At 71.7% G+C, this 57,671-nt stretch carries 44 protein-coding genes (2 of these 44 running past the window's edge); 25 read left to right on the forward strand and 19 right to left on the reverse strand.

The genetic code is table 11. From position 1 onward, the window contains the following. From CP977_RS26410 to CP977_RS26420, 3 genes are all read left to right on the forward strand, one after another. A protein-coding gene (locus tag CP977_RS26410; protein WP_062751745.1) for an acyl-CoA dehydrogenase family protein crosses the window boundary here: on the forward strand, window positions 1–168 show its 3' end. 1,023 nt of this gene lie to the left of the window's left edge; 168 of the gene's 1,191 nt are visible here — the last part of the coding sequence; its start codon lies beyond the left edge, outside the window; the stop codon is at window positions 166–168. Next, a complete protein-coding gene (locus CP977_RS26415) occupies window positions 165–578 on the forward strand; it encodes a RidA family protein (protein ID WP_062751744.1) in 414 nt (137 codons plus the stop codon). The genes CP977_RS26410 and CP977_RS26415 overlap by 4 nt, the downstream gene beginning before the upstream one ends. Window positions 579–686: 108 nt before the next feature. Then, complete coding sequence (locus tag CP977_RS26420; RefSeq protein ID WP_079130986.1) at window positions 687–2,243, forward strand: MFS transporter; 1,557 nt, start codon at window positions 687–689, stop codon at window positions 2,241–2,243. Window positions 2,244–2,318: 75 nt separating this feature from the next. Here the strand turns inward: CP977_RS26420 and CP977_RS26425 are convergent, their stop codons facing one another. The 6 genes from CP977_RS26425 to CP977_RS26450 form a co-directional block, all read right to left on the reverse strand. After that, entirely contained in the window at window positions 2,319–4,544 is a 2,226-nt protein-coding gene (locus CP977_RS26425; protein WP_079130985.1) for a SpoIIE family protein phosphatase, read from the reverse strand. Continuing rightward, a complete protein-coding gene (locus tag CP977_RS26430) occupies window positions 4,541–4,969 on the reverse strand; it encodes an STAS domain-containing protein (RefSeq protein WP_079130984.1) in 429 nt (142 codons plus the stop codon). The genes CP977_RS26425 and CP977_RS26430 overlap by 4 nt, the downstream gene beginning before the upstream one ends. 155 nt (window positions 4,970–5,124) lie before the next feature. Continuing rightward, the gene (locus tag CP977_RS26435) at window positions 5,125–5,406 is read right to left on the reverse strand and encodes an STAS domain-containing protein (protein ID WP_062751742.1); all 282 of its coding nucleotides are present in this window, start codon (window positions 5,404–5,406) and stop codon (window positions 5,125–5,127) included. Then, the gene (locus tag CP977_RS26440; RefSeq protein ID WP_152370919.1) at window positions 5,406–9,572 is read right to left on the reverse strand and encodes a SpoIIE family protein phosphatase; all 4,167 of its coding nucleotides are present in this window, start codon (window positions 9,570–9,572) and stop codon (window positions 5,406–5,408) included. The genes CP977_RS26435 and CP977_RS26440 overlap by 1 nt, the downstream gene beginning before the upstream one ends. A 384-nt stretch (window positions 9,573–9,956) precedes the next feature. Continuing rightward, the gene (locus CP977_RS26445; RefSeq protein ID WP_152370920.1) at window positions 9,957–11,372 is read right to left on the reverse strand and encodes a TerD family protein; all 1,416 of its coding nucleotides are present in this window, start codon (window positions 11,370–11,372) and stop codon (window positions 9,957–9,959) included. A 234-nt stretch (window positions 11,373–11,606) separates the two neighbouring features. Then, the gene (locus tag CP977_RS26450; protein ID WP_152370921.1) at window positions 11,607–12,155 is read right to left on the reverse strand and encodes a hypothetical protein; all 549 of its coding nucleotides are present in this window, start codon (window positions 12,153–12,155) and stop codon (window positions 11,607–11,609) included. 307 nt (window positions 12,156–12,462) lie between these two features. Between CP977_RS26450 and CP977_RS26455 the strand changes: the two genes are divergently transcribed. Next, window positions 12,463–13,554, forward strand: coding sequence for a hypothetical protein (locus tag CP977_RS26455; RefSeq protein ID WP_152370922.1), 1,092 nt, complete (start codon window positions 12,463–12,465; stop codon window positions 13,552–13,554). A gap of 12 nt (window positions 13,555–13,566) precedes the next feature. Here the strand turns inward: CP977_RS26455 and CP977_RS26460 are convergent, their stop codons facing one another. Continuing rightward, a complete protein-coding gene (locus CP977_RS26460; protein WP_152370923.1) occupies window positions 13,567–13,806 on the reverse strand; it encodes a hypothetical protein in 240 nt (79 codons plus the stop codon). After that, complete coding sequence (locus CP977_RS26465) at window positions 13,803–14,045, reverse strand: hypothetical protein (RefSeq protein ID WP_152370924.1); 243 nt, start codon at window positions 14,043–14,045, stop codon at window positions 13,803–13,805. Before CP977_RS26465 ends, CP977_RS26460 begins: the two co-directional genes overlap by 4 nt. 203 nt (window positions 14,046–14,248) lie before the next feature. Between CP977_RS26465 and CP977_RS26470 the strand changes: the two genes are divergently transcribed. Then, on the forward strand, window positions 14,249–15,091 hold the full coding sequence (locus CP977_RS26470) for a helix-turn-helix domain-containing protein (RefSeq protein ID WP_152370925.1): 843 nt from the start codon (window positions 14,249–14,251) through the stop codon (window positions 15,089–15,091). After that, window positions 15,073–15,285 (forward strand): DUF397 domain-containing protein, encoded by a 213-nt coding sequence (locus CP977_RS26475; protein WP_062751735.1) that lies wholly within the window; start codon window positions 15,073–15,075, stop codon window positions 15,283–15,285. Before CP977_RS26470 ends, CP977_RS26475 begins: the two co-directional genes overlap by 19 nt. A 63-nt stretch (window positions 15,286–15,348) precedes the next feature. Here the strand turns inward: CP977_RS26475 and CP977_RS26480 are convergent, their stop codons facing one another. Next, window positions 15,349–16,878 (reverse strand): helix-turn-helix domain-containing protein, encoded by a 1,530-nt coding sequence (locus CP977_RS26480; RefSeq protein WP_062751734.1) that lies wholly within the window; start codon window positions 16,876–16,878, stop codon window positions 15,349–15,351. Window positions 16,879–16,929: 51 nt separating this feature from the next. Next, entirely contained in the window at window positions 16,930–17,286 is a 357-nt protein-coding gene (locus tag CP977_RS26485) for a VOC family protein (protein ID WP_062751733.1), read from the reverse strand. Between the two features lie 156 nt (window positions 17,287–17,442). Here CP977_RS26485 and CP977_RS26490 point away from each other — a divergent pair, with 156 nt between their 5' ends. Next, on the forward strand, window positions 17,443–18,021 hold the full coding sequence (locus CP977_RS26490) for a GNAT family N-acetyltransferase (protein WP_229991687.1): 579 nt from the start codon (window positions 17,443–17,445) through the stop codon (window positions 18,019–18,021). Between the two features lie 128 nt (window positions 18,022–18,149). After that, window positions 18,150–20,864: an aconitate hydratase AcnA gene (acnA, locus tag CP977_RS26495; RefSeq protein WP_109184243.1), complete on the forward strand. Its 2,715-nt coding sequence runs from the start codon at window positions 18,150–18,152 to the stop codon at window positions 20,862–20,864. Between the two features lie 86 nt (window positions 20,865–20,950). On the opposite strand, the gene CP977_RS26500 is transcribed toward acnA, so the two are convergent. Then, the gene (locus CP977_RS26500; RefSeq protein WP_062751730.1) at window positions 20,951–21,889 is read right to left on the reverse strand and encodes an FG-GAP repeat domain-containing protein; all 939 of its coding nucleotides are present in this window, start codon (window positions 21,887–21,889) and stop codon (window positions 20,951–20,953) included. 563 nt (window positions 21,890–22,452) lie between these two features. On the opposite strand from CP977_RS26500, the gene ngcE reads away from it, so the two are divergent. From ngcE to CP977_RS26550, 10 genes are all read left to right on the forward strand, one after another. Then, window positions 22,453–23,898, forward strand: coding sequence for an N-acetylglucosamine/diacetylchitobiose ABC transporter substrate-binding protein (gene ngcE / locus CP977_RS26505; protein WP_062751729.1), 1,446 nt, complete (start codon window positions 22,453–22,455; stop codon window positions 23,896–23,898). 103 nt (window positions 23,899–24,001) lie between these two features. Further along, on the forward strand, window positions 24,002–24,931 hold the full coding sequence (locus tag CP977_RS26510) for a carbohydrate ABC transporter permease (RefSeq protein ID WP_062751728.1): 930 nt from the start codon (window positions 24,002–24,004) through the stop codon (window positions 24,929–24,931). Further along, on the forward strand, window positions 24,931–25,869 hold the full coding sequence (locus CP977_RS26515; protein ID WP_109184244.1) for a carbohydrate ABC transporter permease: 939 nt from the start codon (window positions 24,931–24,933) through the stop codon (window positions 25,867–25,869). The genes CP977_RS26510 and CP977_RS26515 overlap by 1 nt, the downstream gene beginning before the upstream one ends. A 254-nt stretch (window positions 25,870–26,123) precedes the next feature. After that, window positions 26,124–27,335 carry an ROK family transcriptional regulator gene (locus CP977_RS26520; protein WP_062751726.1) on the forward strand — a complete coding sequence of 404 codons (1,212 nt, stop codon included), beginning with the start codon at window positions 26,124–26,126 and terminating at the stop codon, window positions 27,333–27,335. A 122-nt stretch (window positions 27,336–27,457) separates the two neighbouring features. Next, window positions 27,458–28,531, forward strand: coding sequence for a sugar ABC transporter substrate-binding protein (locus tag CP977_RS26525; RefSeq protein ID WP_152370926.1), 1,074 nt, complete (start codon window positions 27,458–27,460; stop codon window positions 28,529–28,531). Between the two features lie 294 nt (window positions 28,532–28,825). Next, complete coding sequence (locus CP977_RS26530; RefSeq protein WP_062751724.1) at window positions 28,826–29,605, forward strand: ATP-binding cassette domain-containing protein; 780 nt, start codon at window positions 28,826–28,828, stop codon at window positions 29,603–29,605. Beyond that, the gene (locus CP977_RS26535; protein ID WP_183953357.1) at window positions 29,602–30,915 is read left to right on the forward strand and encodes a sugar ABC transporter permease; all 1,314 of its coding nucleotides are present in this window, start codon (window positions 29,602–29,604) and stop codon (window positions 30,913–30,915) included. Before CP977_RS26530 ends, CP977_RS26535 begins: the two co-directional genes overlap by 4 nt. 314 nt (window positions 30,916–31,229) lie before the next feature. Continuing rightward, a complete protein-coding gene (gene dxs, locus CP977_RS26540; RefSeq protein WP_152370927.1) occupies window positions 31,230–33,164 on the forward strand; it encodes a 1-deoxy-D-xylulose-5-phosphate synthase in 1,935 nt (644 codons plus the stop codon). Window positions 33,165–33,339: 175 nt separating this feature from the next. Further along, window positions 33,340–34,854, forward strand: a complete 1,515-nt coding sequence (locus CP977_RS26545) for an amino acid permease (protein WP_079130982.1) — start codon at window positions 33,340–33,342, stop codon at window positions 34,852–34,854. A gap of 108 nt (window positions 34,855–34,962) precedes the next feature. Continuing rightward, window positions 34,963–36,051, forward strand: coding sequence for a PLL family lectin (locus CP977_RS26550; protein ID WP_152370928.1), 1,089 nt, complete (start codon window positions 34,963–34,965; stop codon window positions 36,049–36,051). A gap of 65 nt (window positions 36,052–36,116) precedes the next feature. Here CP977_RS26550 and CP977_RS26555 read toward each other — a convergent pair whose 3' ends face one another. After that, a complete protein-coding gene (locus CP977_RS26555) occupies window positions 36,117–37,199 on the reverse strand; it encodes an LCP family protein (RefSeq protein ID WP_062751720.1) in 1,083 nt (360 codons plus the stop codon). Window positions 37,200–37,435: 236 nt separating this feature from the next. On the opposite strand from CP977_RS26555, the gene CP977_RS26560 reads away from it, so the two are divergent. The 6 genes from CP977_RS26560 (at window position 37,436) to CP977_RS26585 (ending at window position 47,763) form a co-directional block, all read left to right on the forward strand. After that, the gene (locus tag CP977_RS26560; protein WP_152370929.1) at window positions 37,436–39,010 is read left to right on the forward strand and encodes a PLL family lectin; all 1,575 of its coding nucleotides are present in this window, start codon (window positions 37,436–37,438) and stop codon (window positions 39,008–39,010) included. Window positions 39,011–39,234: 224 nt separating this feature from the next. After that, window positions 39,235–40,536, forward strand: coding sequence for a CDP-alcohol phosphatidyltransferase family protein (locus CP977_RS26565; protein WP_079130981.1), 1,302 nt, complete (start codon window positions 39,235–39,237; stop codon window positions 40,534–40,536). After that, on the forward strand, window positions 40,533–44,969 hold the full coding sequence (locus CP977_RS26570) for a bifunctional glycosyltransferase/CDP-glycerol:glycerophosphate glycerophosphotransferase (RefSeq protein ID WP_152370930.1): 4,437 nt from the start codon (window positions 40,533–40,535) through the stop codon (window positions 44,967–44,969). The genes CP977_RS26565 and CP977_RS26570 overlap by 4 nt, the downstream gene beginning before the upstream one ends. 31 nt (window positions 44,970–45,000) lie before the next feature. Further along, window positions 45,001–45,765, forward strand: coding sequence for a rhamnogalacturonan acetylesterase (locus tag CP977_RS26575; protein ID WP_062751717.1), 765 nt, complete (start codon window positions 45,001–45,003; stop codon window positions 45,763–45,765). Then, window positions 45,762–46,493 carry an Ig-like domain-containing protein gene (locus CP977_RS26580; protein WP_062751716.1) on the forward strand — a complete coding sequence of 244 codons (732 nt, stop codon included), beginning with the start codon at window positions 45,762–45,764 and terminating at the stop codon, window positions 46,491–46,493. The genes CP977_RS26575 and CP977_RS26580 overlap by 4 nt, the downstream gene beginning before the upstream one ends. Then, window positions 46,486–47,763 (forward strand): phosphodiester glycosidase family protein, encoded by a 1,278-nt coding sequence (locus CP977_RS26585; protein ID WP_109184251.1) that lies wholly within the window; start codon window positions 46,486–46,488, stop codon window positions 47,761–47,763. The genes CP977_RS26580 and CP977_RS26585 overlap by 8 nt, the downstream gene beginning before the upstream one ends. A 97-nt stretch (window positions 47,764–47,860) precedes the next feature. On the opposite strand, the gene CP977_RS26590 is transcribed toward CP977_RS26585, so the two are convergent. The 5 genes from CP977_RS26590 to CP977_RS26610 form a co-directional block, all read right to left on the reverse strand. Beyond that, a complete protein-coding gene (locus tag CP977_RS26590; protein ID WP_062751715.1) occupies window positions 47,861–49,990 on the reverse strand; it encodes a 3-hydroxyacyl-CoA dehydrogenase NAD-binding domain-containing protein in 2,130 nt (709 codons plus the stop codon). Next, window positions 49,987–51,201, reverse strand: coding sequence for a thiolase family protein (locus CP977_RS26595; protein ID WP_109184252.1), 1,215 nt, complete (start codon window positions 51,199–51,201; stop codon window positions 49,987–49,989). Before CP977_RS26595 ends, CP977_RS26590 begins: the two co-directional genes overlap by 4 nt. A gap of 218 nt (window positions 51,202–51,419) precedes the next feature. After that, window positions 51,420–52,703 carry an HRDC domain-containing protein gene (locus CP977_RS26600; protein ID WP_152370931.1) on the reverse strand — a complete coding sequence of 428 codons (1,284 nt, stop codon included), beginning with the start codon at window positions 52,701–52,703 and terminating at the stop codon, window positions 51,420–51,422. A gap of 81 nt (window positions 52,704–52,784) precedes the next feature. Next, window positions 52,785–53,450: a response regulator transcription factor gene (locus CP977_RS26605; protein ID WP_015037008.1), complete on the reverse strand. Its 666-nt coding sequence runs from the start codon at window positions 53,448–53,450 to the stop codon at window positions 52,785–52,787. Between the two features lie 268 nt (window positions 53,451–53,718). Further along, entirely contained in the window at window positions 53,719–54,423 is a 705-nt protein-coding gene (locus tag CP977_RS26610) for a DUF3000 domain-containing protein (protein WP_062751712.1), read from the reverse strand. Between the two features lie 91 nt (window positions 54,424–54,514). On the opposite strand from CP977_RS26610, the gene hemE reads away from it, so the two are divergent. Next, on the forward strand, window positions 54,515–55,591 hold the full coding sequence (gene hemE / locus CP977_RS26615) for a uroporphyrinogen decarboxylase (protein WP_062751711.1): 1,077 nt from the start codon (window positions 54,515–54,517) through the stop codon (window positions 55,589–55,591). 123 nt (window positions 55,592–55,714) lie between these two features. Here hemE and CP977_RS26620 read toward each other — a convergent pair whose 3' ends face one another. Together CP977_RS26620 and CP977_RS26625 are read right to left on the reverse strand one after the other, a co-directional pair. Beyond that, window positions 55,715–57,118 carry an FAD-dependent oxidoreductase gene (locus tag CP977_RS26620; RefSeq protein ID WP_152370932.1) on the reverse strand — a complete coding sequence of 468 codons (1,404 nt, stop codon included), beginning with the start codon at window positions 57,116–57,118 and terminating at the stop codon, window positions 55,715–55,717. Window positions 57,119–57,128: 10 nt separating this feature from the next. Further along, window positions 57,129–57,671: the 3' portion of a DUF4349 domain-containing protein gene (locus CP977_RS26625; protein WP_152370933.1), read on the reverse strand. It continues 504 nt past the right edge of the window; the window shows 543 of its 1,047 coding nt (coding positions 505–1,047); its start codon lies beyond the right edge, outside the window — the gene reads right to left on this strand; the stop codon is at window positions 57,129–57,131.

Here is a 57,671-nt window from a genome sequence, read left to right on the forward strand (position 1 = left end):
CACCTCTACCGGGAGGTCCGCGCGCCCCGGATCTACGAGGGGGCCACCGAGGTCCAGCGCACGATCATCGCGAAGGACCTGTACGCCCGCCACCATGAGGAGCACCCGTACGACGGCCATCATGAGGAGCAGGGACACGCCTCCCCCCGGAAGGAGCCGGCCCCATGAGCCTGCACCGCCACAACCCCGCCGACCTCGCCCCGCCCACCGGCTTCAGCCACGCCGTCACCGCCACCGGCACCCGCTTCGTCTTCCTCGCCGGGCAGACCGCGCTCGACTCCGACGGCACGGTCGTGGGGGAGACCCTCACCGAGCAGTTCACCACCGCCCTCGCCAACCTCCTCACCGCCCTCCGCCACGCCGGCGGCACCCCCGCCGACCTCGCCCGGGTGACGGTCTACGCCACCGACGTCGAGGACTACCGCGCCCACGCCCACGAACTGGGCGGCATCTGGCGGAGACTGGCGGGCCGTGACTACCCCGCGATGGCCGTGATCGGAGTCGTACGCCTCTGGGACGAACAGGCCCTGGTGGAGCTGGACGGCTTCGCCGTCCTGGACGAGCCCGCGCACGCCTGACCGACCGGTTGATCGAGTGGTCGTCCTCCGGGGCCGGGCTTAGTGTCGAAAGGGTGGGCCGACCGGCCCACGACTCCCTCCGTGAGGGCGTACGCGCCGTGAACACCCATGCCTAGCTCCCCGAAGTCCACGACTCCCGCGGCCACGGCTCCCCGCCGGAGCGGCGGAGACGGCAAGGGCATCGCCCTGTTCGTGATCGCCTCCTGCCAGCTGATGGTCGTCCTCGACATCACGATCGTGAACATCGCGCTCCCGCACATCCAGAGCGCCCTCGACTTCTCGACCACCAGCCTGGCCTGGGTCGTCAACGCCTACACGCTCACCTTCGGCGGCCTCCTGCTCCTCGGCGGGCGCTTCGGCGACATCCTGGGCCGCCGCCGGGTCTTCATGTTCGGCGTGCTCCTCTTCGGACTGGCCTCGCTCCTCTGCGGGCTGGCCCAGAGCGAGTGGCAACTCCTCGCCGCCCGCGCCCTCCAGGGCGTCGGCGGCGCCATCGCCTCACCGACCGCGCTCTCCCTCATCACCACGACCTTCGACGAGGGCCCCGAACGCAACCGCGCCTTCGGCGTGTTCGCCGCCGTCTCGGCCGGCGGCAGCGCGATCGGCCTGGTGGCGGGCGGGATGCTCGTCCAGTGGCTCGACTGGCGCTGGATCTTCTTCGTCAACGTGCCCATCGCCCTCCTGATCGCCTTCCTGACGCCCCGCCACGTCAAGGAGTCGGAGCCGCGCCCCGGCCACTTCGACCTCACCGGCGCGCTCACCTCGACGATCGGCATGGTGGCCCTGGTGTACGGGTTCATCCGCGCGGCGGACAAGGGCTGGAGCGATCCGTACACGATCGGCTCGTTCGTCGCGGCGGTCGTCTTCCTGGCCGCGTTCATCCTGGTCGAGCGCCGTTCCCAGCAGCCGATCACCCCGCTGCGCATGTTCGCCGACCGCAACCGCTCGGGCACCTACGCCATGATGCTCTGTCTGGCGGCGGCGATCTTCGGCATGTTCTTCTTCCTCACCCTCTTCGTGCAGCAGGTCCTCGGCTTCAGCCCGTTGCGGGCGGGCCTCGCGTTCCTGCCGGTCAGCGCGATCATCGCGGTCGGCGCCGGACTCACGTCGAACCTGCTGCCCCGGTACGGGCCGAAGCCCTTCATGGTGACGGGCTCGGTCCTGGCCGCGGCGGGCCTCTCCTGGCTGACCCTGACGGACGTGCACTCCACCTACCTGGGGAGCATCCTCGGCCCGATCCTGGTCTTCGGCATGGGCATGGGCCTGATCTTCGTCTCGCTGACCATCATGGCCCTCTCCAACGTCGAACCGCGCGACTCGGGCGCCGCGTCCGGCCTGCTCAACGCCATGCAGCAGGTCGGCGGTTCGCTCGGCCTGTCGATCCTGGTCACGGTCTTCGGCACGGCCAGCCGCAACGAGGCGGTCAAGCAGGCCGCCGCCTTCCGCTCCCAGGCGAGCCCCCTGGAGAAGGCCCGCTTCGCGCAGACCGGCCAACTGCCACCGCCCTGGAGCGACCAGGTACTGACCTCCGGCGTCTCGGCGGGCTTCGTCACTGCGGCGATCTTCGCCGTGGTGGGCGCCCTGATCGCCCTCTTCGTCATCAAGGTCCGCCCGTCGGACATCGAACGCCTCAAGGGCGGCGGGGGCATGATGCCGGGCGGCTAGGCCGTCTCCTTCGATCGCCGATCGCCGACCGACGGCGTGACCACCGGCAGGCCACCGAGGCGGTCGGGGCCGGCGTCACTCCTCGGGGCGGGTGGCCGTCAGGACGAGGACGGCCTGGTCGTCGTCGATGCCGTGGTCGCCGGTGAAGGCCCGTACGGCCCGGGTGAGGGCGTCGATGACGTGGTGGGGGTCGGCGGTCCGGGGCGGGGCGTCCGCCAGGGCCGCGACGAGGCGCTCCTCGCCGAACTGTTCGCCGTCGGCGTCGCGGGCCTCGGTGATGCCGTCGGTGTAGAGCAACAGGCTCTCGTCCGGCCGCAGGAGGAGGCGGTGTGCGGTGAGGTGGGTCTCGGGCCCGATGCCCAGCAGGGCGCCGGGTACGTCGACGGTGCGGACGGTTCCCCGGGCGTCCAGGTGGAGGGGCATGGTGTGGCCGGCGCGGACGAGTTCGACGTCCAGACCGTGTGCGGTGGGGGTGAGGAGGCCGTGGACGAGGGTGACGAAGCCGGTGCCGTGTCCGGCGGGCCGGTTGACCAGGGCCTGGTTGACCGCCGCGACGACGGCCTCGGGGCCGGACAGGAGGGGAGCCACGGCGCGGGCGGTGTGACGGACCAGGGCGGTGGTGGTGGCGGCGATGGCGCCGCGCCCGCAGACGTCACCGAGCAGGAACGCCCACCGGCCCCCCTCCAGGGGGAAGACGTCGTAGAAGTCGCCGCCGATGTCGAGTCCCTCACCGGCGGGGTGGTAGTAGGTGGCCACCTTGGCGCCGGGCACCCGGGGCAGGTCGGGCAGGAGGAGTCCGGCCTGCAGGTCGCGGGCGAGGGCGGCGCGGTGGGTGTACTGGCGGGCGTTGCGCGCGGCCAGGGCGGCGCGCCGGGTGAGTTCCTCGGCCAGGGCGACGGTGTGTCCGTCGAAGGCGTGCTCGCCGGTGGACAGCAGGGTCACGGCGCCGAACGCCGTGCCCCGGTCGAGGAGGGGGAGGCACACGTAACCGGTGACGCCCAGCTCGTGCCAGGGACCGGGCCCGGAGGGGGTGCGGCGGGCCACCTCGGTCACGCCGGAGGCCAGGACGCGGGCGACGGCGTCGTCGGCGGCGTCGTAGACGGGGATGTGCGAGGCGAGGAGGTCCTGCTGGTGCCGGGTGGGGGCGGCGGTGGCGACGCGGCGCACCCGGCCGCCCTCGACCACGTCGACCGTGCCCAGCGGGGCCAGTCGCGGCACGCAGGCCGTGGCCAGGCGGTTCAGCGTCTGGGGGGCGTCCAGGTCGGAGGAGAGCGCGGTGCTCGCGTTCAGGAGGAAGGCCAGGTCGTCGCGGGCGGCCTGTTCGCGGGCCTCCGCCGCCCGGCGCGCCTGCTCGGCCCGGTGGCGCTCGATGGCCAGGGCGGCGGTGTCGGCGAAGACCCGGGCGAGCGCGAGGTCGGCCTCCCGCGGGGTCCGCGGGGTGCGGTGGTACATCGCGAAGGTGCCCAGGAGCGAGCCGTCGCGGGCCAGGATCGGGGTGGACCAGCAGGCGGCCACGCCGGCCTTCCCGGCCAGGTCGCGGAAGTCGTCCCAGAAGGGGTCGGTGGCGATGTCGGTGACGATCACCGGCCGGCGGCGGTGCGCGGCGGTGCCGCAGGAGCCCACGCCCTCGCCCGTGGCGATGCCGTCGATGGCCCGGTTGTAGAAGTCGGGCAGGCTGGGGGCCGCGCCGTGGCGCAGGTGGCCCCCGTCGGCGTCGGCGAGCAGGACCGACACCAGCACCTCTTCGGGAGCGAGCTCCTCGATGGCGCGGGCCATGCCCTCCAGGACCTCGGGCAGGGGGGCCTGGCGGGCGATCTGCTCGAGCAGGGCCCGGTGTTCGGCCGTCAACCGCTGCGCGTGCTGGACCTGGGTGGTCTCCACCCCGATCACCCGTACGCCCATGACGTTGCCGCCGCCGTCCAGGCGGGGCTCGTAGGTGAAGTCGAAGAACGCCTCGCGCGCCTTCTCCCCCTCCCCCAGGATCACCCGGGCGTTGCGCCCTACGTGGGCCTTGCCCGTGCGGTAGACCCGGTCGAGCAGACCGATGAACCCCTGGGCGACCAGTTCCGGCATGAGCCGCCCCAGCGGCACCCCGGTGCGGGTGCGCTCGGGTCCGCCGATCGCCGCGAAGAAGGCGGGATTGGCCGCCTCCAGCATGTGCGCCGGCCCGGCCAGGGAGGCGAACACGGCCATCGAGTGTCCGAACAGGGCCCGCAGGTCGTCCTCCGTGCCGCTGTCGACGGCGCGTGGCGTCGGCACCTGGGCGGACCGGGGCGCCCGCCGTCCTGACACCCCCGTCATCCGACGTTTTCCCCGCTCGGCCGCACCGGTTCGTCGGTGCCCGCGGCGAGCGCGCCGTGGTCGGCCGCGTGCGCGGCCAGGGCCTCGTCGGCGTCGGCGTACAGGGAGAAGATCTGGTTGAGTCCCGTCAGGTTGAACAGGCGGTCCAGGAAGGCGGGCACCGCCGCCAGGCGCAGGACCCGGCCCTGCCCGGAGAGCTGGTTGTACAGCTTCAGCAGGGCGGTGATGCCGGTGGAGTCGCAGTACGTGAGGTGGGAGCAGTCGATCACCACCGCACCCGTGTCCTCCCGCGTACCCAGTTCCCTGTCACCGGCCTCGTACAACTGCACCGCGCTGTGGAAGTCGAGGTCCCCGCGCAGCACGAATACCACTCCCCGCGTGTCCCGTCTGACGTCTACCGCGAACACCCTCAGTTCCCTCCGCATGCGGTTCCCGGCGGGAACCCGTGGTGAAGATCAGGAAAATGATACTTTCATCCGGATGTGTCCGGAATCCTGTTCCCCGGCCTCGCCACCGCCGGGGTCGGACCGAACTCCTGCCCCCTCGTCGGCGCGCCACACCGGGCCCTTCGGCGCACGCGTCAGTGGCGTGTGGTCAGGCCGGTCAGCCCGGAGATGGTCAGGACCGGGGCCAGGAGCGGACCGGCGACGAGTTCGAGTCGGTCGGCGTGGGAGAAGAGGACGCTCAGGCCGGCGCTGTCGAGGTAATCGACGGCGGTCAGGTCGAGGACGAGGGGCCCCGGGGTGCTGTCGAGCGCGTCGGCCAGGCTGCTCGTGTTGCTCATGTCGATCTCGCCGACCGCGGTCAGCACGGCCGTGCCGTCCGGACGTCGACCGGGCGTGAGGGTCAGGAGTGTGGTCATCAGGCGATCCTTGTGTGCATGGCGACGGTGGTCCCGGTGGGGCCCTGGGTGACGGTGACCTGCTGCATCAGGGCCCGCATCAAGGCCATGCCGCGGCCGCGGTGGGCATTGCGCTCGGGTTGGGGGACCTTCCACCTTCCGGTGTCCGTGACGGTGAGGTGCAGGTTGTCGACGGACGCCTCGGCACGGAAGTAGACGGTGTCGCCGGGGGCGTCGCGGTGTCCGTGCTCGATGGCGTTGGCACACGCCTCGCCCGCCGCCACGAGGATGTTCTGCACGGTGCCCGGTGGCAGGTCGCACTGGTCGAGCCAGCCGCGCAGAGCCTTGCGGACGGGGGCGAGCTGGCCCGATTCCGCGGGGAAGGACATCTCCAGCGGGGCCGGGTGCCGGTAGAGCAGCAGGGCGACGTCGTCGTCGTAGCCGTCGGCGGGTGCCAGCCGGGACATGACGTCGGTGGCGAGCTCGTCGATCGCGGTGTCCCGGCCGTCCTGGAGCGCTTTGCCGGCCTGGTCGATGCCCGCGCTGAGCGGGCGGCGGCGGCGTTCGACGAGGCCGTCGGTGTACAGCAGCAGGGTGGAGCGGGCCGATATGGCGCAGCGGCCCTCGGGGCGCGGGGCACCGGGACGGACGGCCAGGGGCAGGGAGCGCCCGTCCTCGAGGAGCCGGGTGGTGCCGTCGGCGAGGACCAGGATGCCCGGGGGGTGTCCGGCGCTGGAATAGGTGAGTGCTCCGGTCCCGGGGTCGAGGACCCCGCAGAAGACGGTGGTGCACATCGCACCGGGGACACCGGCGGCGAAGCGGTCCAGGGCCATGAGCGCCTGGGCCGGGCCGGCGTCCTGCAGCAGCAGGGCGCGGCAGGCGCTGCGCAACTGGCCCATGACGCTGGCGGCCTCCAGGCCGCGGCCGACGCAGTCGCCGACGACGATGCCGATGCGGCCGTCGGGCAGGGTGACGGTGTCGTACCAGTCGCCGCCGACCTCCAGGGGCCGGGTGGCGGGCTCGTAGCGGACGGCGAAGCCTTCGGGCAGGTGGGACGGGCCGAGGATGGCGCGCTGCAGGGCGATGGCGGTCTCGCGCTGCTGGTCGATCTGGTGCGCGCGGGCCAGGCCCTGGGCCAGGCGCCCGGCCAGGAGGGACAGCAGGAGCTGGTCCTCGCCGGTGAAGGGGCGCTGTTCTTCCAGGTCGATCCGGAGGGCGAGCGGGCCGTCGGGGTGCTCCAGGAGGACGGCCGCCCCGCCCGGGTCGGTGACGGGGGTGAGCTCCGGCTGCCGGCACAGGCCGGCGAGCGCGTCACGGTGTTCGGCGGGCAGTTCCCGCCAGGTGAGGGAGGGGTCGGTGGAGGTGAGGACGGGTTCGTCGCCGTGGCCGAAGACCGCCGCCGCGACGTTCCGGGCGCGCCACACCTCCTTCAGCTCCTCCAGGGCGCCGGCCGTGGCGTCGGACAGACTGGTGGCCTGGGACAGGCGGGCGCCCAGGGCGGCCAGGGCGGTCTCGCGCTGGACGGCGTAGTGCTCGGTGGTCACGTCGCGGAAGGTCCCGACGATCACGGTGCGATCGGTGTCGGGGTCCTGGACCTGGTTGAAGGTGGCGGTCACCCACAAGCGGTGCCCGTCGCGGTGGGTGACGGGGATGGTGTAGCTGCCCCGTTCCTGGCCGGTCAGCGTGGCGAAGGCCTCGGCGACCTGACGGTGCGCCTCGGGCTGGACGGCGGCGTCCGGCCACCAGGGGTGGACCGGCCGGTAGGGCAGGCCCTCGGGACCGTAACCGAGGATGGTGGTGAAGGAGGCGTTGATCTCGATGACCGCGCCGTCCTCGTCGCAGACGAAGAACGCCTCCTGGAGGGAGTCGATGAGGGCGGTGCGCCACCGGGCGTGATGGTTGCGCAGCCGGGCCAGCTTCACGTTGGCCTCGACCCGGGCGAGGAGTTCGGCCGCCGCGAACGGCTTGACGAGGTAGTCGTCAGCGCCCGCCCGCAGACCCTCGATGGAGGCCTCCTGCCCGGCGCGGGCGGACAGGAGCAGGACCGGCACCGAAGCGGTGCGCGGGTCGGCGCGCAGCGCCCGGACCAGGTCCAGGCCGTTCAGCCGGGGCATCATCACGTCGCTGACCACGACGTCGGGGGCTTCCGCGCGGACGGCGTCGAGGGCCTGCCGGCCGTCTTCGACCGCGTGGACCGAGTGGCCGGCGCCGCGCAGCAGCCGGGTGAGGTACTCGCGCATGTCGGCGTTGTCGTCGGCGATCAGCACCCGCGCCGGGGCCGCCGGACGGGGGAGCCGCGCGTCGTCGCCGGTGTCCGGGGCGGCGTCGAACGCGTCGGTCGCCTCCTCGGTCCGTTCGCCCGGCAGCCAGCGCAGGGCTTCCTGGACGAAGGGATCGGCGGCGGAGGGCGCGGTGGTGCCCATTTCCGGCCGGACGGCGTGGGCGGGCAGGTGGGCGGAGCCGAAGGGCAGCCGGATGGTGAAGCGGGTGCCCTCCCCCTCGGTGGAGACGGCGGCGATGGTGCCGCCGTGCAGGCCGACCAGCTCCTTCACCAGGGCCAGGCCGATGCCGCTGCCCTCGCCGGAACGGGAGCGGGCGTTCTCGATGCGGTGGAACCGTTCGAACAACCGGGGCATCTCCTCGGCGGCCACGCCGATCCCGGTGTCCGCGACCGTCACCACGGCCTCGCCGTCCTCCGCGCGCACGCCCACGCGGATCATGCCGTCGAAGGTGAACTTCAGCGCGTTGCTGAGCAGGTTGAGGACCACCTTCTCCCACATGCCGCGGTCGACGTACACCGGCTCGGGGAGGGGCGCGCAGTCGACCTGGAAGTCCAGGCCGGCCTTGTCGACGGCGGAGCGGAACACACTGGCCAGTTCGCCGGTGATCGCGGCCAGGTCGACCGGCTCGTAGCTCGCCCGCATCCGGCCCGCCTCGATGCGGGAGAAGTCGAGGAGCGTGTTGACCAGCTTGCCCAGCCGGAGCCCGTTGCGGTGAATGGCGCTCAGTTCCTCCCGCACGCGCGGCTCCGCGTCGGCGAGCTGCTGCTGCAGCTCCTGGAGCGGCCCCATGATCAGGGTCAGGGGGGTGCGGAACTCGTGGCTGATGTTGGAGAAGAAGGTCGTCTTGGCGCGGTCGAGTTCCGCGAGCTCCTCGGCCCGGCGCTGCTGCGCCTGGTAGCTGCGGGCACTGGAGACCCCGGTGGCCACGTGTCCGGCGACCAGTTCCAGGAAGCCCCGGTGGCCCTCGTCCAGGGCGCGGTAGCGGTTCAGGCCGGCCACCATGAACCCGTAGGGGGCCGCGCCCTGTTGGTGCAGGGGAACGACCAGCGCCTGGGTGGGCACCTCTTCCCACCCTCCGGAGGGCAGGTCCCGGAACGGCTCGCCGTCCAGCGGTACCAGCAGGGACTCCCCGCGGGTCGGGGCGTCCGTCGGCCACACGGACGTGGAGTCCGCGGGGAGCGTCTCCGGCGCCATCGGGTGGCCGTCCGGTACTCCGGTGAGGGAGGAGAGGCGGGCGGAACCGTCTTCCTGGAAGAGGTAGGTCAGAGTGAAGGGCAGGTCGTACGGATTGCGGCCGAGCTGCCCCGCGACGAAGTCGAACATCTGGGGTTCGGTGCGGATGACGCTCGGGTCGGAGCCGAGGTCGCGCAGAGTGGCCATGCGGCGCTCGCCGATGACCCGCTCGGTGTCCTCGCTGACCACGCAGAGCATGCCCACCACGGCGCCGTCGTCGTCGCGCAGCGGGCTGTAGGAGAAGGTGTGGTAGCTCTCCTCGGGGTAGCCGGAGCGCTCGAGGAACAGCAGCAGCGCCTCGTCCCAGGTCGCCTCGCCGCTGGTCAGGACGGTGTCGATGCGCGGACCGATGTCGCTCCAGATCTCGGACCACACCTCGCTGGACGGCCGGCCCAGTGCCCAGGGGTACTTCTGTCCCAGGGTGTCGCGCCGGTAGGCGTCGTTGCAGAAGAACGTCAGTTCCGGCCCCCAGGCCATCCACATGGCGAACTTCGAGGACAGCAGGATGCTCACGGCGGTCCGCAGACTCTGCGGCCAGTCCTGCGGCGGCCCCAGCGGCGTCGCCGACCAGTCCACCCGGGCGAGGTCCTCGCCGATCCCCTTGTCGGCGCCGAACACCCCGGTCACAGCCGTCGACGGCGTGGCGGGCCCGCCGTCCTCCGAGCGCGTCACAGACCATCCTTTCGTTCGCTCCGGCCCTTGGGCGAAGCGCCTGCCGCAGGCCGCTCCCGAGAGCCGTCGAGCACCGGACACCAAGGGTCCGGTACCCCGCGGGAGCTGTCGGAGTCCTTCTGCGCCGCCTGAGGATCCACCGGTGTGCTTCCGTAGGATAAGACAATCGCAGAGGGGCGTCGTGGCGCCGGTGGTGCACGGCCGGGCCGCGGTGCGCACGACCTTTGACGGAGCGTTGCCGCCGGTACGTCGAGCGGCTTCCTCCGGGCCGTCCGGAGGGCGGTCGACGGGGACGGCCGCCGTTCCGGCCCGAAACCGCGCGGGGACGGAAAGGGCGGCGTCCGGGCGCCGCCTCCTCCGCAGGGCCCGTCCGCCCGGCGCCGCTCAGCGCCTCGCCCGGAGCAGTCGGCCCAGTGCCCCACGGGGCTCGGGCGGCAGCTTCACCGGGCCGTCGGCGTCCCGGCCGCCGCTGTGGGGCCGCACGTCCTTCAGACGCGCGTTCCAGGGACCGTCCGCCGCGGTCAGACGGACGAGGAGCGGACCCTCGGGCAGTGGCAGGGTCTCCTTGCGCGCGCCGATCTCGTTGACGGCGGGCCTTCCCGGGTTCGGAAGCGTGGTGGGGTCCATGTGCCCCGCCAGCCTGTAGAGGTGACCGATGAAATTGGTGTCGCCCTTGTAGTGGAAGGTGACGTCGGCCGTACCTCCGGTGTGCAGCAGGACGTCGGGGCCCCAGCCCTCCAGCCGGCCCTCCGACAGGCGCCGGGCCTCCGCCAGCGGCAGGACCCGTACCCGCCAGGAGCCGTTCGCCTCCAGCCGCAGGCGCAGCCGGCCGTGCTCGGGGACGGAGGTGACCACCCGTCCCCAGAAGTCCTTCGCCGTGCTGTTGACGAGATGACGCCCCTTGGTGTTGGACTCGTCGAGGGGCCACAGACCCGTGTAGACGTCGCCCTTCAGGGACAGTTCGACCATGACGGGGCCGTGGGGGAGGTCCTTCACGGTGATCACGTCGTTGTCCCGGCCGGTGACGGTGCGCGGCTCGAAGACGGGCCCGCACGTCCAGTCCGACGGGCCGGGCTTCGGCACGGGCGGGGAGGACGCCGCCGGGAGCGCCCGGTCCGGTGCCCCCGCCCCGGCCTGCCTCCGGGCCAGAGCCAGGGCCCGGATCTGTTCCGGGGTCATGTCCAGGATCTGGTCCCGGGTGAGGCGCGGGCCCTGAGCCCCGGCCCCGGCCTCGGCCGGGGCGGCCGGGGTGGGCAGAGCGGCCGGGACGGGCGTCGGGATCCGTTCCGGTACCTCCTGCGGGCCCCCGTCCACGTCCACCCCGTGGTCCACCGCGAGGCCCGTCAGCCCGTCCACGTACCCCTGGCCGACCGCGCGGAACTTCCAGCCGCCGGACCGGCGGTACAGCTCCGCGAGGACCATCGCCGTCTCGCCGCCCGCATCGGTCACCCCGTACCCCACGACCGTCGCGCCGTCCGGCCCGAAGACCTCCACGGACAGCCCGCGCACGTCCCGCAACGCGCCCTCCTCCGTCCACGCGACGACGAGGACGCGGGTGATCTCCTCCTCGACCGAGGGGAGGGCCGTCTCCAGCCACGCCGTGCCGTCCTCGCCGGCGGACAGCCTCACCGCGCCCGACGGGTGCGCCGGAGCGCCGTCGAACACGATGTCGGCGTCCCCCCGGACCCTGCCCTGTTCCGTCACGAGCAGTGCCGCGACGTCGACGCCGTTCCGGACGGCGACGCGCAGTGCCGCCGTCGGGACGAAGGCATTGTCTCCCTTGACCAATTCCCTGAGCATGAGCCGATCTTGCGCACGACGGGGGAACGTGTGCAAGGCCCGGGGTGCGGGCACCCGGGACGCTCCGAGGGGGAACGGAACCGATTTCCGCGGAGGTACCCCGGCGCCGCCGGGCACGAGGACTTCGCGCACCGCCGGGCGGGCCGGTGGCGGACCGGACCACCTGTGGCGTCACCGGGCGGGGCCGGCCGCGGTGACCGGCGACCGGCGACCGAACGACCCGGAGGACACCCCTTAGGAGGCCGGCTCGGGACGCAACCGGGCGTACGGCTCCTCGGGGCAGGCGGCGTCCGGCGGGGCGAGCTTGAGGTAGGCGGTCGCGTACTGCGGGTTCTCGACCTCCTCGCCCGGCGCCGGCTCCTGGAAGCAGACCCGCCACGTACTCGGGTCGGCGGGCAGCACGACGTCGGTGTAGACGCTCTCCGGCCGCACCTTCCGGACCCCGACGGCCTCCAGCATCTCCCCGGCCCGTACGAGGGACGCTCCGGCGACGCCCGGCATCACCGGCCAGGGGACCGCCTCGCCGTCCGCGGCGGGACAGGGCGAGTCGACGCGCACCACCCCGAGGTCGAGCACGGGCCGGCCCCCGCCCCGCTGCCCGCCCGCCGTCTGGAAGCACACCTTCCACCCGTCCGCGTCCCACTGCCCGTCGTCCCGGTCGGAGGCGTCGTGCGTCACGACGTCGTACCCGGCCCCGTCCGCGACCCCCTGCGCCTCCCTGAGCACCTTCCCGACGAGCTGCGGAGGCCCGGCGGGCACGGAGGGAGTGCTCGTGGGCTCCACGGAGGAGGAAGAGACGGAAACCTCCGGCCGACCCCCCTCCTTCGCATCCCCGACACCCACTCCCGGTCTCCCACCCGGATCGCCGAACACCAACAACCCGCCCCCGAACACCACCAGCACACCGACGACGACGAACCCCGGCCGCCGCCACCAGGGACGCACGACGGGGCTTGCGGGCGGGGGCGGGGGCGCGTAGGGGTCCACGGCGGGATCGTAGGCCCGTCTCCACGACCGCCGCCGGGGTATGCCCGGATCGGCGGAAACGCACCCCGGATATCCTCTGAGGCCCCCAGGAAAGGACCGGGAAGTGATACGCAGGACGGTGTTCCGCTGGACGGCGTGGGTGGCGGGGGTGCTGGTCCTCGGGCTCCTGGCGACATGGATCTGGTGGCGGGAGAGCGAAACGGCGGCCCGCTGGCGCTTCGAGGACGCCATGAAGACCTACTGCGGGGGCGTACTGGCCTACGAGAAGGGCCCGTTGTTCGACGGCCTCGGCCACGAGATCGAACTGCGGAGCGACTACAGCCCGAGGAAGAACGCCCACACCTGCCGGCTGGGCAGGTCGAGGCGAGAGGTCGTGGTGGCGCTCCTGCCCGGCGGAGATCCCGGTCCCGGAGAGCTGAAGGACACCCTGCCGCCGCTCCGGGACAAGGTGCTGCTGCCGCTCCCGCTGGGCGGGGGCTGGCGGGGCTGGATCGACGGCTCCTCGGCACGGGTCCTGCTCGACTGCCGGGGGAGCGCGGACCGCGTCGCCGTGACGGTCGAAATGACCTCCCCCTTGCGCGAGGAGGACGCGGAGAAGGTGTTCGCGGAGCCGGAGATGATGTGGGAGGAGACCGACCACCTCTCCGGAACCCGGTTCGCCCTCGCGACGGCGGTCAAGGCGGCCGGGCACTGGGGCTGCGAGGCCGAGACGGGGAAGCCCCTCACGTCCCTGCCCGAAGTCACGCGTGACGAGGAGGCCGAACGCGCGGACGGCACCTGCGCGGGCCTGCCCTTCGCCCTCGACCGGCGCCTCGACACCGTATGGGAGACCGCGGTCGACCGGTCTGCCGTGTACGAGATCTGCGAGGTCGAGGCCGCGCACTACTTCGACGACCGCTACACCTTCACCGCCCGCTTCGGCCCGTACGCCCTGGCCGCCCGACGCGGGAGCCACGTCCACCACAGCACCACCGAGGCGGGCGCGAAGGGCGGCACGCTCTGGGCCTCCGCCCGCTGCCCCGGCGACACCGAACGCGCCCTGTTCACCGGCTACATCCCGCCTAAGGCGGCCACCGTCTGGCTCCCCGGCGAGAAGGGCGAGGAGACCTTCGGCCTCCCGGCCTTCCACGAGTTCGCCAAGCGCTCCGCCGAACGCCACGGCTGCACCGACCTGCGCCTGCCGAAGGCGCGCTGACCCGCGCCCGGGTCAGCGGCCGACCCGACCGCGCCGACTGCGCGCGTTGGCCTCGGCGACGAGGGCGCTCAGCAACTCCGCGCCGGTGAGGGGATGGAGGTCCGACGGGGCGACGTCCCACGGGAAGCCGCCGACGAGCGGACGGAGCCGGAGGTACGGGCCGCCCGCCTCCGTGACACGGCCGACGAGGTTACGGGTGGTGTCGAGGACGACCGCGCCGACGAGGGGGAGGCCGTGGTCCTCGCCGGTCACCGCGTGAGCCCGTTCAGGATCACCTCGGCGAGCGCGTGGGCGACGGGCGCGGAGCAGACGCCGAGGTGGACGAGGGCGTAGGAGGCCTCGCCCTCGCGCTCGTCCGGCCACGGCCTGCGGATGTCCATGGCGGGGAGCTGGACGCCGGCCCGTGAGAGCGCGGCGGCGAGGGCGTCCCGTGCGTCCAGGGCCTCCTGGATCTTGGGCGTGGTGCTCGGTTCGCGCGGGGTGGGTGCCATGGGTTCACTCCTCGTGGGTCGGTTCCGCCGTTTCACGGACCTGTTGACGTGCGCTGGATTACGCTGCGTAGTCCAGGTGTGACGAGGATGTGCCCGGACGCGGGTGGGCCGGGTGTGGACGGGGGAGTACTTCCGCGGCGTACGGCGCCGGTTCCACACCTTCCACACGGTCGGTCCGCACGAGCGACGCGGAGGGCGACGCAATGCCGCAGCGACGAGTGGTCAGCGGCCGGAGCCAGGAGCCGCGTCAGCGGTTCGCGGAGGAACTGCACAGGCTCCGGACGGCCCGGAAGCTGAGCCTCCGGCAACTCGGCGAACGGGTCGGCTGGGACTGGTCCCTGTTCGGCAAGATGGAGAAGGGCGAGACCCTGGGCAGCCCGGACGTCGTCCAGGGCCTGGACACGTTCTACGGGACGCCGGGGTTGTTGCTGGCGCTGTGGGAACTCGCGGCGGGGGACAAGTCGCAGTTCAAGGAGCGGTACCGGCGGTACATGACGCTGGAGGCCGAGGCGGTGAGCCTGTGGCACTTCGCGGTGAGTGTGTTGCCGGGGTTGTTGCAGACGGCGGGGTACGCGCGGGAGCTACTGGCCTCGGGTGGGTACAAGGGCAAGGAATTGGACCAGCAGGTCGAAGCCCGGATGAGCCGAAAGGCGCTGCTGGAGGGAGAGGACGCGCAGCCGTTCCGGACGATCCTGTCGGAAGCAGCCGTCCGGACCGCCCTGCGGGACCCGACGGCGTGGCGGGAACAGCTTGAGTATTTGTGCGAAATGGCCGAGCAGCCGAACGTGACGATTCAAGTGCTCCCTCAAAGCGCCGGGTTGCACGGGTTGTCGAGTACGGACGTGTGGTTCCTACGGCTGCCGGGCGGACGCACCGTGGCGTACACGGAACACGGATACGGGGGCGAGCTCTTCGAGGACAGCGCGGCAGTGGAGCGCATGCAACGTGCGTACGATGCGATGCGTGACCTGGCGCTTTCTCCGGCCGAGTCGCGGAAATTCATCCTGTGCATGTTGGAGGAGCTGCCGTGCGACCCATCGACCTGAGCACTGCGACCTGGCGCAGGAGCAGCCACAGCAACCAGGACGGCGGCGCGTGCGTCGAGGTCTCCGACGACTTCGCCCCCCTCGTCGTCCCCGTACGCGACAGCAAGACCCCGCACGGTCCGGCCCTCGTGTTCCCGGCGGGCGGCTGGTCCTCCTTCGTCAAGGCGGTCAAGGGCGGGCGGCTGAACGCCTGAGCACGTGGCGACGGCCCCCGCGAATCCTCGGGATCGCGGGGGCCGTCGGCGTGCCCGGGTCGGTCAGATGTCCCGGAAGATCTCGATCTGCGCCCCGATCGAGTTCAGCCGCTCCGCCAGGTCCTCGTACCCCCGGTTGATGACGTACACGTTGCGGAGGACCGACGTGCCCTCGGCGGCCATCATCGCGAGGAGGACGACCACGGCCGGGCGGAGGGCGGGCGGGCACATCATCTCGGCCGCGCGCCAGCGGGTCGGGCCCTCGACGAGGACGCGGTGGGGGTCGAGGAGCTGGAGGCGGCCGCCGAGGCGGTTGAGGTCCGTGAGGTAGATGGCCCGGTTGTCGTAGACCCAGTCGTGGATCAGGGTCTTGCCCTGCGCCGTGGCCGCGATGGCCGCGAAGAAGGGGACGTTGTCGATGTTCAGGCCCGGGAACGGCATCGGGTGGATCTTGTCGATCGGCGCCTCCAGCTTGGAGGGGCGGACCGTCAGGTCGACCAGCCGGGTGCGGCCGTTGTCGGCGTTGTACTCGGGCGAGCGGTCGTGGTCGAGGCCCATCTCCTCCAGGACCGCGAGCTCGATCTCCATGAACTCGATCGGCACCCGGCGGATCGTCAGCTCCGACTCGGTGACGACGGCGGCGGCCACCAGGCTCATCGCCTCGACCGGGTCCTCGGAGGGGGAGTAGTCGACGTCCACGTCGATCTGCGGCACGCCGTGCACGGTCAGGGTGGTGGTGCCGATGCCGTCCACCCGTACGCCCAGCGCCTCCAGGAAGAAGCAGAGGTCCTGGACCATGTAGTTGGAGGAGGCGTTGCGGATGACGGTCGTGCCGTCGTGCCGAGCGGCGGCCAGCAGCGCGTTCTCGGTGACCGTGTCGCCGCGCTCGGTCAGGACGATCGGACGGCCGGGGGAGACCGAGCGCTCGACCTGCGCGTGGTAGATGCCCTCGGTGGCCGTGACCTCCAGGCCGAAGCGGCGCAGGGCGATCATGTGCGGCTCGATCGTGCGCGTGCCGAGGTCGCAGCCGCCGGCGTACGGCAGCCGGAAGCGGTCCATGCGGTGCAGCAGCGGGCCGAGGAACATGATGATCGAACGGGTGCGGATCGCGGCCTCGGCGTCGATGGACTCCATGTCCAGCTCGGCCGGCGGCACGATCTCCAGGTCCACGCCCTCGTTGATCCAACGGGTGCGGACACCGATGGAGTTGAGGACCTCCAGGAGCCGGAAGACCTCCTCGATGCGGGCGACCCGGCGCAGGACCGTGCGGCCCTTGTTGAGGAGCGAGGCGCACAGCAGCGCGACACACGCGTTCTTGCTGGTCTTGACGTCGATGGCGCCGGAGAGCCGCCGGCGGCCGACGACCCGGAGGTGCATGGGGCCCGCGTACCCCAGCGACACGATCTCGCTGTCGAGGGCCTCGCCGATCCGGGCGATCATCTCAAGGCTGATGTTCTGGTTGCCGCGCTCGATCCGGTTGACGGCGCTCTGGCTCGTGGCCAGCGCTTCGGCGAGCTGCGTCTGGGTCCAGCCGCGGTGCTGCCGGGCGTCACGGATGAGCTTGCCGATGCGTACGAGGTAGTCGTCTGCCATGGCGTCACGTTATCTCAGATATGAGATGAAGATCGGACCCGGGGTGGGCCGTCAGGGTGAAAGGCCGTGGGCGGTCGGGTGACGCGGTTCGTACAGGGGGAGTTCGGTGCCGCTCGGCAGCCGGACGGCCGCGAGCAGACCCCAGCCCCGGTCGCTGATGGCCCGTGAGATCTCCGCGCCCCGGTCCTCCAGGGCCGTCAGGGTACGGGTGAGGTCGTCGCACATGAGGTACACCTCGTGCCGCGGCCCGTCCGCCGTGGGGTGCATCGCGATCTCGGCGGGCGGCAGCTTGAAGACGAGCCAGCCGCCCCCGGCGTCCACGTGCTCGAAGCCGAAGACGTCCTGGAGGAAGACGCGGTCGGCCTCCGCGTCCCGGCTGTAGAAGGTCACGTGCACGCCGCTGAACATGCCCCGATCCTCGGCTCCCCGCACCGGGGCGGCCAGTCGTCCGCGTCCGTACGGGGGACGCGTTCGTGCCGGGCGCGGCAGGATGCCCGTACGGAGCGATCCCTTCACGTGCCCGACCTCGTCGCCCCCGGCGGTCTCGTCCTCCGGCCCTGACGCATGTCCGGCCTCGACCTCGCCCTCGTCCGCGAGGCCTCGGTGGACCCGTACATCCCGCTCGTCACGACCGTGCCCTCCCCGTACTCCGAGGCCGGGGGCCGCGCCTTCGTGGAGCGCCGGTGGGGGGAGGGCGACGACCGGGGCCGGGTGCCCCTTCGTCCTCGTGACGCCGGCGGGCGGCCCGTCGGCACCGTCGGCCTCTGGCCGGGCGCGGAGGGGGTCGCCCTGGGGTACTGGGTCGTCGCCTCCGCCCGGGGCGGGGGCGCCGCCGCGACCGGTCTCGCCGCCGTCGCCGACCGGGCCCTGCGGGGGCTGGGCCTTCCCCGCCTGGTCTGCACATCGAGTCGTGGAACACCGCCGCCGTGCGCGTCGCCGAGCGCGTGGGTTTCCGGCGCGAAGGGGTGCGGGAGGGGTGGCTGCGGGTCGGGGGCGAGCGCCGGGACGTGCTCGTGTTCGCGCTCCCGCACCGCGACGGGCGCACGGCGGCACGCCCCGGGGGCGCGACATCCCGCACTTCGCGGGCGCCCGGGCATGACCGGACGACCGGGATGCACTAGAGTTATCTCGACATCGAGATAACTGCTTACGGCGCACCGTGGCCGCCCGGCCGGTAAGGGTTACCTAACTTAGCCCTACCTTAACGGATCCGCGAGGGGTCGTGGCGGCAGCATGACGGTAGTACGCGCACATTGATGAAGGAGACTGTCGTGTCGGCGAACAGCTTCGACGCCCGCAGCACGCTGCGCGTGGGCGACGAGTCGTACGAGATCTTCAAGCTGGACAAGGTCGAGGGCTCCGCGCGCCTCCCTTACAGCCTGAAGGTCCTCCTGGAGAACCTGCTCCGCACCGAGGACGGCGCGAACATCACCGCCGACCACATCCGGGCCCTCGGCAACTGGGACTCGCAGGCTCAGCCGAGCCAGGAGATCCAGTTCACGCCGGCCCGCGTGATCATGCAGGACTTCACCGGTGTGCCCTGTGTCGTCGACCTCGCCACCATGCGCGAGGCCGTCAAGGAGCTCGGTGGCGACCCGGCGAAGGTCAACCCGCTCTCCCCGGCCGAGCTGGTCATCGACCACTCGGTCATCGCCGACAAGTTCGGCACGAAGGAGGCCTTCGGCCAGAACGTCGAGCTGGAGTACGGCCGCAACAAGGAGCGCTACCAGTTCCTGCGCTGGGGCCAGACCGCCTTCGACGACTTCAAGGTCGTCCCGCCCGGCACCGGCATCGTCCACCAGGTGAACATCGAGCACCTGGCCCGCACCGTCATGGTCCGTAACGGCCAGGCGTACCCCGACACCCTCGTCGGCACCGACTCGCACACCACCATGGTCAACGGCCTCGGCGTGCTCGGCTGGGGCGTCGGCGGCATCGAGGCCGAGGCCGCGATGCTCGGCCAGCCGGTCTCCATGCTCATCCCGCGCGTCGTCGGCTTCAAGCTGACCGGCGAGCTGCCGGCCGGCACCACCGCCACCGACCTCGTCCTCACGATCACCGAGATGCTGCGCAAGCACGGCGTCGTCGGCAAGTTCGTCGAGTTCTACGGCGAGGGCGTCGCCGCCACCTCCCTGGCGAACCGCGCCACCATCGGCAACATGTCGCCGGAGTTCGGCTCCACCGCCGCGATCTTCCCGATCGACGGCGAGACCCTGAACTACCTCAAGCTCACCGGCCGCTCCGAGCAGCAGGTCGCGCTGGTCGAGGCGTACGCCAAGGAGCAGGGCCTCTGGCTCGACCCGGCCGCCGAGCCCGACTTCTCCGAGAAGCTGGAGCTCGACCTCTCCACGGTCGTCCCCTCCATCGCCGGCCCGAAGCGCCCGCAGGACCGCATCGTCCTCGCGAACGCCGCCGAGCAGTTCAAGCAGGACGTCCGCAACTACGTGGACTGCGTGGACGAGGCGGGCCAGGAGTCCTTCCCGGCCTCCGACTCCCCGGCCATCGCGAGCTCGGCCCCGTCGAACCCGGTCCAGGTGACCGCCCCCGACGGCTCCACCTACACGCTCGACCACGGCGCCGTCACCGTCGCCGCGATCACCTCCTGCACCAACACCTCGAACCCGTACGTCATGGTCGCCGCCGCGCTCGTCGCGAAGAAGGCCGTGGAGAAGGGCCTGACCCGCAAGCCGTGGGTCAAGACCACCCTCGCCCCGGGCTCGAAGGTCGTCACCGACTACTTCGACAAGGCGGGCCTGACCCCGTACCTCGACAAGGTCGGCTTCAACCTCGTCGGCTACGGCTGCACCACCTGCATCGGCAACTCCGGCCCGCTGCCGGAGGAGGTCTCCAAGGCGGTCAACGACCACGACCTGGCCGTCACCTCGGTCCTCTCGGGCAACCGCAACTTCGAGGGCCGCATCAACCCCGACGTCAAGATGAACTACCTGGCCTCCCCGCCGCTGGTCGTCGCGTACGCCATCGCGGGCTCCATGAAGGTGGACATCACCAAGGACGCCCTGGGCACCGACCAGGACGGCAAGCCGGTCCACCTGGCCGACATCTGGCCGACCGAGGCCGAGGTCAACGACGTCGTCGCCAACGCCATCGGCGAGGACATGTTCAACAAGTCCTACCAGGACGTCTTCGCGGGCGACGCCCAGTGGCAGGCGCTGCCGATCCCGACCGGCAACACCTTCGAGTGGGACACCGAGTCCACCTACGTGCGCAAGCCCCCGTACTTCGAGGGCATGACGATGGAGACCACCCCGGTCTCCGACATCTCCGGCGCCCGCGTCCTGGCCAAGCTGGGCGACTCGGTCACCACCGACCACATCTCCCCGGCCGGCGCCATCAAGGCCGACACCCCGGCCGGCCAGTACCTCACCGAGCACGGTGTGGAGCGTCGCGACTTCAACTCCTACGGCTCGCGCCGTGGCAACCACGAGGTCATGATCCGCGGCACCTTCGCCAACATCCGCCTGCGCAACCAGCTCGCGCCGGGCACCGAGGGCGGCTACACCCGCGACTTCACCCAGGCCGACGGTCCGGTGTCGTTCATCTACGACGCCTCGCGCAACTACATCGAGCAGGGCACCCCGCTCGTCATCCTGGGCGGCAAGGAGTACGGCTCCGGCTCGTCCCGTGACTGGGCCGCCAAGGGCACCGCGCTCCTCGGCGTCAAGGTCGTCATCACCGAGTCGTACGAGCGCATCCACCGCTCGAACCTCATCGGCATGGGCGTCCTGCCGCTCCAGTTCCCGGAGGGCCAGTCGGCCGAGTCCCTCGGCCTGACCGGCGAGGAGACCTTCTCCTTCACCGGCATCGAGGAGCTCAACAACGGCACCACGCCGCGCACGGTGAAGGTCACCACCGACACCGGCGTCGAGTTCGACGCGGTCGTCCGCATCGACACCCCCGGCGAGGCCGACTACTACCGCAACGGCGGCATCATGCAGTACGTGCTCCGCAACCTGATCCGCGGCTGACGCCGTAGGACCCGGTAGCACGAAGCGGGCCCCGCTCCTCGGAAGAGGAGCGGGGCCCTTCTCGTGACCGCGGACGGTCAGGAGGATCAGAACAGGATGCGGTAGGTGTTCCAGCCGCCGCTGCCGATCAGGACACGCGTCTTGAAGGGCACGGTCGCGTTGCCGGTGCCGGAGTAGCGGTAGAGCTTGCCGTCCTTGTCCCGCGCGACCAGGTCGTTGTAGCCGTCCCAGTCGAGGTCGCCCACACCCAGGACGGTGTTGTAGACGCCCCAGCTGCTGCCGATCTTGGTGCGGCCGTTGAACGGCTTCCGGTAGTCGCCCGTGCCCTTGTGCAGCCACAGGTCACCGCGGCCGTCGACACCGAGGATGTCGGTCCTGCCGTCACCGCTCAGGTCGCCGACGCCGGCGATCTGGTTGTAGGCGTTCCAGCCGCCGCCGATGCTGTAGCGGGTGGCGAGCTTGCCGTTGCCGTAGCCGAGGTACGCCCACATGGTGCCGGACGAGTCGCGGGCGAGGATGTCCGCGGCCGCGGCGCCACCGATCTGGCCGGGCGAGATCACCTTGTTGTACATGTTCCAGCCGCCGCCGATGCGGACGAGCTCGTTCGAGGTCGACTCGCCCGCGCCGTAGGCGAGGGTGCCGTCGGTGCCCAGGGCCCAGACGTCGTCGGCGATGCCGTCACCGTCGTTGTCGGCCTGCTGGGCGGCCTTGACGGCGCCCCAGGTGCTGTTGCCGTACTCGCGGGCCTCGTAGCCGCCGGAGCCGTTGGGCTCGTACCAGTAGAGGGACGAGCCGGAGACGGCCTGCAGCGCGCGGAGTTCGGCCTCCGCGGACGTCGCGGCGGCGTTCGCCGCGGAGGCGGCCGGGGCGGCGGCGAGCTGCTTCGCCGACTTGGCCGGGAGGGACGCCTGCGGCGCGTCGGCCGCGACCGCGGCCGTGGTGGTGCCGACGAGAGCGGCGGTTATCGCCGCGACCGTGATGCGGGACAGCGCGCCCGTACGGTTCAGGCCAGAAGAGTTGGCCACGTAGTACTCCAGATCCGAGTGGAAAAAAGATGGTCCCCGCCGCGCGTCCGTCATGAGGAAGCAGCGGGCGGGGCCCCTATGATCTCTTATCTTCCTCACGAGATCTTCACCTGTCGACGGGTTTGTGACACGGCTGTTTCCAACCCGGCCATATATCCCGTTCGTCCTCTCGGCCGTCCGGGCGGTCGGCCCCCATGTGTACGGACATGGCACGACTCGGCGTCACCGGTTTCGCGTACGGCCTCCAGTACGGGCGGAACCGGCACGGTGTCAAGGGTGTCCGCCGACGAATGGTTGGACGAAACGCCGCAGATCCGGCCTGGTCATCCCGCAGGTCTCAACTCGGGAAAGATGGCTGTCGAAAACTGCTTTCGATCTTGCTCAGGCGAAGGGAAGTGGACTATACCTGTCGGCGTCCAGCCCGTCGTATCCATCGACGACGGCCCGACGCGTGCACGACCCGGCTGCAAATGACCGCGGTGGCGGGGCCCTTCGCCTGTGGCGAGTTGAGAACGGGCGACCGGTACACCGCCTGAGTCCTGAATGAAGGCGAGGACTTGAGCATGGGATCCACCTCCGCACAGACCAATGAGGGCCTTGGCCGTCGCGACCTGATCAAGCGTTCCGCCGCTATCGGCCTGATCTCCGTCCCGACCATGGGGTTCCTGTCCGCCTGTGCGAGCAGTGACAGCGGCGGCAACGGAAAGGTCGAGAAGGGGACGAAGTCCGACAAGAACCCGCTCGGCGTGAACGAGTCGGCACCGCTCGACTTCGTCCTCTTCGACGGCGGATTCGGACAGCAGTACGCCAAGGACGCGATCAAGGTCTACGAGACCAATTACCCCAAGGCCACCGTCAAGTTCACCCCGACCCAGAAGATCACCACCACGCTCCAGCCGCGCTTCAACGGCGGCACCCCGCCGGACCTCATCGACAACTCCGGCGCCGAGCAGATGGACATGGGCGTCCTGGTCGGTCAGAAGCAGCTCGCGGACCTCACCCCGCTCCTCGACGCGCCCTCCATCGACGACCCGAGCAAGAAGGTCCGCGACACCCTGCGGCCCGGCATCGTCGAGATGGGCCAGTTCGACGGCGAGCAGTGCTGGATCCTCAACTACGCCTACACCGTCTACGGCGTCTGGTACTCGCAGAAGCTCCTCGACTCGCTCGACGCGAAGTACCCGGAGACCTGGGACGAGATGCTGGCCGTCTGCGAGAAGGCCAAGAAGAAGGGCATCGCCGCCTGGACGTACGCGGGCAAGCACCCGTACTACGTCCCCTTCTCGCTCTACCCGATGATCGGCAAGGTCGGCGGCCGCGAGGTCCTGGACGCCATCGACAACCTGGAGCCCAAGGCCTGGGAGCACCCCGCCGTCAAGGCGTGTTTCGAGGCGTACTACGAGCTGGTCCAGAAGGGCTACATCCTCAAGGGCACCCCCGGCCTCGACCACATCCAGTCGCAGACCGCCTGGACCGAGGGCAAGGCGCTGTTCATCCCGAACGGCTCCTGGGTCGAGAACGAGGCCGCGAAGACCATGCCGGCCGACTTCGGCCTGGCCGTCTCCGGCCCGACCGGCCTCGACGCCTCCGACAAGATGCCGTTCGGCACCATCTGGGCCGCCGGCGGAGAGCCCTTCATCGTCCCGGCCAAGGCGAAGAACGCCGAGGGCGGCATGGAGCAGCTGCGCATCATGCTCAGCGAGGCCTCCTCCAAGAACTTCACCCAGTCCGTGAAGTCCCTGACCGCCCTCAACGGCGGCACCGACGGCATCGAGCTCTCCCCGGGCCTCAAGTCCGGCGTCGCCGCCCTGGAGAAGGCCGGCCAGAACGTCGTCAACCCGCGCCTCCAGGACTGGTACGTCGCCCTCCAGAAGGAGAAGATCGGCGTCGCCGGCATCGGCGAGATGATGGCCGGCCGCGCCACCCCGGCCGAGACGATCAAGAAGATCCAGAAGTTCGCCGACGAGGCGGCCAAGGACTCCTCGATCAAGCACTACAAGCACCAGTGAGCCTTGCCGGGGCCCCTTCCCGCCGACCGGGAGCGGGCCCCGGCCCCTTGGCGCGCGGCACGAGCGGCGTGCCCGGCGCGGGAGAGATCGGGGTCGGTAGGAAATGCAACACGGCAAGTACCGTTTCATCGTGGGGTTCCTGGCGGCCCCCCTCGCGCTCTACGCGCTCTTCGTCATCTGGCCGTTCATCCAGTCCATCTACTACTCCTTCACGGACTGGACCGGACTGAGCCCCGAATTCGGAATGATCGGATTCGGCAACTACAGCAGGATGCTGGACGACGAGATCTTCTGGAAATCGCTCCAGCACAGCCTGACCTTCGCGGTGGTGCTGCCGCTGGTGACCGTCGGCCTCGCGCTCTTCTTCGCCTTCATGCTCAATGTCGGCGGTCGGCGCCGCAAGGGCGCGGCCATCGCGGGCGTGCGCGGATCGTCCTTCTACAAGATCGTGTATTTCTTCCCGCAGGTGCTGTCGATCGCGATCGTCGCGCTGCTCTTCCAGTTCGCGTACAACCCGAACAGCGGAGCCATCAATTCCGTACTGAAGGGCGTCGGACTCGACAGCGTCCAGCCGGACTGGCTCGGAGACCCGGACCTCGCCCTCATCTGCGTGATGGTCGTCCTCGTCTGGTCCACCGTCGGATTCTTCGTCGTCCTCTTCTCGGCCGGCATGGCGTCCATTCCGAGGGACTTCTACGAGGCGGCCCTGCTCGACGGCGCGAACCGCTTCACCACCTTCTTCCGGATCACCCTGCCGCTGCTCTGGGACACCGTGCAGTCCGGATGGATCTACATGGGCATCCTCGCCCTCGGGGCCGAGTCCTTCGCCGTCGTCCAGATCATGACCGTCGGTCCCAGCGGCGGCGGGCCCGACTACTCCACCATCGTCCTTCCGCTGTACGTGTACCAGAAGGCGTTCCGGGACGGTCAGGCCGCCTACGCGACAACCATCGGTGTCGCCCTGCTCCTCGTGACGCTGGCCTTCGCGGCCGTCGTGATGAAGCTGGGCCGGCGCGAGCGGCTGGAGTTCTGATGAAGACGACCGACACGACCCCCACCGGAGTGGAGAACCCCGGCTCCCCGGCCGGCCCCGGCCCCGCGATCACCAAGGCGAAGGCCCCCGCGCCCCGCAAGGAGCCGAAGCGCGAGGGCGCCACCCTCAACGTCTTCTCCCACGGCATCCTGATCCTCTGGGCGATCATGGTCGTCATGCCGCTGCTCTGGGCGGTCATGACCTCCTTCAAGACCGACCGGGCGATCTTCACCTCCCCGTGGTCGCTGCCCGACAAGCTGCACTTCGAGAACTGGTCGCGCGCCTGGACCGAGGCGCACATGAGCGACTACTTCCTGAACACCCTCCTGGTGGTCGGCGGCTCGCTGATCGGCACGCTCCTCTTCGGCTCGATGGCGGCCTACGTCCTGGCCCGCTTCGACTTCCCGGGCAACCGCTTCATCTACTTCCTCTTCATCGGAGGGATGAGCTTCCCGATCATCCTGGCGCTCGTGCCGCTGTTCTACGTGATGCAGAACATGGCCCTGCTCAACACGCTGCACGGCCTGATCCTCGTCTACATCGCGTACTCGCTGCCGTTCACGGTCTTCTTCCTCACGGCCTTCTTCCGCACCCTGCCGACCTCGGTGGCGGAGGCGGCCTTCGTGGACGGCGCCTCGCACACCCGGACCTTCTTCCAGGTGATGCTGCCGATGGCCAAGCCGGGCCTCATCAGCGTCGGCATCTTCAACTTCCTCGGGCAGTGGAACCAGTACCTGCTGCCGACCGTGCTCAACACCGAGCCGGAGCGGAAGGTGCTCTCGCAGGGCCTCGTCCAGCTCGCGGTGAGCCAGGGCTACAAGGGCGACTGGTCCGGACTCTTCGCCGGCCTGGTCATGGCCATGCTCCCGGTCCTCGCCGCGTACATCATCTTCCAGCGGCAGGTGGTGGCCGGTCTGACCGCCGGCGCCGTGAAGTGACCCCCGGGGCCGCACCGGCCCCGCCACCGCTCCCGGAAGGGCCCCCGGCGCACCGCGCACCGGGGGCCCTTCCGGTCGTACGGGGCCGGACCGGGCCCCTCCCGGTCGTACGGAGCCGGGGGAGACGCCCGGGAAACCCCGTGCGAACGCCGTGTGACCCTCACCTCGGACACTCAAGGTCTTGACGGGGAGCAAGCCGAAAGCGTCCCCTTAGAGTTCACATGTTGGAGAAAACGGTGGGAGTGAGTGAGTCGATGGAGACTCCGGGTTCGCAGACTTCTCTGCACAGGGCCAACCTCGAACGGGTCGTCCGGGCGGTGCGCATGGCCGGCTCGCTCACCCAGGCGGAGATCGCCCGGGCGACGGGCCTCTCCGCCGCCACGGTCTCCAACATCGTGCGGGAGCTGAAGGACGGCGGCACCGTCGAGGTCACGCCCACCTCCGCCGGGGGGCGCCGGGCCCGCAGCGTCTCGCTCTCCGGGGACGCCGGCATCGTGATCGGGGTCGACTTCGGCCACACCCACCTCCGGGTCGCCGTCGGCAACCTCGCCCACCAGGTGCTCGCCGAGGAGGCCGAGCCGCTCGACGTCGACGCCTCCGCCGCCGAGGGCTTCGACCGGGCGGAACAGCTGGTCAAGCGGCTGATCCTGACCACCGGGATCGGCGCCGACAAGGTGATCGGGGTCGGCCTCGGCGTACCGGGCCCGATCGACGTCTCCTCCGGCACCCTCGGCTCGACGTCGATCCTGCCGGGGTGGAGCGGCATCAACCCCGCCGAGGAGCTCTCGGGCCGCCTCGGGGTCCCCGTGCACGTCGACAACGACGCCAACCTCGGCGCGCTCGGCGAGCTGGTCTGGGGCGGAGGCCGGGGCGTCAAGGACCTGGCGTACATCAAGGTGGCCAGCGGCGTCGGCGCCGGTCTGGTCATAGACGGACGGGTCTACCGGGGCCCCGGCGGCACCGCGGGGGAGATCGGGCACATCACCCTGGACGAGTCCGGTCCGGTCTGCCGCTGCGGCAACCGGGGCTGCCTGGAGACCTTCACGGCCGCCCGCTACGTCCTGCCGCTGCTCCAGCCGAGCCACGGGCCCGACCTGACCATGGAGCGGGTCGTCCAGCTGGCCCGGGAGGGCGACCCCGGCTGCCGCCGGGTGATCGCGGACGTCGGACGGCACATCGGCAGCGGCATCGCCAACCTCTGCAACCTCCTGAACCCCAGCCGGGTGGTGCTCGGCGGCGACCTCGCGGAGGCCGGGGAGCTGGTCCTGGCGCCCATCAGGGACTCCGTCTCGCGGTACGCGATCCCCAGCGCCGCCCGGCAGCTCTCGCTGGCCCAGGGGGCCCTCGGCGGGCGTGCCGAGGTGCTGGGCGCGCTCGCCCTCGTCCTGAGCGAAATGGGTGATTCGACCCTGTTGGAGAGCGCGTTGCCCACCGCCGCCCCGGCCTCCCGGCTTGCCTTCACTTAGATAACGAACACCACCGTTGTCATCTCGTTAAGAATTTACTTCTTGACGTCAACGTTGCGGCCGAGTTGACTTCGTGCCACCTCGGCCGCAACGTCGCGGCCTCGTCAGGGAGGCAACCCCAAATGAACGCAGTGACGCGTCGCGCCGCCATAGCCACGGCCGCGGTGTCGATGGCCCTCTCGCTCGCCGCCTGTGGCCAGGCCGGCGGCGACAAGAAGGACGACAACGCCGGCTCGGGCAGCTCGACCAAGATCGGCCTGCTCCTTCCCGAGAACAAGACCTCGCGCTACGAGGCCCTGGACAAGCCCCAGTTCGAGAAGGCCGTCAAGGCCGCCTGCGGCGGCTGCGAGGTCGTGTACAACAACGCGGTCTCCGACGTCGTCAAGCAGAAGCAGCAGTTCGACCAGTTCATCGCCGACGGCATCAAGGTCATCGCCCTCGACCCGGTCGACGCCACCAAGGCCGAGAGCTGGGTCAAGGACGCCAAGGTCAAGGGCGTCAAGGTCGTCGCGTACGACCGCGCCGTCAAGGGCGCCGACGCCTACGTCAGCCACGACAACAACAAGGTCGGCGAGCTCCAGGGCCAGGCCCTCCTCGCCGCGCTCGGCGACAAGGCCGCCACCGCCAACGTCGTGATGATCAACGGCGACGAGAAGGACCCGAACGCCGCCCTGTTCAAGAAGGGCGCCCACACCGCCCTCGACGGCAAGGTCGGCAAGATCGCCTACGAGGCCTCCGGCGAGTGGGACCCGAAGATCGCCGGCGAGAAGATGTCCGCCGCGATCTCCTCCGTCGGCAAGGACAAGATCGGCGCCGTCTACTCCGCCAACGACGGCATGGCGGGCGGCATCGTCACCTCCCTGGAGAACGCCGGCATCAAGGGCATCCCGGTCGGCGGCCAGGACGCCGAGATCGCGGGCGTCCAGCGCATCATCGCCGGCACCCAGACCTTCACGATCTACAAGTCGCCGCTCCAGCTGGCCCCCGAGGCCGCCAAGTTCGCCGTGAACCTGCTCCAGGGCAAGGCCATCGGCGCCGAGGGCGAGACCGACGGCGTGCCGTCCACGCTCTTCCCGCCGGTCGTGGTCGACAGCAAGAACATCCAGGACACGGTCGTCAAGGACGGCATCTACAAGGCCGCCGACCTCTGCACCGCGGACCTCGCCGCCAAGTGCACCGAGCTGGGCATCAAGTAACAGTCCCCGCTCGACCCCGCCGGGCCCGCGAGGGCCCGGCCCGCGCCCGGCCCCCGGCCGTCTCCCGACCGAGACGGCGCCGGACGCGCGGCCGCCCGCGTACAGAGGGTGAACACCCCGTACGGCGACCGGCGACGGGCCCGGTCCGTTCCCCCAAGCCCGTCCGGTCCCCGGCCGACCCAGACCCCGCTGTCGGCCCGGGGACCGGACGAAGCCCACCCCCCAGAACTTTGCTGGCGCTGCACCTGCGGCGCGACGTGCCGCCGTCCGCGGGCGGCGAAGGAGTTGGTTCACGTGTCCCAGACGCCCGTGCTGGCGTTGCGCGGGATCTTCAAGCGATTCGGAGCGGTCCAGGTCCTCTCCGGTGTCGATCTCGAAGTCCACGCAGGTGAGGTCGTCGCGCTCGTCGGCGACAACGGAGCGGGAAAGTCCACGCTGGTCAAGACGATCGCCGGCGTGCACCCGATCGACGAGGGCGTCATCGAGTGGGAGGGCAGGCGGGTCGAGATCTCCCGCCCGCAGGACTCCCAGAGCCTCGGCGTCGCGACCGTCTACCAGGACCTCGCGCTCTGCGACAACCTCGACGTCGTCGCCAACCTGTTCCTGGGCCGCGAGATCAAGAAGGGCGGCGTCCTCGACGAGGTCGCCATGGAGAAGCGCGCGAAGGACCTGCTCTCCACCCTCTCCATCCGCATCCCCAGCGTCCGCATCCCCGTCGCCGCCCTCTCCGGCGGCCAGCGGCAGGTCGTGGCCATCGCCCGCGCCCTGGTCGGCGACCCGAAGATCGTGATCCTCGACGAGCCGACCGCCGCCCTCGGCGTCGAGCAGACCGCCCAGGTCCTCGACCTGGTCGAGCGGCTGCGCGAGCAGGGCCTCGGCGTCATCCTCATCAGCCACAACATGGCCGACGTGAAGGCCGTCGCGGACACCGTGGCCGTCCTCCGCCTGGGCCGCAACAACGGCACCTTCCCGGTCGCCACCACCACGCACGAAGAGATCATCGCCGCGATCACCGGTGCCACGGACAACGCCGTGACCCGCCGCCAGGCCCGCAACGCGGAGGTAGCGAAGTGAGCACGACCCCTCCCACCGCGAACGACCCGGCCGCGGTGCCCGACCCCCGCACCCCCGACGCGCCGGTCACCGAGACCCCGGCCGCCGCCGCGATCCCCGCCGTCGACCCCCGCCTCCTCGTCCGCGAGCAGGGCTTCAAGGGCTACGCCGAGGAGTTCAAGCGCAAGATCCGCTCCGGCGAGATCGGCTCGCTGCCCGTCGTCGTCGGCCTCATCGTCATCGGCGTCGTCTTCCAGGCCCTCACCGGCAACTTCATCACCTCGTACAACCTCGACCAGATCACGCTGTACGCGGTCGGCCCCGGCATCATGGCCGTCGGCATCGTCTTCGTCCTGCTGCTCGGCGAGATCGACCTCGCCGTCGGCTCCGTGGCCGGTCTCGCCGGCTCCGTCTGGGGCGTCCTCGGCACCGACATGCCCGACGGCCTCGCCATCCTCCTCGGCATCCTGTCCGGCACCCTGATCGGCGCCTTCCACGGCATCGTGTTCGCCAAGATCGGCGTGCCCGCCTTCGTCGTCACCCTCGCCGGCTTCCTCGGCTGGGCCGGCCTGCAGACCTGGGTGATGGGCGAGCGCTCCACCATCTCCACCCCCATCGGCAGCTTCGTCAACGACCTCACGAAGTACTACTTCTCCGACGTCGCCGCCGCCTACGGCCTCGCCGCCGTCGTGATCGCCGCCTTCTACCTGGCCCAGTTCCGCGACGCGCGCCGCCGCAAGGCCGCCGGCCTGCCGCACCGCCCGCAGAGCGAGATCATCCTGCGCACCGCGATCCTCGCGGTCCTGGTCCTCGTCGCCGCGTACGGCTTCAACCAGGAGCAGGGCCTGCCGCTCTCCCTGGTGATCTTCCTGGTGATCCTGCTCGTCGCCGACTTCGTCCTGCGCCGCACCACCTACGGCCGCCAGGTCTTCGCGGTCGGCGGCGGCATCGAGGCCGCCCGCCGCGCCGGCATCAACGTCTCCTGGATCCGGATCTCGGTCTTCATGGTCTCCGGCACCATGGGCGCCATCGGCGGCCTGTTCCTCGCCTCCGCGACCGGCGGCGCCGACCGCTCCCTCGGCGGCGGCAACCAGCTGATGATGTGCATCGCCGCGGCGGTCATCGGCGGCACGTCCCTGTTCGGCGGACGCGGCAAGGTCTGGTCGGCGCTCCTGGGCATCCTGGTCATCCAGTCGATCGTCCAGGGCCTCAACCAGATGAACCTGTCCTCCAACGCCATCCAGTACATGATCACCGGAGCGGTCCTGCTCATCGCCGTGATCATCGACTCCGTCTCCCGCAAGACCCAGAAGACGGCCGGACGCGCCTAGCTCCGGAAAGCGGCCGGACGCGCCCAGAGACCGGAAAAGCGGCGGGGCGCCCGGAAGGCCGCGCCACGCGCACGCGTAACGCTCGCCACACCTGCCCGGCGCCGTGAAACCGGCGCCGGGCACCGGTGCGTCCGGAGCAGTGCACCCGCCCGTGTCCGGAGCAGCGCTTCCGGCCGTACGGGGCCGTACAGATCATCGGACGGTAAGCCGTCGGGGTGACGCCTCACCCCCCGGCCCGCTGCCCACGATCCGGGACGGAACATTAGACTCGACAAATCGGCAAGCTCGACCAGCTCAAACGCAAGGAGGAACGGGTGGCTCTGCTGACCCGTATCAGGGGACCGCGAGACCTGGACCGGCTCTCCCCGGAACAGCTGGACCAGCTGGCCGACGAGATCCGGACGTTCCTCGTGGACGCCGTCTCCAAGACCGGCGGGCACCTGGGACCCAACCTGGGCGTGGTCGAGCTGACCATCGCCCTGCACCGCGTCTTCGACTCCCCGAAGGACAAGGTCCTCTGGGACACCGGCCACCAGAGCTACGTCCACAAGCTGCTCACCGGCCGTCAGGACTTCTCGAAGCTCAAGATGAAGGGCGGCCTCTCCGGCTACCCCTCGCAGGCCGAGTCCGAGCACGACGTCATCGAGAACTCGCACGCCTCCACGGTCCTCGGCTGGGCCGACGGCCTGGCCAAGGCCAACGAGGTCCTGAAGAAGGACGACCACGTCGTGGCCGTCATCGGCGACGGCGCCCTCACCGGCGGCATGGCCTGGGAGGCGCTGAACAACATCGCCGCCGCCAAGGACCGCCCCCTCGTCATCGTCGTCAACGACAACGAGCGCTCCTACGCGCCCACCATCGGCGGCCTCGCCAACCACCTGGCCACCCTGCGCACCACCGACGGCTACGAGCGCTTCCTCGCCCGCGGCAAGGACATCCTGGAGCGCACCCCGGTCGTCGGGAAGCCGCTCTACGAGACCCTGCACGGCGCCAAGAAGGGCCTCAAGGACTTCATCGCCCCCCAGGGCATGTTCGAGGACCTCGGCCTCAAGTACGTCGGCCCCATCGACGGCCACGACATCGAGGCCCTGGAGTCCGCCCTGACGCGCGCCAAGCGCTTCGGCGGCCCCGTCATCGTCCACTGCCTCACCGAGAAGGGCCGCGGCTACCAGCCCGCCCTCCAGGACGAGGCCGACCGCTTCCACGCCGTCGGCAAGATCCACCCCGACACCGGCCTGCCGATCGCCACCTCCGGCGCCGACTGGACCGGCGTCTTCGCCGACGAGATGGTCGCGCTCGGCAAGGAGCGCGCGGACGTCGTCGCCATCACCGCGGCCATGCTCCAGCCCGTCGGCCTCGACAAGTTCGCCAAGGCCTTCCCCGAGCGCGTCTTCGACGTCGGCATCGCCGAGCAGCACGGCGCGGTCTCCGCGGCCGGCCTGGCCACCGGCGGCCTCCACCCGGTCTTCGCGGTGTACGCCACCTTCCTCAACCGCGCCTTCGACCAGGTCCTGATGGACGTGGCCCTGCACAAGTGCGGCGTCACCTTCGTCCTCGACCGGGCCGGCGTCACCGGCACCGACGGCGCCTCCCACAACGGCATGTGGGACATGTCGATCCTCCAGGTCGTGCCCGGCCTGCGGCTCGCCGCCCCGCGCGACGCCGACCAGGTCCGCGCCCAGCTGCGCGAGGCCGTCGAGGTCACCGACGCCCCCACCGTGGTCCGCTTCTCCAAGGGCGCGGTCGGCCCCGCCGTCCCCGCCCTGCGCCGCGTCGGCGGCATGGACGTGCTCCGCGAGCCGGGTACGGACCGGCCCGACGTCCTCCTGGTCTCCGTCGGGGCCCTGGCGCCGATGTGCCTGGAGATCGCCGACCTCCTCGACCGGCAGGGCATCTCCACCACCGTGGTCGACCCCCGCTGGGTCAAGCCCGTCGACGAGGCCCTCGCCCCGCTCGCCGCGCACCACCGGGTCGTCGTCACCGTCGAGGACAACAGCCGCGTCGGCGGCGTCGGCTCGGCCGTCGCCCAGGCGCTCCGCGACGCCGGCGTGGACGTGCCGCTGCGCGACTTCGGCATCCCGCCGCGCTTCCTCGACCACGCCTCCCGCGCCGAGGTCCTCGCCGAGATCGGCCTGACCGCCCCGGACGTCGCCCGACAGGTCACCGGCCTCGTCTCCCGCCTCGACGGCCGGTACGAGGACAGTGCGGAGAAGAGCGGCGCCAAGACCGCGGAGCCCGCCCGGGACTGACCCCGCGGCACCTCCGTACCACCCCCGCACCACCCATTGGGCCGGTCGGTTCACCCTCCCGGGTGCCGACCGGCCCGTTCGCGTGCATTCTGGCTCTGTCCGGGCAGACGTCATCACAGCCTCCGACCCGCGGAGGCACCGAGACCGACGTCGGGCGGAGCGCGGAGGTACCACGGTGAGTACGGACCAACACCCACGGGCGAACTCCGGTGTGTTCCGGACCAAGACGGTCGAGCAGTCGATCCGGGACACGGAGGAGCCGGAGCACGCCCTCAAGAAGTCCCTGTCCGCCTGGGACCTGACGGTCTTCGGCGTCGGCGTCATCATCGGCACCGGCATCTTCGTCCTCACCGGCAAGGTCGCCAAGGAGAACGCGGGCCCGGCGACGGCCCTCGCCTTCGTCGCCGCCGGCATCGTCTGCGCCCTCGCCGCCCTCTGCTACGCCGAGTTCGCCTCGACGGTGCCGGTGGCGGGATCGGCGTACACCTTCGCGTACGCCTCCATCGGCGAGCTGCCCGCCTGGATCATCGGCTGGGACCTCGTCCTGGAGTTCGCCCTGGGGACGGCGGTGGTGGCCGTCGGCTGGTCCGGCTACGTCCGCTCGCTCATGGACAACGCCGACTGGCACCTGCCCGCGGCCCTGGAGGGGCCGGACGCACCCGGCGGGACCTTCGACATCCTGGCGTTCATCCTCGTCCTGGTCCTCACCGTCGTCCTCGTCCTGGGCATGAAGCTCTCCGCCCGGATCACCGCGCTCGTCGTGGCGATCAAGGTGACCGTGGTGATGATCGTGATCGTCGCCGGCCTCTTCTTCATCGTCGGCGACAACTACAAGCCCTTCATCCCGCCGGCGGTCACCCCGGAGGGCGGCGGCTCCAACTGGGACTCCCCGCTGGTCCAGCTCCTCTTCGGGTACGAGCCGACGAACTTCGGCGTCATGGGCATCTTCACCGCCGCCTCCGTCGTCTTCTTCGCCTTCATCGGCTTCGACGTGGTGGCCACCGCCGCCGAGGAGACCAAGCTGCCGCAGCGGGACATGCCCCGGGGCATCCTCGGCTCGCTCCTCATCTGCACCGTGCTCTACGTGGCCGTGGCCCTCGTCGTCACCGGCATGCAGCACTACACGGAGCTGTCCGTGAGCGCCCCGCTCGCCGACGCCTTCAAGGCCGCCGGCCATCCCTTCTACGCGGGCGTGATCAGCTTCGGCGCCGCCGTCGGCCTCACCACCGTCTGCCTGATCCTGCTCCTCGGCCAGACCCGCGTCTTCTTCGCGATGAGCCGCGACGGCCTGCTGCCGCGCTTCTTCTCCGTCACCCACCCCCGGTTCCGGACCCCGTACCGGCCGACCATCCTGCTCGGCGTGATCATCGCGATCGTCGCCGGTTTCACCAGCATCAACGAGCTGGCGACCCTGGTGAACATCGGCACCCTCTTCGCCTTCGTGGTCGTCGCGATCGGCGTCATGGTCCTGCGCCGCACCCGCCCCGACCTGCCGCGCGCCTTCCGCACCCCCTGGGTGCCCGTGCTGCCGATCCTCTCCATCGCGGCCTCGTTCTGGCTGATGCTCAACCTGCCGGGCGAGACCTGGTTCCGGTTCGCGGTCTGGATGGCGATCGGCATCGTCGTGTACTTCCTGTACGGGCGGAGTCACAGCCGGTTGGGCCGGGAGGGGCAGGGAGCGCGGTACTGAGGGGTCGCCGGAAGCGGGGCGGCGGGCGAGGGGAAAAGCGTTCGAAGGGGCCGCTACAGTCGGCTCGTATCCGACCCGCACCCCGATGACCGGAGCGCTGCACCCCTCATGGCGAATCGATCCGAGGCCCCCACCGCCCACCCCCACGGCTCCTCCGCCGACCCCCGCCTGCGGGGCTCCTGGCTGGCCCGCGGGAAGGAGGGCAGATTCAGCCTCTATCTGCCCCGGGACGGCGGAGTGGTGCGCTGGACGGAGAACGCCGGTGGGGGCTGGAGCGGGCCCGTGCCGATCGGCGGCGGCAGCGGCGGGCTGCTGCCCGGCCTCTCGGCGGGCCAGGGTGCCGACGGATACGTCCACCTCGTCGCCCTCCGGTCCGTGGCGGGCGGCGACCCGGACCGCGTCGAACTGGTGCACACCACCCAGTACCAGACGGGCCGCCCGGCCCTGGAGTGGCGCTCGATCACCCACCCCAACGGCGCCGCCCACCAGTGGACCGGCACCCCCTCCGTGACCGTGGACGGCATCGGGCGCGCGTACGTCTTCTGCCGCAACGGCGGCGGCGGCATCAGCGTGCGGGCCCAGAAGGACGCGGGCGGCTGGCACCCCTGGTGGGACCTGCTCGGCTCCAAGACCGACCCCCTGCCGGTGGCCGTCACCAACGGCTCGGGCTTCGTCGAGCTGTACTCCTCGCACGCGGCGGGGCTCGTCCGCTACGTGCAGCGCGAGTCCGGGGCGAAGCCGCTCCGCGAGGAGCTGCTGCCGGCCCCGGTCACCATGGGGACCATGGCGGCCGTGCGGGGTCCCTCCGGGCACGTCACCGCCTTCTACCTGGACAAGGAGGGGCGGGTGTGCGCCTGGTCGCCCGAGCGGGCGTCGGCGCCCGTGCCCCTCGGCGAGGCGGTCGGTGAGGGCCCGCTGAGCGTCGTCCGCTGTTCCGCCGACGGCCTCGACCACACGCTGCTCGCCCAGCGCGACTCCTCGGGGCGGCTGCAGTTCGCCTCGTACCCGGCGGAGCGGGAGGAGGGGGCCGAGCTGCGCTGGGCCCCGTCGGGCCCCGCCGTCCAGGGTCCCCCGGTCCTGACGGTCGACGCCTCCGGCGGCGTCGTCGCGGCGGCGCTCGCGCCGGGCGGCGAGCCGATAGTGGCGGGCCGGGCGGAGGGGGCGGGTCTCCTCCCGGGGGCGTGGAACCGGATCTGACCCCGGACGCGCCGGTGCCCCGGGCCCTTTTGAAGGGCCCGGGGCACCGTTGTGCCGGGGCGCGGTCAGCCGCCCGTGGCGGGGGACTTCTTCGCGGACGCGGGGATCTCGGCGTCCTCGCGGATCGCCTTCCACAGCTGGGTGGCGTTCGGCTCGGCGGGGACGACGCGGTTCGGGTCCTTCTTGTCGTAGGCGACCGGCAGCATGATCGTCTCCATGTTCTGCGGGTCGACCCCGTTCAGACTGCGGCCGAACTCGCTGAGCGCGGTCAGGGAGGCCAGCGCGGAGTCGGTGGTGAGCGCCTTGGTCGCCGAGTCGGCGATCTTGTAGCTCTTGGCGGGGCTGCCGAGCAGGTCCTGCTTCTTGATCTCGGAGAGGAGGGCGATCAGGAACTGCTGCTGGAGGCTGATGCGGCCGAGGTCGCTGCCGTCGCCGACGCCGTGGCGGGTGCGGACGAAGGCGAGGGACTGGGTGCCGTCGAGCCGCTGCGGGCCGGCTTCGAGGTGGAGGCCGCTCTGCTTGTCGTCGATCGGCTCCTTCACGTCCACCGTGACCCCGCCGATGGTGTCGACCAGGTCCTTGAAGCCGGCGAAGTCGATCTCCAGGAAGTGGTCGAGCCGGACCCCGGACATCGACTCCACGGTCTTGACCACGCAGGCCGGGCCGAACTGGGCGTAGACGGAGTTGAACATGACCCGCTGGGCGGAGGGCGCGGACGAGCCGTCGCCGCGGACGCACTCGGGCCGGGTGACCAGGGTGTCGCGCGGGATGCTCACGGCGACGGCCTCGGTCCGCCCCTCGGGCACGTGCACCACGAGCGCGGTGTCCGAACGGCCCCCGCCGACCTTGCCGCCGGCCAGGTCGCCGTTGGCGCCCGCCCGCGAGTCGGAGCCCAGGACGAGCAGGTTCTGGCCGCTGGTGGGCAGCTTCTCCGGACGGTCGTCGCCGAGCGCCTTCTCGATGTCGACGGCCTTGATGTTGCCGTCGATGCTGCTGTACATCCAGTACGCGCCGCCGCCCGCGGCCAGGAGCAGGACGAGCAGCGTCAGCAGGACGATCCGGCCGGTCCTGCGGCGCTTGCGGGGCGCCCGCGAGGCGCGGGCGGAACGGCGGCCGCCGGTGTCGGGCGTGGGTGTGTCCTGGCTCATGGTGCGGTGATTCCTCGCATCTGCTGACGGCGTCGGGCGACGGGGAATCCGGTTTCCCCCCGGGTCGTACAGGGGCCGCGGGCGCCTGTGACCGTGCAGTATAGGCCGCTGTCGGACATGTGTACGACGGGTACGGATTTTCCGGTCTCCGCGCGGCCGTCTATCGTTCCGGGGAGGCGTCGATCGAAAGGGTGATCGACGGAGTGGAGAACGGCAGTCGACGACAGGGGGCGGAGATGGCGCGGGGAACCGACCGGAGAACACGGTCCGGACGCCTCGCGGGCGACGTCCGGCCCGCCCCGGGCCTGCTGCTCCTGGTGGTGGCCGCGCCCGCCGAGGCGATCGCGCCGCTCGGCGCGGAGCCGCCCGGCGTGCCCGTCGCCGTGGTCTGCCTCGGCCGGGGGGAGCCCGGCGAGGCGCAGGCGCTCGGCTCCGCCCTGGCCGCCGCGCGGGAACGCGGGCACCGGATCGCCGGCGAGCCGCACGTGCTGGACCCCCGGGACGACGCCGAGGAGCGGCTGCTCGACCTCTTCCTCGACCTCGGTCCGGCCCGGGTCGGCACGCTCGACCCCGACCCGGAGAGCGTCGCCGTCGAGGGCGGGGAGCGGAAGTACGCGGTCGTCGAACCCCCCGCCCGTGGGGCCGCCGCCCTGGCCGCCCTGGCCGCGGCGCGCGCCTACCAGGAGCACACCGGCCGGCCGGTGTACGTGGAGTGCCGGCGCGCCGGCGCCGACCCGTACGCCTCCGGAGAGGCCGCCTCCCGGTACCCCCGGCAGAGCCGCTGGCTCACCCGGGGCACGGACGGGCGGCTCTCCGTCCACCTGTTGTCCGCCGCCGGCGTCCTGTGCTGGACGGAGACCGTGCCGGGGGGCCCGGACTGGGGCGGCCCCGAACTGCTCGAAACGCCGCCGGAGCTGATGCCGGGCCTCACCGTGCTCCAGGGCTCCGACGGGTACGTCCGCCTCTTCGGCCTGCGCAGGGCGACGGACAAGGGGGCGCAGGCCCTGGAGGTCGTCACCGCCGCCCAGTACCAGAGCGGTCGGCCGCTCGCCCCCTGGCAGTCGATCGGCAACCCGAACGCGCGCGAGTGGGAGCGGGCCCGGCAGGTCGGCTTCCCCGTCGCCGCGCTCGACGGCGAGGGCACCCTGCACGTCTTCGTGCGCAACGTCGGACGCGGCATCAGCACCCGGCGCCAGGACCGGGCCGGGCGCTGGACCGGCTGGGAGCACCTGCGCGGCCGGCGGATCGCCGACGAACTGGCCGCCGTTCCCGGCCCGGACGGCGGCGTCGACCTCGTGGCCCGGCGCCGCGACCGCGCGGAGGCCGTGCACTGGCACTACGACCCGGCGTCCCGGGGCTGGGCGGAGGACCGGACGGTCCCGGTGCGGATGGTCCCCGGCAGCCTCGCGGCCGCCCCCGAGGCCGGCGGCGTCCGCTTCCGGTACGCCGACACCAACGAGCTCTGCCTCTGGCGGCCGGGCGCGCCCGCGCCGGAGGCCCTGGGCGGCGCCGACGGCGGCGGGGCCGCGACCGGCGCGGCCGGCGCGGCGGTCCAGGGCTGGTCCTGCACGGTGCTGGTCCGGCCGGGCGGCGACGGGACGACCGCGATCGGGGTGCACGCCGACGGCCGTCCCGACACGGGCACCTGGTGGGCGCCCGGCGGCGAGCGGTCCCTGGTGGCGCCGGCGGTGGCCCTGGACGCCGGGGGACGGGCGGTGGCGGCCGTGCTGGGCACCGACGGGAAACCCCGGGTCATGCGTCAGCGCGAGGGGGCGGAGGGGCTGGACTTCGAGCCCTGGCGGGCACTTTGACGCAGGTGGGACCCGTCACGGACGCGGGTGGGACCCGCCACATTCGACCTGTTCAAAGTTTCGAACGTCGATGGTATTTGCTAATCTCGTGCAGTCCTTATGTGAACCACAAGTGGACCACATGTGTGGATCGCGTGGACGGCCCCCCGGCCCGAGCGCTCCGGGCGGCAGGCCGATGGTGCCCTGCCGCGCCAGATGTCCGTGCGCCGACGACTGAGGGGCTCATGCAGAAGCTGTCACTCCGGGCTGTCCAGAAACTCACGTGCAAGAAGCGTGACGCCTGGTGGACCGTCCTCCTCGTCGACCCCGTCGCCACCCGGCTCGTCTGCCTCTTCGCCCGGTTCGACTGGATCACCCCGAACCGCGTCACCTGGGCCGCCCTCTTCGTCGGCCTCGGCTCGGCCGGCTTCTTCCTCAAGGGCGACTACGAGTCCCTGGCCATCGGCGCCGGGCTGTACCACATCAGCTTCATCCTCGACTGCATCGACGGCAAGCTCGCCCGGCTCAAGGGCAACGGCTCCGTCTTCGGCGGCTGGCTGGACTACGTCTTCGACCGCATCCGGGTGCTGTTCTGCGCCCTCGCGCTGATGGGCGGGCAGTTCCTCCGCACCGACGAGCCGGTCTTCCTGCTCGCCGCCCTCGTCGTCGTCTTCCTCGACATGCTCCGCTACGTCGACGCGCTCCAGATCTACAAGATGCGCATGTCCATGCGCTCCAAGATCGAGGCCGTCACCCTCGCCCGGCAGGCCGAGGCCGGAGTGAAGGAGGAGGACCAGAAGGTCGTCTTCATGGAGGACCTGCTGCGCGAGAACCCGCTCGCGGAGGGCGAGACCCTCAAGGCCGCCGCGGCCACCCGGCCCGGCCAGCCCGAGGTCATCGACCTCCACCGGCAGTTCCGCGAGAGCTTCCCCTGGTACGCCCGCTTCCGCCACGCCCTCCTGCGCACCCGCATCCGGCCGCACCTGATCAGCGGCATCGAGTTCCAGATGTTCATCTTCATCGTCGGCCCCCTCATCGGCCACGTGCTGGTGACGACCGCGGTCTCCGCGATCCTCCTGGGCGCCTTCGAACTCGTGATCATGTTCAAGTTCTGGCTCTCCACCCGCGACTTCACGCGCACGATGGAACGCCTCGCACCCGACAGCGTCCCCACCCGCGCGGGCTCCATCTCGCCCCACCTCCAGGCCGGCCGGCACCGCCGCCGCGAGGGCGACCAGGGGCGCCCGGACACCGGCGCCGACACGTGGACGGGCCAGGACGACCCGTACTCCCACGACGCCCCGTACCTCCAGGAGCACCAGTACTCCCAGGAGACCCGGACGGAGCCGGACAGCTGGAACGCGCAGGTCACCTGGATGGACCAGCGCTTCCCCGCCCCCGAGCCCGACGACGACCCCGGCTTCCAGCCGTACCCGCACCCCTACCCCGCCGAGCCCGAGGCACAGGACACCGCGTGGCTCCCGCGCGTCCCCACGCAGCCCCACCCCGGCCACCACCACGCGGACTCGGGACAGAGCTGGTCATGAGCGTTCCGCAGGACATCACGCACTACCGCGTCAGCATCGTCGTGCCCGCCCACAACGCGAGCGCCACGCTCTCCCGCGCCCTCCAGTCGGCCCTCTCCCAGACCCACCGCAACGTCGAGGTCCTGGTCGTCGACGACCACTCCACCGACGGCACGCTGCTCACCGCCCGCCAGTTCGCCCAGGACGACCGGGTGCGGATCATCGAGCGGCCGGAGAACAGCGGCGGCTGCGGCGCACCCCGGAACAACGGCATCGAGGCCGCCACCGGCGAGTACGTGATGTTCCTCGACGCCGACGACGAACTGCCCCTCAAGGCCGTCGAGGAACTGCTCTCCTCCGCCCTCACCACGGGCTCCGACGTCACCGCCGGCCGCGCCCTGCGCGTCAACCTGGCCACCGACGACGTCACCGTCTGGCAGCCGCAGCTCTACACCGGGGACCGGACCGTCGGGGGCCTCGGCGACCTCCCCGAGCTCTTCGGCGACCCCATCGCGGCCGGCAAGCTCTACCGCCACGACTTCCTCGACGACTTCGGCATCCGCTTCCCCGAAGGCGTCTTCTTCGAGGACACCTACTTCTCGACCGTCGCGAACTTCCACACCCGTTCCCTCACCCTCCTCGCCACCCCCGTCTACCGGTGGATGTGGGAGCGCGACGGCGACCAGCCGTCCATCACCAACCGCCGCCACGAGCTCCGCAGCATCCGCGACCGGGTCCTCGTCCACCAGTACACCGACCGCTTCCTCGCCGACGTCGGCCGCCCGGACCTGCTCGCCCACAAGGGCGCCAAGTTCCTCACGCACGACCTGCGCCTCTACACCCCCGAGCTGCGCACCGGCGACGAGACCTACCGCCGCGGCTTCGTGCGGGCCGTCGCCCCGTACCTGCGGAGCCTGCACCCGCAGACCTACGACCTGTGCGGGCCCATGGAGCGGGTGCGCGCCTTCGGGCTCATGCACGGGCGGACCGACATCGCCGTGTCGGCGGCCGACTTCACCCGCCGTCGCAGCGTCGTCAGCTCCGACGTCGTCGAGCGCGACGGCCGCGTCTACTGGTCGGGCTCGATGCTCGGCATCGACGGCGCCGAGAGCTTCCTCGACGTCACCGACCTCGAACTGACCGGCACCAAGCTCGCCGACGCGCGGCTCTACAACGAGGCGTCCCGGGTCGAGATCGTCGGCGACCGGATGCACATCGCCGGCGCCATCAGGAACCAGTTCGGCCGGATCGACCCCGAGGGCAAGACCTCGCTCACGGCCGTGCTGCGCCGCCGCAGCACCAAGACGGACCACCACTTCCCCGCCACGGGCGTGGAGGTCGACGAGCACTGGATCCGCTACCACGCCACGATCGACCTGGCCTCCACCCTCGGCAAGGCCGCCCAGGGCGGCCACTGGAACTTCTTCGTCCAGCTCCGGTACGGCGGGGAACGCGCCTCGACCGCGCTCAACATCAGCACCGTCGACACCCAGGACCTGCGGTACGCCACCGACGCGGCCACCTACGAGGTCTACGAGACGGTCAGCGGCAACCTCGGCCTGCGCCCGCAGACCACCGAGACCCGGTCCAGGGTCCAGCCGCGCGGCACCCCGTGGCTCTGGTGGCGGGACGCCCCGCCGCCGGACCCGGCCGCCGCCCCCGGCGGCCGGTATGCCGCGGCGGTCGTCGTCCACTGCCGCAACGACGAGTACGACCTGCCCGACTTCCTCGGCTCGCTCTCCGCCCAGGCGAACTTCCCCGACATCGAGGTCGTGTTCGTCGACGACGGCTCCACCGACGCGACGCCGTACCTGCTCGCCGAGTTCACCGCACGGCACCCCCATGCCCGCGTGATCACGCAGTACAGCCTCGGCCTGCGCTCCTCCTTCGACCACGGGCTCCAGTACGTCACCGCCCCCTACGTCATGTTCGCGCGGGCCCGCGACATCCTCGGCGAGGCCGCGGTCGCCCGGCTGCTGTCCGCCGCCCGCCGCGTCGACACCGGCGTCGACGTCGTCGTCGGCCGCGCCGACAACTTCCCCGGCCCCGAGCGGAACGCGGAAGAGCCCTGGCAGCGGTACTTCAAGGAGACCGGCGCCGTCGACCGCCTCGACGACGCGCCGTACCTGGTCTTCTCCACCGCCCTCGGCGCGAAGCTGTTCAAGACCTCCTACGTGCGCGCCCAGCGCTTCCGCTGCGGCCCGGGCCCCGGCTTCGAGGACGACTGGTTCACCGTCCCGGCGCTGCTCCGCTCCCGCCGCATCGCGATCGCCCGCGGTGCCCGCTTCTACGAGCGCGACGAGGAACTGCGGGGCTCCCTCTTCGACCGGCCGTGGAACGACCCGGTGAAGAGCCAGGAACTCGTCCGGCTCGCCGCCCACGTGCTGAAGGCGGTCCAGGACCTGCCGGAGCGCACGGTGCGCCTCGCGCAGCGGTTCGTCGTGCGCACGCTCCAGCCCTACGTGCGGAACATGCACCGGGTCATGAGCAAGCCGGAGATCGCCGCCGCCCTGCCCTGGCTGCACGAGATCTACGCGGGGATACCCACCGACCTCGTCCTCCAGTACACCGTCCAGCCCCTCGCCCGGCTCCAGCACCACGCGATCGTCACCGGCGACCTGGACCTCTTCGCCGAACCGCGGACCACACCGGACTACCTGCCGTCCCTCCACCTCGACGACGAGGGCGTCTACCGCAGGATCGCCGGCGACCGGGTCGACACCGGACTGCTGCGCGTCCCGCGGATCGGCGCCGTCCTGGAGACCTTCGACTGGACCGGCGGCGAGATCGAGTTCCAGGGCCTGCTGGTCCTCGCCGCCACGGACATCGACCGGCCCTTCACCAACCGCATCGAACTGGTCCTCTCCGACGGGCGGCGCGAGCACGCCGTCCCGGTCGAGCAGGTCTACCGGCGCGACCGCTGGCGCACCCGCAAGGACCGGGACATGTACGCCGGATGGCGGGCCCGCGTCCGCACCACCGGGCTGACGACGGCCGTCGCCAACGCCGACCTCACCCTCACGATCCGCGTCCACGACGGCGGTCGGCACCACGACACCCCGCTGGCCGCCCGCCAGATGCTGCACCGCTTCAAGGGCGTGCACACCCGGGGCAAGGAGCGCCTCGTGCTCTCCGTCGAGGAGGACGAGACGCCCAGGGTCCGCTGGGTCCGGGGCTTCCGCGCCCGCCGCAAGGACAAGCGCCGCCGCTTCTTCCGGGAGCTGCGCGCCTCGCTGCCCGGCCGCCCCGGCTGGCGCACCCGCCTGATGTACTGGCTGACCCACCCGCTCCTGCACCGCAAGGGCATCTGGATCATCGGCGAGCGCGAGGACACCGCCCAGGACAACAGCTACCACCTGTTCAAGTGGATCCGGGAGAACCACCCCCGCCGCAAGATCTACTACTCCATCAACCGCACCTCGGCCGACTGGGCCAAGCTCGCCCCGCACGGCCAGGTCGTCGACCGCCTCTCCTGGAAGCACCGCGCGTACCTGCTGCACGCCGAGCGCCTGATCAACGCCTACGACCTGGAGGCGTACCTCGGCTTCCCCGGGCTCCCCAAGCGCGCCTTCCTGCGCGGCTACGGCGACCTGCTGCGCTACAAGCGGGTCTTCCTCCAGCACGGCGTCGTCTACAACGACGTGGTGGCCTCCATCCACGCCCAGGCCACCAACGTCGACATGGTGCTCACCACCGGCCGCAGCGAGCGCGCCTACTTCGCCGAGCACTGCGGCTACGGCTACGACCGCGTCGCCGCCACCGGGCTGCCGCGCTACGACGCGCTCGCCCCGGTGCCGGGCCTGCGCCGGATCCTGGTCATGCCGACCTGGCGGCGCGACATCGTCGCCCCCTCGTACAACAGGGCGGCGAAGCCCGAGATCCCCTTCGCGGCCTCCCAGTACTACCGCTTCTTCTCCTCGCTGCTGCGCGACGAGCGGCTGCTCGGGGCCCTGGAGCGGTACGGGGTGGAGCTGGAGTTCATGCCGCACTACGAGATCCGGCCGTACCTCAAGCACTTCACGATCGACCACCCGGCCGTCACGGTGTCCACCACCGGCCGGGACGTCCAGCTCGCGATGCGCGAGTGTTCGATGCTGGTGACCGACTACTCGTCGGTCTTCTTCGACGTCGCCTACATGGGCAAGCCGATCGTCCACACGAACTTCGACGACGAGGAGTTCTACAGCAAGCACTACAAGCGCGGGTACTTCGACCTGGCGCGGGACGGCTTCGGCCCGGCGTGCGCGACGGTCGAGCACGCCGTGGACGAGATCATCGGCTCCATCGAGCGCGGCTTCCAGGTCGAACCCGAGTACCAGCGGCGCGCGGCCGAGTTCTTCGTGCTGCGCGACACGGCGAACTGCGAGCGGGCGTACCGGGTCATCGAGACCCTGGACGCCTCGGTCGTGGCCGACCCCGACTTCGAGGCCCATCGCGGGGTGCGCATTCCATGAACCGACGGGTCAGTCACTCAGGAACGATCAGATGAGAAGAATATTCATCGCGGGCGGCTCGGGAGCCTGCACGCGCCAGACCAGCATGGCACCGATGGTCGGCTGGGGCCAGGTGCTGCACCTGTTCACCCAGGGCGTCGAGGTCGTCAACGCGGCCCGCGCGGGGGCCAGTTCGCGCAGCTTCTACGAGCGCGGCCGCCTGGCCTGGATCCTGGAGAACATCGCGCCCGGCGACCTGCTGCTGATCTCCTTCGGCCACAACGACATGCGCGCCGAGGACGGCCGGTTCACGGCCCCCTTCACCGACTTCCAGTTCTACATGCGCAAGTACACCGACGGCGCCCGGGCGCGGGGCGCGCACCCCGTGCTCGTGCCGGGGGTGGAGCGGAGGGTCTTCGACGCGCACGAGAACATGCGCCGCAGCCTCGGCGTCTACCCGCAGTCCATCCGGGAACTCTCCCGGACCATCTCGGTGCCCCTCATCGACCTGCACGACTTCACCAGCACCTGGTGGGAGCAGCTGGGCGCCGAGGAGAGCAAGAAGGTCTTCCTCTACCTGCGGCCCGGCGAGAACCCCAACTACCCCGAGGGCGTCGAGGACAACAGCCACCTGCGGCCGCACGGCGCCCTGGAGTGCGCCCGCTTCGTGGCCCGGGGGATGTACGCGCAGGGCCTGCTCCTGCCGGAGTACTTCCGGAACCTGGACGCGCTCGTCCCGGAGCACGAGGTCACCTGGCTCCCGGACGACGTCTTCGAGCACCTGACCAAGTCCCGCGTGAGCGAGGTGGCGCAGTGAGCGAGAACTGGTACCCGCTGACGAGGGCCTCGGTGTTCCATCCGGAGACCCCGCGCCACGGCGGCCGCCTGGAGCTGTACAGCGACGCCGACCCGGCGCTGCCCCTGGCTCCCGGACAGCGCTTCCGGCTGATGCTGTCGATCACGCCGCAGGACGAGCCGTTCCGCGTGTACGGCTACCTCCTGCCCGACCTCTTCGAAGGGGTCCTCGGCGTCGTCCGCCACCAGGGCCTCGCCAAGATGGAGAGCGGCCGGTACGCCACCTACGCCTCCGGAAGCGAGCCGCGCACCGTCACCATGACGGTCCGGGTCGCGGACGACGCGCCCGAGGGCTCGTACTTCCTGCCCCGGATCGTGGTCGGCGTCAAGCGCACCGAGAAGGAGCGCCTGGTCGCCTCGATGGCCAACTCCCACCTGGGCTTCCGCGTCCGCCGACGCTGGCTGGCCGGGCACGTGATGATGCTCGAACCCGGCAGCGGGTTCACCGTCCCCGCCGACTACAGCCCCCTCGACGGCCTGCGGTTCACGGGCAGCTCGTTCCCCGCCCGCGGCACCCTCTTCCACCAGCCCGGCGGGGGACTCACCTACCAGGCCGCCCCCGACTTCCTGGGCTACGACTCCTTCTCGGTCGAGTTCGAGGACGACTCGGGCCACCGGGTCCGGCAGGAGATCACCGTCCACGTCGGCGGCCTGGGAGACTCTCCCGGCGCGCTGCCGGCGGATGCCTAGACCCCCGGCCCGCCACCGGGCCACCGCGCTCGCCCTCGCCCTGCTCGCCGTGACCGGGGCGTGCACCCGGCCGGAGGAGAAGGACCCCGGCATCTCCGCGAAGCCGTCCGGGCCCGTCGCCGAGCGGCCGCTCGCCGCCGGCGTCGACTACCGGGAGTCCGTCCACCGGGGCCCGGCCGGGCCGGTGCGCGTCTTCGTCCTGCGGATCGCCCCGGACGCCGAGGCCCGGCTCGTCGGCGCGCACGGCGCGAACATGGCCCTGCCGCAGACGGTGCGCCAGGCGGCGCGCCGGGCCGGGGCGCTCGCCGCCGTCAACGGCTCGTACTTCGACATCAAGGGCGGCAAGGCGTACAGCGGCTACCCGGGAGACCCCGTCGGCCTGTACGTCGAGAACGGCCGGGTCCTCAGCGAGGCCCGCGACGACGGCGCGGCCCTGCTCCTCGGCCACCGCGACGGACGCCTGTGGGCCCGGATCACCGAGGTCGCCACGCCCGGCCTGATCACCGCCGCCGACGGGGAGACCCGGCGGCTGGACGGCGTCGACCGGGTCGCGGGCCGGCTCCGCCCCTGCCGCGGCACCGACCACGACCGGCTCGCGGCCGAGGGCCGCGTCTGGCGCCGGGACCCGGACACCGGGCTGTGCGAGGACCCCGACGAGATCGTCGAGTTCACGCCCGACTGGGGCGTCGCGACCCCGAGCGGCCGCGGCGGCGTCGAGGCGGTGCTGGACGGCGACGGCACCGTGAGCCGGCTGCGCTCCCCGGCCGGCGGCCCCGTACCGAAGGGCGGCCGGGTCCTGTACGGGATCGGCGAGGGCGCCGACTGGCTGCGGGAGCACGCCCGGCCCGGCACCGCGCCGGACGTCTCGATCCCGCTGACCGACTCCTCCGGCGAGGACCTCACCGACCTCGTCGACACCGCGGTGGGCGGCGGCAGACGGCTCCTCTCCGGGGGCCGCGTCGTGCTGAGCGAGCGGGACCGCGCGGCGACCGACCGGCCGCCGCGGACCCTGGCCGGGGTCACCGCCGACGGCTCGGTCCTGCTGGTCACCGTCGACGGGCGCGATCCGGGCGCGAGCGAGGGCGCCACCCTCGCCGAGTCCGCCGGGCTGCTCGCCTCCCTCGGCGCCGTCGACGGCCTCAACCTCGACGGCGGCGGCTCCACGACGATGGTCGTCGGCGGGGAGCTGCGCAACCGCCCCCGGGAGGCCGTGGGCGACCCGGTGGGGGAGCGGAAGGTGGCCACGGTCCTGGCGCTCCTGCCCCGCTGACGCGGCGCGGGGCGGGACGAACGCAAGGGGCGGGTCGGAACGGAAGAAGGGGCCGGTGGCAGTGCCACCGGCCCCTCCTCATGGGCTCCCGCAGGCGTTACGCCGGGACGCTCGCCACGCCCTGCGCCAGGAAACGCTTCCCGTTGACGCGCTCGGAGACGCCCTCGCGGTCCAGGTACGGCGTGATGCCGCCCAGGTGGAAGGGCCAGCCGGCGCCCGTGATCAGGCAGAGGTCGATGTCCTGCGCCTCGGCGACGACACCCTCCTCCAGCATCAGGCCGATCTCCTGCGCCACCGCGTCCAGGACGCGGTCGCGGACCTGCTCCTCGGTCAGGACGGTGTCGCCCTGCTTGAGGAGGGCGGCGACCTCGGGGTCGAGCTCCGGCTTCCCGGAGTCGTACACGTAGAAGCCGCGCTTGCCGGCCTCGACGACCGCCTTCAGGTTGGGGGAGACCTTGAAGCGCTCGGGGAAGGAGCGGTTCAGGGTCTCGGAGACGTGCAGACCGATCGCCGGGCCGACCAGCTCCAGGAGGACCAGCGGCGACATCGGCAGGCCGAGCGGCTCGATGGCCTTCTCCGCGGTCTCGACGGAGGTGCCCTCGTCGATGACGTTCTGGATCTCGCCCATGAAGCGGGTCAGGATGCGGTTCACGACGAACGCCGGGGCGTCCTTGGTGAGGACCGCGGTCTTCTTCAGCTTCTTCGCCACGCCGAAGGCGGTGGCGAGGGAGGCGTCGTCCGTCTGCTCGCCGCGCACGATCTCCAGGAGCGGGAGGATCGCGACCGGGTTGAAGAAGTGGAAGCCGACCACGCGCTCGGGGTGCTTGAGCTTGGAGGCCATCTCCGAGACGGACAGCGAGGAGGTGTTGGTGGCGAGGATCGCGTGCGCCGGGGCGACCGCCTCGACCTCCGCGAACACCTTCTGCTTGACGGACATCTCCTCGAACACGGCCTCGATGACGAAGTCCGCGTCCGCGAAGCCCTCGGCCTTGTCCAGGACGCCGGAGACCAGGCCCTTGAGGCGGTTGGCCTTGTCCTGGTTGATGCGGCCCTTGCCGAGCAGCTTCTCGATCTCGGCGTGGACGTAGCCGACGCCCTTGTCGACGCGCTCCTGGTCGATGTCGGTCAGGACGACCGGCACCTCCAGGCGGCGCAGGAAGAGCAGGGCCAGCTGGGAGGCCATCAGACCGGCGCCGACGACGCCGACCTTGGTGACCGGGCGGGCCAGCGACTTGTCCGGGGCGCCGGCGGGGCGCTTGCCGCGCTTCTGCACCAGGTTGAAGGCGTAGATGCCGGAGCGCAGCTCGCCGCCCATGATCAGGTCCGCGAGGGCCTGGTCCTCGGCGTCGAAGCCCTTCTGCAGGTCCCCGTCCTTGGCGGCCTCGATGATGTCGAGGGCGCGGTAGGCGGCCGGGGCGGCGCCGTGCACCTTGGAGTCGGCGACGAAGCGGCCCTTGGCGACGGCCTGGTCCCAGGCCTCGCCGCGGTCGACCTCGGGGCGCTCGACGGTGGTGGTGCCGTTGAGGACGGAGGCCGTCCAGATCAGCGACTGCTCCAGGAAGTCCGCGCCCTCGAACAGGGCGTCGGCGATGCCGAGCTCGAAGACCTGCTTGCCCTTGAGCTGACGGTTCTGGTTCAGCGAGTTCTCGATGATGACCGAGACGGCCTTCTCGGCGCCGATCAGGTTCGGCAGGATGGCGCAGCCGCCCCAGCCGGGCACCAGGCCGAGGAAGACCTCGGGCAGCGAGAAGGCCGGCAGGGCCTTCGACACGGTGCGGTAGGTGCAGTGCAGACCGACCTCGACGCCGCCGCCCATGGCCGCGCCGTTGTAGTACGCGAAGGTCGGCACGGCGAGGGAGGACAGGCGCTTGAAGACGTCGTGGCCGCCCTTGCCGATGGCGAGGGCCTCCTCGTGCTTCTTCAGCAGCTCGACGCCCTTGAGGTCGGCGCCGACGGCGAAGATGAACGGCTTGCCGGTGAGGCCGACGCCGACGATCTCGCCGTTCGCGGCCTCGGCCTCGACCTGGTCGATCGCCGTGTTCAGGTTGGCGAGGGACTGCGGCCCGAAGGTGGTCGGCTTGGTGTGGTCGAAGCCGTTGTCCAGCGTGATCAGCGCGAACCGGCCCGCACCCGCGGGCAGTTCGAAGTGCCGTACGTGGGCGCTGGTGACGACCTCGTCCGGGAAGAGCTCGGCGGCGCCCTTCAGAAGCTCGGCGGTGGTGCTCACTTGCCCTCCCAGTGGGGGTTCTCCCAGATGACCGTCGCGCCCATGCCGAAGCCGACGCACATGGTGTTGAGGCCGTAGCGGACCTGCGGGTTCTCCTCGAACTGGCGGGCCAGCTGCGTCATCAGGCGGACGCCGGAGGAGGCCAGCGGGTGGCCGTAGGCGATGGCGCCGCCGTACTGGTTCACGCGGGCGTCGTCGTCGGCGATGCCGTAGTGCTCCAGGAAGGCGAGGACCTGGACCGCGAAGGCCTCGTTGATCTCGAAGAGGCCGATGTCCTCGATGGTCAGGCCGGCCTGCGCGAGGGCCTTCTCGGTGGCGGGGATCGGGCCGTAGCCCATGACCTCGGGCTCGACGCCGGCGAAGGAGTACGAGACCAGGCGCATCTTGACCGGGAGGCCGTTCTCCCGGGCGAAGTCCTCGGAGGCGATGATCGAGGCGGTGGCGCCGTCGTTCAGGCCGGCCGCGTTGCCCGCGGTCACGTTGCCGTGGACGCGGAACGGGGTCTTCAGGCCGGCCAGCGACTCCAGGGTGGTGCCCGGGCGCATCGGCTCGTCGGCGGTGACCAGGCCCCAGCCCGTCTCGCCGCCCTCGGCGTTGGTGCGGCGGACCGAGATCGGCACCAGGTCCGGCTGGATCTTGCCGTCGGCGTACGCCTTGGCGGCCTTCTCCTGCGAGCGCACGGCGTACTCGTCGGCGCGCCGCTTGGTGATGCTCGGGTAGCGGTCGTGCAGGTTCTCGGCGGTCATGCCCATGAAGAGGGCGGACTCGTCGACGAGCTTCTCCGACACGAAGCGCGGGTTCGGGTCGACGCCCTCGCCCATGGGGTGGCGGCCCATGTGCTCGACGCCACCGGCGATGACGGCGTCGTACGCGCCGAAGGCGATCGAACCGGCGGTCGTGGTGACGGCGGTCAGCGCGCCGGCGCACATGCGGTCGATGGAGTAGCCCGGCACCGACTGCGGCAGCCCGGCGAGGATGCCCGCCGTGCGGCCGAGGGTCAGGCCCTGGTCGCCGATCTGCGTGGTCGCGGCGATGGCGACCTCGTCGATCTTCGCGGGGTCGAGGCCGGGGTTGCGGCGCAGCAGCTCCCGGATGGCCTTGACGACGAGGTCGTCGGCGCGGGTCTCGTGGTAGATGCCCTTCGGGCCCGCCTTGCCGAACGGGGTGCGGACGCCGTCGACGAAGACGACGTCCCTGACGCTACGAGGCACGATGGCTCTCCTCCAGGGTGCGGGACGGCCTGCTGCGGCGCACGCCTAAGCGCGCGCTTGCTCCCCCCATGCTACTTACGAGTAACCATGCTGCCCACCCCCTGGGGGCCAAGCGGCGAAGGTCACACCGGGAACTCTGCCGCAGATGGCCGGAAACGACGGAGCCCCCGTCACCCTTCCGGGTGCGGGGGCTCCGCGGGGGAGTTCCCCTCGCGCGGTTACGCGGTCGCCGCCAGCGCCTTCACCAGGAGCGGGGTCACCAGCTCCACCTGCCAGGGGCGCGCGCCGTGGCCCGTCAGGGCGGCGGCGACGCGGTCGGGGTCGGCCGGGGACGGGGGCTCCCAGCAGACCCGGCGCACGGTGTCCGGGGTGATCAGGTTCTCCTGCGGCAGGTTCAGCTCCTCCGCGAGCGCCGAGACCGCCGCGCGCGCCGCCGACAGGCGGGCCGCCGCGACCGGGTCCTTGTCGGCCCAGGCACGCGGCGGGGGCGGCCCCGCCGGCTGCTGGCCCGGCTGGGGCAGCTCGTTCTCCGGCAGCGCCCTGGCCCGGTCCACCGCCGCCTGCCACTGCTCCAGCTGACGCCGGCCCATCCGGTGGCCGAAACCCGTCAGCGCGGTCAGCGCGGCCAGGTTCACCGGCACCGCGAGGGCCGCCTCCACGATCGCCGCGTCGCTCAGCACCTTGCCGGGGGAGACGTCGCGCCGCTGGGCCACCCGGTCGCGGGCCGTCCACAGCTCCCGTACGACCGCCATCTGGCGCCGCCGGCGCACCTTGTGCATGCCGGAGGTGCGCCGCCACGGGTCCTTGCGCGGCGGGGCGGGCGGGGCGGCGGCGATCGCGTCGAACTCCTGGCGCGCCCACCCCAGCTTCCCCTGCCGGTCGAGCTCCTCCTCCAGGGCGTCCCGCAGGTCCACGAGGAGTTCCACGTCGAGCGCCGCGTACCGCAGCCAGGGCTCGGGGAGCGGCCGGGTCGACCAGTCCACGGCGGAGTGGCCCTTCTCCAGGGCGTAGCCGAGGACGGACTCGACCATCGCGCCGAGGCCGACGCGCGGGAAGCCCGCGAGCCGCCCGGCCAGCTCGGTGTCGAAGAGCGAGGTCGGCCGCATGCCTATGTCGCGCAGGCAGGGCAGGTCCTGGGTGGCGGCGTGCAGGATCCACTCGGTGCCGGACAGCGCCTCGCCGAGCCCCGAGAGGTCGGGGCAGCCCACGGGGTCGATCAGGGCGGTGCCCGCGCCCGCGCGGCGGAGCTGGACGAGGTAGGCGCGCTGGCCGTAGCGGTAGCCGGAGGCGCGCTCGGCGTCCACGGCCACGGGGCCGGTGCCGGCGGCGAAGGCGGCGATCACCTCCGCGAGCGTGTCCGCGGTCTCGACGACGGGGGGAACCCCCTCGCGGGGCGCCAGCAACGGGGTCGGAAGCCCATTCGCAGGGACGTCGTCGTCCGGGGGGCCGCCCCCGGTGGTGCGCAGTGCCGCGTCTGCTGCGGTCTCTTGGGCGTCGGTCACCCGTCAAGGGTATCGGTGAACGGCGGGCACCTGTCGACGGAACGTTCCGTCGACAGGTGCCCGCCGGTTGTCCACCGAGGGTCAGTGGATGATCCCCGTCCGCAGGGCCACCGCGACCATTCCGGCGCGGTCGCCGGTGCCCAGCTTGCGGGCGATGCGGGCGAGGTGGCTCTTCACGGTCAGGGCGGACAGGCCCATGGACACGCCGATCGCCTTGTTCGACTGGCCCTCCGCGACGAGCCGCAGCACCTCGACCTCACGGCCGGAGAGCTCGCGGTAGCCGCCCGGGTGGCTCGGGGCACCCGGGGGGCGGCGGTGGCCCAGACGGGCCGCCGCGGCGCCGATGGGGGCGGCGCCGGGGCGGGTGGGGTGACCGATGTTGGTCCGGGTGCCGGTGACGACGTAGCCCTTCACGCCGCCCGCGAGGGCGTTGCGCACGGCGCCGATGTCGTCGGCGGCCGAGAGGGCGAGGCCGTTGGGCCAGCCCGCGGCGCGGGTCTCGGACAGCAGGGTCAGACCGCTGCCGTCGGGCAGGTGGACGTCGGCAACGCAGATGTCGCGCGGGTTGCCGACGCGGGGACGGGCCTCCGCGATGGACGACGCCTCGATCACGTCACGTACTCCGAGGGCCCACAGGTGGCGGGTCACGGTGGAACGGACGCGCGGGTCGGCCACGACGACCATGGCCGTCGGCTTGTTCGGGCGGTAGGCGACCAGGCTTGCGGGCTGCTCGAGGAGAACGGACACCAGGCCTCCTGGGGGGAAGGTGGGGGACGGGGCCGGCTCGGGGAAGAAGCCGGGGGGCGAACCCGTGCTGTGAAGGGGTCACTGACTCCTTCGGCAGCAGGGCCGCCCGCCTTTAGGGAAAGATCACGATTTGGTGAGTAACAATTGGGGCAATTCGGACGCTTGATCGATCATCCTACGAGCGGGCCCCGCTCCTTCACCCTCCCGGGGGAGCCCCGGAGTGCCTTTGCGAACGTCCCGCGTGGCGTTCCGGAGCGCCCCGGCCCCCTCAGACCTGCTGCGGCCCCCGCCGCTGCGGCAGCGAGACGACGCCCGCGCCCGTGGTCGTCCCCGTCGTCCCCGCCGCCCCCGGCTCGGCCGGCGCGGGCGGCAGCCCCGCGATCTGGCACAGCAGGTCGCACCAGGCCGCCAGGTGCGCCCCCGTGTCCGGCACCCCGCCCAGGCCCTCGCGCGGCGTCCACGACGCCCGGATCTCGATCTGGGTCGCCGGCCGCCGGTCCGCGAGCCCCCCGAAGTAGTGCGAGCCCGCCATCGTCACGGTCCCGCTCGCCTCCCCGTACGCGAGCCCCCGCGCCTCCAGGGCCCCGGTCAGCCAGGACCAGCACACCTCCGGCAGCAGCGGGTCCGCCGCCATCTCCGGCTCCAGCTCCGCCCGCACCAGCGTCACCAGGCGGAACGTTCCCTTCCAGGCCTCGTGCCCGTCCGGGTCGTGCAGCAGCACCAGCCGCCCGTCCGCCAGGTCCTCCTCGCCGTCGACGACGGCCGCCTCCACCGCGTACGCGTACGGCGCCAGCCGCTGCGGCGGCCTGGTCGGGTCCACCTCGATCTCGGACCGCAGCCGCGCCGAGCGCAAGGCCTCCACCGCCCGCCGGAAAGCCGGTGGCACCGGGTTCGTCTCCGTACTGCCCGCCGTTTCGTCCGTCCCTCGATCGCCGTCGGAATGATCGGAAAAGTGTCCCTGAGCCGCAGCCATGCCGGGAAGAGTAGGCGGAACGGGCCCTTCGTGCAGGGAGGGACACCCTGCCCGGACGAGCGGCTTCCCGCCACATGCGAAGATTCTGGGCGTGAGTGCCAACGACAGCCCGCAGGGCCAGCAGACGAAGCAGCAGTCGCGGACGCACGACTCCGCGTTCCTCAAGGCGTGCCGGCGCGAACCGGTGCCGCACACCCCCGTCTGGTTCATGCGGCAGGCCGGGCGCTCCCTCCCCGAGTACCTGAAGGTCCGCGAGGGCATCCCCATGCTGGAGTCGTGCATGCGGCCCGAGCTGGTCACCGAGATCACGCTCCAGCCGGTGCGCCGCCACAAGGTCGACGCCGCCATCTACTTCAGCGACATCGTCGTCCCCCTCAAGGCCATCGGCATCGACCTCGACATCAAGCCCGGCGTCGGCCCGGTCGTCGCCGACCCGATCCGCACCCGCGCCGACCTGGCCCGGCTGCGCGACCTCACCCCCGAGGACGTCCACTACGTCACCGAGGCCATCGGCATGCTCACCGGCGAGCTGGGCGACACCCCGCTCATCGGTTTCGCCGGCGCGCCTTTCACCCTCGCGAGCTACCTCGTCGAGGGCGGTCCGTCGCGCAACCACGAGCACACCAAGGCGCTCATGTACGGCGACCCGCAGCTCTGGGCCGACCTCCTCGACCGCCTCGCCGACATCACCTCGGCCTTCCTCAAGGTCCAGATCGAGGCCGGCGCCTCCGCCGTGCAGCTCTTCGACTCCTGGGTCGGCGCCCTCGCCCCGGCCGACTACCGCCGCTCCGTGATGCCCGCCTCCGTGAAGGTGTTCGACGCGGTCGCCGGGTACGGCGTCCCGCGCATCCACTTCGGCGTCGGCACGGGCGAGCTGCTCGGCCTCATGGGCGAGGCGGGCGCGGACGTCGTCGGCGTCGACTGGCGCGTCCCGCTGGACGAGGCCGCCCGCCGCGTCGGCCCCGGCAAGGCGCTCCAGGGCAACCTCGACCCCGCCGTCCTCTTCTCCACCCGCGAGGCCGTCGAGGCCAAGACGGACGAGGTCCTGGCCGCCGCGAAGGGCCTGGAGGGACACGTCTTCAACCTGGGCCACGGCGTCCTGCCCACCACCGACCCGGACGCGCTGACCCGCCTCGTCGAGTACGTGCACACGCACACGGCCGTCTGACCCGACCGCGGGGAAGCACGGCCGAGTACGCGCACGTCCGCACGACCGGCCGACCGCCGGGAAGCAACTCACGCGACGGCGACGGCCGCCGGGGCACCCCGGCGGCCGTCGCCGTCTCCGCGCTCAGCCCGCCGCGCGGACCGCCGCCGTCGCCTTGCGGGCCGCGACGAGCACCGGGTCCCACACCGGCGAGAACGGCGGCGCGTACCCCAGGTCCAGGGCCGTCATCTGCTCCACCGTCATCTTCGCCGTGAGCGCCACCGCCGCCACGTCCACCCGCTTCGCCGCGCCCTCCCGGCCCACGATCTGCGTCCCGAGCAGCCGCCCGGTCCGCCGCTCGGCCAGCATCTTCACCGTCATCGGCGCGGCCCCCGGGTAGTAGCCCGCCCGGCTGGTCGACTCGACCGTCACCGTCACGAACCGCAGCCCCACCTCCCGGGCCTCCTTCTCCCGCAGGCCGGTCCGCGCGATCTCCAGGTCGCACACCTTCGACACCGCCGTGCCCACCATGCCCGGGAAGGTCGCGTAGTCGCCGCCGACGTTCGACCCGATGACCTGGCCCTGCTTGTTCGCGTGCGTCCCGAGGGCCACGTGCCGCATCCGGCCCGAGACCAGGTCCAGGACCTCGACGCAGTCGCCGCCCGCCCAGACGTTCCCGTGCCCCCGCACCCGCATCGCCAGGTCGGTGAGCAGCCCGCCGTACGCCCCGAGCGGCAGCCCCGCCTCCTCGGCGAGCGTGGTCTCCGGCTCCACGCCCGTGCCCAGGACCACCACGTCCGCCGGGTACTCCTCGTCGTCCGTCGCCACCGCCCGGACCCGGCCGTCGGGGCCGGTGAGCACCTTCGTGACCGCCGCCGAGTTGACCGTCCTGATCCCGAGCCCGTCCATCGCCGCGTGCACGAGCCGGCCCATGTCCGGGTCGAGGGTCGCCATCGGCTGCTCGCTGCGGTTGAGGACGGTCACCTCGTACCCCCGGTTGAGGAGCGCCTCGGCCATCTCCACGCCGATGTACCCGGCGCCGACCACCACCGCCCGCCGGCCCTCCGCACCGGAGCCCCCGGCACCGGAGTCCTCCGTGCGGGACAGCGCGTCGATCAGGGCCTGGCCGTCGTCCAGGTTCTGCACGCCGTGCACCCCGGGCGCGTCGATCCCCGGCACCGGCGGGCGCAGCGGCCGCGCCCCCGTCGCGATCACCAGCTTGTCGAAGCCGGTCCACTCCTCCGTACCGGACTCCAGGTCCCGGGAGCGGACCCGCTGCCGGTCGACGTCGATCTCCGTCACCTCGGTCCGCGTCCGCAGGCCGATGTCACGGGCCCGGTGCTCCTCGGGGGAGCGGGCGATCAGTTCGTCGCGCGAGCCGACGTCCCCGCCGACCCAGTACGGGATGCCGCAGGCCGAGTACGAGGAGAAGTGCCCGCGTTCGAAGGCGACGATCTCCAGCTCCCCGGGGGACTTGAGCCTGCGCGCCTGCGACGCGGCGGACATGCCCGCCGCGTCGCCACCGATGACCACCAGTCGTTCGCTCATGGGGACGACGCTACTTCTCCGGGGCCCCTCCGGTCTCCGGGGCCTGCGGGGCCACGGGCGCCCCGGCGGCGTTCCGCTCGACCCCGGCGTCCCCGGGGCGCGGTCCCGGCACCGGCGCGGGGCGGCGGGCGGCGAGCCGGGGGCGGATCAGCCGGCTCCAGAGGAGGAAGGCGGCCAGACCGACCGCGAGCCACGGGGCCAGGGCGGCGAGCACGACCAGGACCCAGGCCGCCACGCCGACCAGGGCGTTCCAGCCGCCGCTCAGGGCGTCCAGGAAACCGGGACGGCCCTCCTCCTTCGGCTCCTCGTCCTTCGGCTCCTCCTTCCGCTTCTCGGTGAGCTGGAGGGTGATCGTCGCCAGCGACGTCCGGTCCTTCAGCGAGGACTGCTGCGCGAGCAGCGCCTCCAGGTCGGCCTGACGCCGGCTCAGCTCGGCCTCCAGGGTCACCACGTCGGACAGCTTGTCCGCCCGGTCCATCAGCTCCCGCACCCGCGCCACGCTCGCCCGCTGGGTGGCGATCCGGCTCTGCACGTCCACCACCTGGTCGGTGAC

Origin of the sequence: Streptomyces cinereoruber (assembly GCF_009299385.1) — a bacterium.
Taxonomy (GTDB): Bacteria; Actinomycetota; Actinomycetes; order Streptomycetales; family Streptomycetaceae; genus Streptomyces; species Streptomyces bikiniensis.

Bases quoted from the DNA above. Each gene is read 5' to 3' on its own strand.
- CP977_RS26415 (WP_062751744.1), top strand. From the start codon at position 165: ATGAGCCTGCACCGCCACAACCCCGCCGACCTCGCCCCGCCCACCGGC.
- CP977_RS26420 (WP_079130986.1), top strand. From the start codon at position 687: ATGCCTAGCTCCCCGAAGTCCACGACTCCCGCGGCCACGGCTCCCCGC.
- CP977_RS26425 (WP_079130985.1), bottom strand. From the start codon at position 4,544: ATGACGGGGGTGTCAGGACGGCGGGCGCCCCGGTCCGCCCAGGTGCCG.
- CP977_RS26430 (WP_079130984.1), bottom strand. From the start codon at position 4,969: ATGCGGAGGGAACTGAGGGTGTTCGCGGTAGACGTCAGACGGGACACG.
- CP977_RS26435 (WP_062751742.1), bottom strand. From the start codon at position 5,406: ATGACCACACTCCTGACCCTCACGCCCGGTCGACGTCCGGACGGCACG.
- CP977_RS26445 (WP_152370920.1), bottom strand. From the start codon at position 11,372: ATGCTCAGGGAATTGGTCAAGGGAGACAATGCCTTCGTCCCGACGGCG.
- CP977_RS26465 (WP_152370924.1), bottom strand. From the start codon at position 14,045: ATGGCACCCACCCCGCGCGAACCGAGCACCACGCCCAAGATCCAGGAG.
- CP977_RS26470 (WP_152370925.1), top strand. From the start codon at position 14,249: ATGCCGCAGCGACGAGTGGTCAGCGGCCGGAGCCAGGAGCCGCGTCAG.
- CP977_RS26480 (WP_062751734.1), bottom strand. From the start codon at position 16,878: ATGGCAGACGACTACCTCGTACGCATCGGCAAGCTCATCCGTGACGCC.
- CP977_RS26485 (WP_062751733.1), bottom strand. From the start codon at position 17,286: ATGTTCAGCGGCGTGCACGTGACCTTCTACAGCCGGGACGCGGAGGCC.
- CP977_RS26490 (WP_229991687.1), top strand. From the start codon at position 17,443: ATGTCCGGCCTCGACCTCGCCCTCGTCCGCGAGGCCTCGGTGGACCCG.
- ngcE (WP_062751729.1), top strand. From the start codon at position 22,453: ATGGGATCCACCTCCGCACAGACCAATGAGGGCCTTGGCCGTCGCGAC.
- CP977_RS26510 (WP_062751728.1), top strand. From the start codon at position 24,002: ATGCAACACGGCAAGTACCGTTTCATCGTGGGGTTCCTGGCGGCCCCC.
- CP977_RS26515 (WP_109184244.1), top strand. From the start codon at position 24,931: ATGAAGACGACCGACACGACCCCCACCGGAGTGGAGAACCCCGGCTCC.
- CP977_RS26520 (WP_062751726.1), top strand. From the start codon at position 26,124: ATGGAGACTCCGGGTTCGCAGACTTCTCTGCACAGGGCCAACCTCGAA.
- CP977_RS26525 (WP_152370926.1), top strand. From the start codon at position 27,458: ATGAACGCAGTGACGCGTCGCGCCGCCATAGCCACGGCCGCGGTGTCG.
- CP977_RS26550 (WP_152370928.1), top strand. From the start codon at position 34,963: ATGGCGAATCGATCCGAGGCCCCCACCGCCCACCCCCACGGCTCCTCC.
- CP977_RS26555 (WP_062751720.1), bottom strand. From the start codon at position 37,199: ATGAGCCAGGACACACCCACGCCCGACACCGGCGGCCGCCGTTCCGCC.
- CP977_RS26560 (WP_152370929.1), top strand. From the start codon at position 37,436: ATGGCGCGGGGAACCGACCGGAGAACACGGTCCGGACGCCTCGCGGGC.
- CP977_RS26565 (WP_079130981.1), top strand. From the start codon at position 39,235: ATGCAGAAGCTGTCACTCCGGGCTGTCCAGAAACTCACGTGCAAGAAG.
- CP977_RS26570 (WP_152370930.1), top strand. From the start codon at position 40,533: ATGAGCGTTCCGCAGGACATCACGCACTACCGCGTCAGCATCGTCGTG.
- CP977_RS26575 (WP_062751717.1), top strand. From the start codon at position 45,001: ATGAGAAGAATATTCATCGCGGGCGGCTCGGGAGCCTGCACGCGCCAG.
- CP977_RS26585 (WP_109184251.1), top strand. From the start codon at position 46,486: ATGCCTAGACCCCCGGCCCGCCACCGGGCCACCGCGCTCGCCCTCGCC.
- CP977_RS26610 (WP_062751712.1), bottom strand. From the start codon at position 54,423: ATGGCTGCGGCTCAGGGACACTTTTCCGATCATTCCGACGGCGATCGA.
- CP977_RS26620 (WP_152370932.1), bottom strand. From the start codon at position 57,118: ATGAGCGAACGACTGGTGGTCATCGGTGGCGACGCGGCGGGCATGTCC.